At 48.4% G+C, this 56,648-nt stretch carries 55 protein-coding genes (2 of these 55 running past the window's edge); 20 read left to right on the forward strand and 35 right to left on the reverse strand.

Going from position 1 to position 56,648, the window contains the following annotated elements; all coding sequences use genetic code 11:
• The 3 genes in view from sdhA to sdhC are tightly spaced (at most 2 nt apart) and all read right to left on the reverse strand, a layout consistent with a single transcriptional unit that may run on beyond the window.
• Positions 1–452: the 5' portion of a succinate dehydrogenase flavoprotein subunit gene (gene sdhA, locus CWE09_RS04125; protein WP_420807987.1), read on the reverse strand. The gene continues 1,309 nt to the left of window position 1, outside the view; 452 of the gene's 1,761 nt are visible here — the first part of the coding sequence; it begins with the start codon at positions 450–452; its stop codon lies off the left edge, out of view.
• 2 nt (positions 453–454) lie between these two features.
• Positions 455–802, reverse strand: coding sequence for a succinate dehydrogenase, hydrophobic membrane anchor protein (gene sdhD / locus CWE09_RS04130; protein WP_126802741.1), 348 nt, complete (start codon positions 800–802; stop codon positions 455–457).
• Positions 796–1,170 carry a succinate dehydrogenase, cytochrome b556 subunit gene (gene sdhC, locus CWE09_RS04135; RefSeq protein ID WP_126802742.1) on the reverse strand — a complete coding sequence of 125 codons (375 nt, stop codon included), beginning with the start codon at positions 1,168–1,170 and terminating at the stop codon, positions 796–798. The genes sdhD and sdhC overlap by 7 nt, the downstream gene beginning before the upstream one ends.
• 363 nt (positions 1,171–1,533) lie before the next feature.
• Here sdhC and CWE09_RS04140 point away from each other — a divergent pair, with 363 nt between their 5' ends.
• A complete protein-coding gene (locus CWE09_RS04140; RefSeq protein WP_126802743.1) occupies positions 1,534–2,814 on the forward strand; it encodes a citrate synthase in 1,281 nt (426 codons plus the stop codon).
• 40 nt (positions 2,815–2,854) lie between these two features.
• On the opposite strand, the gene CWE09_RS04145 is transcribed toward CWE09_RS04140, so the two are convergent.
• The gene (locus CWE09_RS04145) at positions 2,855–3,982 is read right to left on the reverse strand and encodes a DNA alkylation repair protein (RefSeq protein ID WP_126802744.1); all 1,128 of its coding nucleotides are present in this window, start codon (positions 3,980–3,982) and stop codon (positions 2,855–2,857) included.
• An 85-nt stretch (positions 3,983–4,067) separates the two neighbouring features.
• Here CWE09_RS04145 and CWE09_RS04150 point away from each other — a divergent pair, with 85 nt between their 5' ends.
• Complete coding sequence (locus tag CWE09_RS04150) at positions 4,068–4,496, forward strand: organic hydroperoxide resistance protein (protein WP_126802745.1); 429 nt, start codon at positions 4,068–4,070, stop codon at positions 4,494–4,496.
• Between the two features lie 51 nt (positions 4,497–4,547).
• Here the strand turns inward: CWE09_RS04150 and CWE09_RS04155 are convergent, their stop codons facing one another.
• Positions 4,548–4,994, reverse strand: coding sequence for a hypothetical protein (locus CWE09_RS04155; protein ID WP_126802746.1), 447 nt, complete (start codon positions 4,992–4,994; stop codon positions 4,548–4,550).
• Between the two features lie 126 nt (positions 4,995–5,120).
• On the opposite strand from CWE09_RS04155, the gene gloA reads away from it, so the two are divergent.
• Positions 5,121–5,507, forward strand: a complete 387-nt coding sequence (gloA, locus tag CWE09_RS04160) for a lactoylglutathione lyase (RefSeq protein WP_126802747.1) — start codon at positions 5,121–5,123, stop codon at positions 5,505–5,507.
• Here gloA and CWE09_RS04165 read toward each other — a convergent pair.
• Positions 5,487–6,095, reverse strand: a complete 609-nt coding sequence (locus CWE09_RS04165; RefSeq protein ID WP_126802748.1) for a uracil-DNA glycosylase family protein — start codon at positions 6,093–6,095, stop codon at positions 5,487–5,489. The genes gloA and CWE09_RS04165 overlap by 21 nt on opposite strands.
• Before the next feature lie 74 nt (positions 6,096–6,169).
• Between CWE09_RS04165 and CWE09_RS04170 the strand changes: the two genes are divergently transcribed.
• The 4 genes from CWE09_RS04170 (at position 6,170) to CWE09_RS04185 (ending at position 9,618) form a co-directional block, all read left to right on the forward strand.
• A complete protein-coding gene (locus CWE09_RS04170) occupies positions 6,170–7,393 on the forward strand; it encodes an RNA polymerase sigma factor (RefSeq protein ID WP_126802749.1) in 1,224 nt (407 codons plus the stop codon).
• 78 nt (positions 7,394–7,471) lie between these two features.
• Positions 7,472–7,837, forward strand: coding sequence for a YciI family protein (locus CWE09_RS04175; protein ID WP_126802750.1), 366 nt, complete (start codon positions 7,472–7,474; stop codon positions 7,835–7,837).
• A gap of 12 nt (positions 7,838–7,849) precedes the next feature.
• On the forward strand, positions 7,850–8,203 hold the full coding sequence (locus tag CWE09_RS04180) for a DUF1428 domain-containing protein (RefSeq protein ID WP_126802751.1): 354 nt from the start codon (positions 7,850–7,852) through the stop codon (positions 8,201–8,203).
• 137 nt (positions 8,204–8,340) lie between these two features.
• Positions 8,341–9,618, forward strand: a complete 1,278-nt coding sequence (locus CWE09_RS04185) for a DEAD/DEAH box helicase (protein ID WP_126802752.1) — start codon at positions 8,341–8,343, stop codon at positions 9,616–9,618.
• Positions 9,619–9,675: 57 nt separating this feature from the next.
• Here the strand turns inward: CWE09_RS04185 and CWE09_RS04190 are convergent, their stop codons facing one another.
• Together CWE09_RS04190 and CWE09_RS04195 are read right to left on the reverse strand one after the other, a co-directional pair.
• Entirely contained in the window at positions 9,676–10,227 is a 552-nt protein-coding gene (locus tag CWE09_RS04190) for an outer membrane beta-barrel protein (protein ID WP_157982808.1), read from the reverse strand.
• Between the two features lie 106 nt (positions 10,228–10,333).
• Entirely contained in the window at positions 10,334–10,633 is a 300-nt protein-coding gene (locus tag CWE09_RS04195) for a Rho termination factor N-terminal domain-containing protein (RefSeq protein ID WP_126802754.1), read from the reverse strand.
• Positions 10,634–10,743: 110 nt separating this feature from the next.
• Between CWE09_RS04195 and CWE09_RS04200 the strand changes: the two genes are divergently transcribed.
• Positions 10,744–11,796 carry a Gfo/Idh/MocA family protein gene (locus CWE09_RS04200; RefSeq protein ID WP_126802755.1) on the forward strand — a complete coding sequence of 351 codons (1,053 nt, stop codon included), beginning with the start codon at positions 10,744–10,746 and terminating at the stop codon, positions 11,794–11,796.
• A gap of 3 nt (positions 11,797–11,799) precedes the next feature.
• Complete coding sequence (locus CWE09_RS04205) at positions 11,800–12,912, forward strand: DegT/DnrJ/EryC1/StrS family aminotransferase (RefSeq protein WP_126802756.1); 1,113 nt, start codon at positions 11,800–11,802, stop codon at positions 12,910–12,912.
• Here CWE09_RS04205 and murI read toward each other — a convergent pair.
• Complete coding sequence (gene murI / locus CWE09_RS04210) at positions 12,905–13,666, reverse strand: glutamate racemase (protein ID WP_198679594.1); 762 nt, start codon at positions 13,664–13,666, stop codon at positions 12,905–12,907. The genes CWE09_RS04205 and murI overlap by 8 nt on opposite strands.
• Before the next feature lie 105 nt (positions 13,667–13,771).
• Complete coding sequence (locus CWE09_RS04215; RefSeq protein ID WP_126802757.1) at positions 13,772–14,470, reverse strand: OmpW/AlkL family protein; 699 nt, start codon at positions 14,468–14,470, stop codon at positions 13,772–13,774.
• Between the two features lie 238 nt (positions 14,471–14,708).
• Between CWE09_RS04215 and CWE09_RS04220 the strand changes: the two genes are divergently transcribed.
• On the forward strand, positions 14,709–15,794 hold the full coding sequence (locus CWE09_RS04220) for a WD40/YVTN/BNR-like repeat-containing protein (protein ID WP_126802758.1): 1,086 nt from the start codon (positions 14,709–14,711) through the stop codon (positions 15,792–15,794).
• Here the strand turns inward: CWE09_RS04220 and CWE09_RS04225 are convergent.
• Genes CWE09_RS04225 through coxB form a run of 4 tightly spaced genes read right to left on the reverse strand, consistent with a single transcriptional unit; the run spans position 15,791 to position 20,133 of the window.
• The gene (locus tag CWE09_RS04225; RefSeq protein WP_126802759.1) at positions 15,791–16,600 is read right to left on the reverse strand and encodes a cytochrome c oxidase assembly protein; all 810 of its coding nucleotides are present in this window, start codon (positions 16,598–16,600) and stop codon (positions 15,791–15,793) included. The two genes, CWE09_RS04220 and CWE09_RS04225, sit on opposite strands and share 4 nt — an antisense overlap.
• Positions 16,591–16,932: a hypothetical protein gene (locus CWE09_RS04230; RefSeq protein WP_126802760.1), complete on the reverse strand. Its 342-nt coding sequence runs from the start codon at positions 16,930–16,932 to the stop codon at positions 16,591–16,593. The genes CWE09_RS04225 and CWE09_RS04230 overlap by 10 nt, the downstream gene beginning before the upstream one ends.
• Complete coding sequence (gene ctaD, locus CWE09_RS04235) at positions 16,929–19,430, reverse strand: cytochrome c oxidase subunit I (protein WP_126802761.1); 2,502 nt, start codon at positions 19,428–19,430, stop codon at positions 16,929–16,931. The genes CWE09_RS04230 and ctaD overlap by 4 nt, the downstream gene beginning before the upstream one ends.
• Positions 19,423–20,133 (reverse strand): cytochrome c oxidase subunit II, encoded by a 711-nt coding sequence (gene coxB / locus CWE09_RS04240; protein ID WP_198679602.1) that lies wholly within the window; start codon positions 20,131–20,133, stop codon positions 19,423–19,425. Before coxB ends, ctaD begins: the two co-directional genes overlap by 8 nt.
• Before the next feature lie 37 nt (positions 20,134–20,170).
• Here coxB and CWE09_RS04245 point away from each other — a divergent pair, with 37 nt between their 5' ends.
• Positions 20,171–20,650, forward strand: coding sequence for a DUF2231 domain-containing protein (locus CWE09_RS04245; RefSeq protein ID WP_126802762.1), 480 nt, complete (start codon positions 20,171–20,173; stop codon positions 20,648–20,650).
• Between the two features lie 2 nt (positions 20,651–20,652).
• Here CWE09_RS04245 and CWE09_RS04250 read toward each other — a convergent pair whose 3' ends face one another.
• Positions 20,653–21,099, reverse strand: coding sequence for a CopD family protein (locus tag CWE09_RS04250; protein WP_126802763.1), 447 nt, complete (start codon positions 21,097–21,099; stop codon positions 20,653–20,655).
• Positions 21,100–21,298: 199 nt separating this feature from the next.
• Here CWE09_RS04250 and CWE09_RS04255 point away from each other — a divergent pair, with 199 nt between their 5' ends.
• A complete protein-coding gene (locus tag CWE09_RS04255) occupies positions 21,299–21,769 on the forward strand; it encodes a hotdog fold domain-containing protein (RefSeq protein ID WP_126802764.1) in 471 nt (156 codons plus the stop codon).
• Here the strand turns inward: CWE09_RS04255 and CWE09_RS04260 are convergent.
• Positions 21,766–23,265, reverse strand: coding sequence for a GGDEF domain-containing protein (locus tag CWE09_RS04260; protein ID WP_126802765.1), 1,500 nt, complete (start codon positions 23,263–23,265; stop codon positions 21,766–21,768). The two genes, CWE09_RS04255 and CWE09_RS04260, sit on opposite strands and share 4 nt — an antisense overlap.
• 101 nt (positions 23,266–23,366) lie before the next feature.
• On the opposite strand from CWE09_RS04260, the gene CWE09_RS04265 reads away from it, so the two are divergent.
• The gene (locus CWE09_RS04265) at positions 23,367–24,239 is read left to right on the forward strand and encodes a homoserine O-succinyltransferase (RefSeq protein ID WP_126802766.1); all 873 of its coding nucleotides are present in this window, start codon (positions 23,367–23,369) and stop codon (positions 24,237–24,239) included.
• 4 nt (positions 24,240–24,243) lie between these two features.
• Here the strand turns inward: CWE09_RS04265 and CWE09_RS04270 are convergent, their stop codons facing one another.
• On the reverse strand, positions 24,244–25,515 hold the full coding sequence (locus tag CWE09_RS04270) for an O-acetylhomoserine aminocarboxypropyltransferase/cysteine synthase family protein (RefSeq protein WP_126802767.1): 1,272 nt from the start codon (positions 25,513–25,515) through the stop codon (positions 24,244–24,246).
• A 329-nt stretch (positions 25,516–25,844) separates the two neighbouring features.
• On the opposite strand from CWE09_RS04270, the gene CWE09_RS04275 reads away from it, so the two are divergent.
• The gene (locus tag CWE09_RS04275; protein ID WP_126802768.1) at positions 25,845–27,191 is read left to right on the forward strand and encodes a KamA family radical SAM protein; all 1,347 of its coding nucleotides are present in this window, start codon (positions 25,845–25,847) and stop codon (positions 27,189–27,191) included.
• Positions 27,192–27,239: 48 nt separating this feature from the next.
• Here the strand turns inward: CWE09_RS04275 and kdsB are convergent, their stop codons facing one another.
• The 5 genes from kdsB to CWE09_RS04300 all read right to left on the reverse strand — a co-directional run bounded on the left by kdsB (position 27,240) and on the right by CWE09_RS04300 (position 33,340).
• Complete coding sequence (gene kdsB / locus CWE09_RS04280) at positions 27,240–28,019, reverse strand: 3-deoxy-manno-octulosonate cytidylyltransferase (RefSeq protein WP_126802769.1); 780 nt, start codon at positions 28,017–28,019, stop codon at positions 27,240–27,242.
• On the reverse strand, positions 28,016–28,216 hold the full coding sequence (locus CWE09_RS04285; protein WP_126802770.1) for a Trm112 family protein: 201 nt from the start codon (positions 28,214–28,216) through the stop codon (positions 28,016–28,018). The genes kdsB and CWE09_RS04285 overlap by 4 nt, the downstream gene beginning before the upstream one ends.
• Positions 28,206–29,201 (reverse strand): tetraacyldisaccharide 4'-kinase, encoded by a 996-nt coding sequence (gene lpxK / locus CWE09_RS04290; RefSeq protein WP_126802771.1) that lies wholly within the window; start codon positions 29,199–29,201, stop codon positions 28,206–28,208. The genes CWE09_RS04285 and lpxK overlap by 11 nt, the downstream gene beginning before the upstream one ends.
• Positions 29,198–30,949, reverse strand: coding sequence for a lipid A export permease/ATP-binding protein MsbA (gene msbA / locus CWE09_RS04295; RefSeq protein WP_126802772.1), 1,752 nt, complete (start codon positions 30,947–30,949; stop codon positions 29,198–29,200). Before msbA ends, lpxK begins: the two co-directional genes overlap by 4 nt.
• A gap of 78 nt (positions 30,950–31,027) precedes the next feature.
• Positions 31,028–33,340 (reverse strand): DNA internalization-related competence protein ComEC/Rec2, encoded by a 2,313-nt coding sequence (locus CWE09_RS04300; protein WP_126802773.1) that lies wholly within the window; start codon positions 33,338–33,340, stop codon positions 31,028–31,030.
• A 31-nt stretch (positions 33,341–33,371) separates the two neighbouring features.
• Between CWE09_RS04300 and CWE09_RS04305 the strand changes: the two genes are divergently transcribed.
• On the forward strand, positions 33,372–33,914 hold the full coding sequence (locus CWE09_RS04305; RefSeq protein ID WP_126802774.1) for a DUF2062 domain-containing protein: 543 nt from the start codon (positions 33,372–33,374) through the stop codon (positions 33,912–33,914).
• Here the strand turns inward: CWE09_RS04305 and CWE09_RS04310 are convergent.
• From CWE09_RS04310 to CWE09_RS04320, 3 genes are read right to left on the reverse strand one after another with little or no spacing between them, the layout of a single operon-like run.
• Positions 33,900–35,153 (reverse strand): lipoprotein-releasing ABC transporter permease subunit, encoded by a 1,254-nt coding sequence (locus CWE09_RS04310; protein ID WP_126802775.1) that lies wholly within the window; start codon positions 35,151–35,153, stop codon positions 33,900–33,902. The two genes, CWE09_RS04305 and CWE09_RS04310, sit on opposite strands and share 15 nt — an antisense overlap.
• Positions 35,150–35,836 carry a lipoprotein-releasing ABC transporter ATP-binding protein LolD gene (lolD, locus tag CWE09_RS04315; protein WP_198679721.1) on the reverse strand — a complete coding sequence of 229 codons (687 nt, stop codon included), beginning with the start codon at positions 35,834–35,836 and terminating at the stop codon, positions 35,150–35,152. The genes CWE09_RS04310 and lolD overlap by 4 nt, the downstream gene beginning before the upstream one ends.
• A gap of 3 nt (positions 35,837–35,839) precedes the next feature.
• Entirely contained in the window at positions 35,840–37,078 is a 1,239-nt protein-coding gene (locus CWE09_RS04320) for a lipoprotein-releasing ABC transporter permease subunit (protein ID WP_126802777.1), read from the reverse strand.
• 111 nt (positions 37,079–37,189) lie between these two features.
• Between CWE09_RS04320 and CWE09_RS04325 the strand changes: the two genes are divergently transcribed.
• Genes CWE09_RS04325 through CWE09_RS04335 form a run of 3 tightly spaced genes read left to right on the forward strand, consistent with a single transcriptional unit; the run spans position 37,190 to position 42,521 of the window.
• Positions 37,190–37,807: a PilZ domain-containing protein gene (locus tag CWE09_RS04325; RefSeq protein WP_126802778.1), complete on the forward strand. Its 618-nt coding sequence runs from the start codon at positions 37,190–37,192 to the stop codon at positions 37,805–37,807.
• Positions 37,808–37,863: 56 nt separating this feature from the next.
• Positions 37,864–41,367 (forward strand): transcription-repair coupling factor, encoded by a 3,504-nt coding sequence (mfd, locus tag CWE09_RS04330; protein ID WP_126802779.1) that lies wholly within the window; start codon positions 37,864–37,866, stop codon positions 41,365–41,367.
• 2 nt (positions 41,368–41,369) lie between these two features.
• Positions 41,370–42,521, forward strand: coding sequence for a CsiV family protein (locus tag CWE09_RS04335; RefSeq protein WP_126802780.1), 1,152 nt, complete (start codon positions 41,370–41,372; stop codon positions 42,519–42,521).
• Between the two features lie 54 nt (positions 42,522–42,575).
• On the opposite strand, the gene CWE09_RS04340 is transcribed toward CWE09_RS04335, so the two are convergent.
• The 6 genes from CWE09_RS04340 to acnA form a co-directional block, all read right to left on the reverse strand.
• Positions 42,576–43,898, reverse strand: coding sequence for a hypothetical protein (locus CWE09_RS04340; protein ID WP_126802781.1), 1,323 nt, complete (start codon positions 43,896–43,898; stop codon positions 42,576–42,578).
• Positions 43,899–44,076: 178 nt separating this feature from the next.
• Entirely contained in the window at positions 44,077–46,092 is a 2,016-nt protein-coding gene (gene asnB / locus CWE09_RS04345) for an asparagine synthase (glutamine-hydrolyzing) (RefSeq protein WP_126802782.1), read from the reverse strand.
• 18 nt (positions 46,093–46,110) lie between these two features.
• Positions 46,111–47,181, reverse strand: coding sequence for an aspartate/ornithine carbamoyltransferase family protein (locus CWE09_RS04350; RefSeq protein ID WP_126802783.1), 1,071 nt, complete (start codon positions 47,179–47,181; stop codon positions 46,111–46,113).
• A 120-nt stretch (positions 47,182–47,301) separates the two neighbouring features.
• Positions 47,302–48,729 (reverse strand): sodium:solute symporter family protein, encoded by a 1,428-nt coding sequence (locus CWE09_RS04355; RefSeq protein ID WP_126802784.1) that lies wholly within the window; start codon positions 48,727–48,729, stop codon positions 47,302–47,304.
• Complete coding sequence (locus CWE09_RS04360) at positions 48,729–49,190, reverse strand: hypothetical protein (protein WP_126802785.1); 462 nt, start codon at positions 49,188–49,190, stop codon at positions 48,729–48,731. The genes CWE09_RS04355 and CWE09_RS04360 overlap by 1 nt, the downstream gene beginning before the upstream one ends.
• 150 nt (positions 49,191–49,340) lie before the next feature.
• Entirely contained in the window at positions 49,341–52,016 is a 2,676-nt protein-coding gene (gene acnA, locus CWE09_RS04365) for an aconitate hydratase AcnA (protein WP_126802786.1), read from the reverse strand.
• Between the two features lie 572 nt (positions 52,017–52,588).
• On the opposite strand from acnA, the gene tesB reads away from it, so the two are divergent.
• On the forward strand, positions 52,589–53,446 hold the full coding sequence (gene tesB / locus CWE09_RS04370) for an acyl-CoA thioesterase II (RefSeq protein ID WP_126802787.1): 858 nt from the start codon (positions 52,589–52,591) through the stop codon (positions 53,444–53,446).
• 17 nt (positions 53,447–53,463) lie between these two features.
• Here tesB and CWE09_RS04375 read toward each other — a convergent pair whose 3' ends face one another.
• Positions 53,464–54,186 (reverse strand): glycosyltransferase family 25 protein, encoded by a 723-nt coding sequence (locus tag CWE09_RS04375; RefSeq protein ID WP_126802788.1) that lies wholly within the window; start codon positions 54,184–54,186, stop codon positions 53,464–53,466.
• Between the two features lie 324 nt (positions 54,187–54,510).
• Here CWE09_RS04375 and CWE09_RS04380 point away from each other — a divergent pair, with 324 nt between their 5' ends.
• A complete protein-coding gene (locus tag CWE09_RS04380) occupies positions 54,511–55,404 on the forward strand; it encodes a GGDEF domain-containing protein (RefSeq protein ID WP_126802789.1) in 894 nt (297 codons plus the stop codon).
• Here CWE09_RS04380 and CWE09_RS04385 read toward each other — a convergent pair.
• The 3 genes from CWE09_RS04385 to CWE09_RS04395 form a co-directional block, all read right to left on the reverse strand.
• On the reverse strand, positions 55,401–55,823 hold the full coding sequence (locus CWE09_RS04385; RefSeq protein ID WP_126802790.1) for a thiol-disulfide oxidoreductase DCC family protein: 423 nt from the start codon (positions 55,821–55,823) through the stop codon (positions 55,401–55,403). The genes CWE09_RS04380 and CWE09_RS04385 overlap by 4 nt on opposite strands.
• A gap of 31 nt (positions 55,824–55,854) precedes the next feature.
• A complete protein-coding gene (locus tag CWE09_RS04390) occupies positions 55,855–56,433 on the reverse strand; it encodes a SixA phosphatase family protein (RefSeq protein ID WP_157982809.1) in 579 nt (192 codons plus the stop codon).
• Positions 56,434–56,518: 85 nt separating this feature from the next.
• Positions 56,519–56,648 carry the end of an NAD(P)/FAD-dependent oxidoreductase gene (locus CWE09_RS04395; protein ID WP_126802792.1) on the reverse strand. It continues 1,163 nt past the right edge of the window, so the window shows 130 of its 1,293 coding nt (coding positions 1,164–1,293); its start codon lies off the right edge, out of view — the gene reads right to left on this strand; its stop codon occupies positions 56,519–56,521.

The following is a 56,648-nucleotide window of genomic DNA, read 5'->3' on the forward strand; positions in this document are numbered from 1 at the left end:
TTTTGCTGATACAGCAAGTGCAATAACGCGTGACCGGTGCGGTCAGCCGCTGCTGCAGTACGCGCTGCCTGTTCGCCACCAAATTCTTTAGACTGGCCGCCGAAAGGACGCTGATAGACTTTGCCGTTTTCAAAACGCGAGAAAGGCAGACCCATATTTTCCATTTCAAGAATGGCTTCAGGACCTGACTTACACATGTATTCGATAGCATCCTGGTCACCGATATAATCCGAACCTTTTACAGTATCGAACATATGCCATTCCCAGTTATCTTCATGGGCATTGCCCAAGGCCACGGTAATACCGCCCTGAGCAGATACGGTGTGCGAACGGGTTGGAAATACTTTCGACATCAACGCACAGGTCATGCCATTTTTCGAAATCTGTAGCGCAGCTCGCATACCAGCGCCGCCGGCGCCGATAACTACTGCATCAAATTCAAGTTCTTTCATGTTTATACACCCCACAACACGAACAGGCCGATGAACCAGTAGACGATTAACGTCAGGCTGACAATGAATTGCAATACACCGCGGCCAAAGGAATTTTTAATGTAGTCTGTCAATACCTGCCAAATACCAATCCAGCCATGAATTAACAGGCCACTCAGAGCCAGCATGGTGAAAACTTTCATCCAGGTAGCACTAAATAAAGCAGTCCAGACTTCATACGTCAGTTGAGGCGTAGAAACTAAGAAACTGACCATAAAAATGGCGTAGAAAACCAGTATCAGAGCACTGGCACGTAACAGAATAAAGTCGTGCGTACCGCTACGACCAAAAGTAGATGCAACTTTTACCATAACCAGACTCCTGACAGCACAGATAAGATGATGGCCAGACCAATAACGATCTGCGCACTCAGGTTACCGGACTTAAGTTCTTCCCAGTGTCCCAGTTCCATCATGATGTGGCGTAAACCAGCTAGCAGGTGATAGCCAAGCGCAGTCAGTATGCCCCAGACTACAAACTTCACCAGTGGGTTAGCAAACACGTCCTGCGCTTGCATGAATCCTTCCGCAGACGACAGCGATAAAGCCAGCAACCAAACCAGTAAACCAATAGTCACCAACATGATGACACCGGACACACGGTGCAGTATTGAAGCAATCGCTGAAGCAGGAAAACTTATGGTACTAAGTTCTAAATTAACAGGTCTTTGTTTTTTCACGATTGTTGCCTTATTTCAAAGCAATGAATGAAGAGTTGGCAAAGTATATCCAGCAGCGCTTACAATTACAATTACTCTGCGCCATCGGATTTCTTATTCGTATGTTAGGTACGCTAAGGGTAACAGATTGGTTTTCATTTCGGTCTACGACTAAAGTAGATTAAATGAATCGTTTTTTTTACGGTTATCCTGTAGAGGCTGATATACTGTAACCAATAGGTATTACAACGAGTAAAATCGACTGTAAAAATCTAAACGCGCGTTTACGAAAAATTGACAGACCCCCCTGTGATCGAGTAAAACTAGCGCACTTTTCCGATTCGATTCCGATTCGAACTTTAACGAAAGCGAGGAGATTTCCTTATGGCTGACCGTAAAGCCACCCTGCAAATCGATGGTAAGAGCATTGAGCTTCCAGTGCTGTCACCAGCTGCAGGTTACGATGTTGTTGACGTACGTACACTTGGCAAGCACGGCTATTTCACGTTCGACCCGGGCTTCCTGGCCACTGGGTCATGTGAATCTAAAATCACCTACATTGATGGTGACAAGGGTGTTCTGTTACACCGCGGCTATCCAATAGATGAACTTGCTACCCAGGCTGACTACCTTGAAGTCTGCTACATGCTATTAAATGGTGAAGCGCCAACCGCTGAGCAGTTTAAAGAGTTTGAAGAAACTATTACCCATCACACTATGGTGCATCAGGGTATTCATAACTTCTTTAACGGTTTCCGTCGTGACTCGCATCCTATGGCAATGCTATGCGCTACCGTAGCCGCCTTGTCTTCGTTCTACCATGATGACCTGGATATCGCGGATCCGAAACAGCGTATGCGCAGCGCGCACCGCCTGATTGCAAAAATGCCCACCATCGCTGCTATGTGTTACAAGCACAGCATTGGCCAGCCTTTTGTGTATCCGAAGAATGACCTGAGCTATTCAGAGAATTTCCTGAACATGATGTTCTCGGTCCCCGCTGAAGATTACAAAGTAAACCCTGTCATTGCTAAAGCAATGGACCGGATTTTCACTTTACACGCTGACCATGAACAGAACGCATCAACTTCAACCGTGCGTCTGGCCGGTTCTTCAGGTGCTAATCCGTATGCCTGTATCGCCGCTGGTGTAGCCTCATTGTGGGGGCCTGCACACGGTGGAGCTAACGAAGCCTGCCTGAACATGCTGGCAGAAATTGGTTCGGTTGATCGCATTCCTGAGTTCATTAAGCGCGCTAAAGATAAAGAAGACCCTTTCCGTCTGATGGGCTTTGGTCACCGCGTTTATAAAAACTTTGATCCACGTGCGACTGTCATGCGTGATAGCTGTCATGAAGTACTGAAAGAGTTAAAGGTTCAGGATCCCCTGCTTGACGTAGCTATGGAACTGGAACGCATTGCTTTGGAAGACGAATATTTTGTTGAGAAAAAACTCTACCCGAACGTAGATTTCTACTCAGGCATTATTCTGAAAGCCATTGGCATTCCAACCAGTATGTTCACCGTTATCTTTGCGCTGTCGCGCACAGTAGGCTGGATTTCTCACTGGGACGAAATGCTGGGCGAAAAAGGCCAGAAAATTGGTCGTCCTCGTCAGCTTTATACCGGTGAAACGCAACGCAAGTTCAAGCCAATCAAACGATAAGATTGAATGCTTTAGAAAAAACCGCCGCCAGGCGGTTTTTTTATACCTGTTTCTGGTTCAGCTGCAAATCAAAATACCCCAGCTTATGAGCCGTTCCGTTAATCAACGCTTCCACCCGATGGCACCCTGCATACAAAGTTCGCGTAGTCATCGCTTTCAGAGATACTTTTTTAGCCAGATGAATTTTTTCACCGGGCCCTAGTTGCAGGCTTTTCAGCTTAAATACTTCACCATTTTGTGTACCATTCGACTTCATAAAATAAACACAAAAATCAATCATTAACGGCTGTGTCTGAGAACTTCTAGACACCAGGTCAAAACTAACCTTCACCTCTTCGCCTAAGTTTGCCTGTCGCGGAGTAATCTGAGGGTTTTCAATGGCTATCTGTATATCCTGAACATATCCAAGCACCGCCAAAGCACCCTGATGCCCCTGTTTTATAAGACTTCGTAAAGCATGCCGAATAAGCCACTGTCGCTGCACAGAGGCGTCCTTTTGCCAGTTTTCCATTAGATCCACCACCAATTGCGGATGGTCTTTGCTGATGTCATTAAGGTTGTTGGCGACTGAGCGCCGCACATAAAGCACAGGGTCGTCTTTCAATATGTCGAGCAACTGAATAACGGGCTGAGGGTCTTTTTGAAATGCTGGTAAACGCGACGCCCAGGGTAATCGGGGACGAGTGCCCTCGGACACTAAGCGACGTACATGTTCATTTTTATCTTTTACCCACTCGTCTAACTTACTCATTGTTTGCTCAGGATAATGCCGCAAAAAAGGACGAATACAAAACTCCGCCGTAAACCGCTGAGTTAATTCATATTGCGTCTGCATGGCTGCATCGAAGTAAGGAAGCCCATATTCACTGATAAAAAAACTATGCGGCAGGTAGAAAAAAGGCGCCTTTCCATAACCATGATTTTGCCCCAGAGTGACGCCCATGGAGGTCCGTAATATACTGAGCGCCTGTTCCGTATTATCAGGTAAATACTGACGCAGAACTCTCGCAATCTGAGCGCCCCGCTGCATAAGTTCCAGGTTCTCAAAGTTCTCAGCTACTAAAGCTAAAAAAGCTTCTGAATTAAAGTCTGTCCATTCTTTTTGTATCTGCTGCGCCAGTTCCTCCGCACTTTGCAAATTCAACTGATGTTTCAGTAACTCGGCCATGCCGCCCCCATCATTGGCTTATTTGGTATCTGTGCTAGCTTTAAGTTAGTACTTAGTTAAGCATACTTTAAACAGGAGAAGCACCATGGCATTTGATAAAGTTTTATACACAGCTTACACCGAAGCTACAGGTGGCCGGGATGGCCGTGCCGTATCCAATGACGGGGCTCTTGATGTAAGTCTGAGCGTTCCCAAAGAAATGGGTGGCCAGGGTGGTGAAGGAACTAACCCGGAACAGCTGTTTGCTGCGGGTTATTCCGCTTGTTTTTTAGGTGCCTTAGGCGCCGTAGCCGGTAAAGAGGAAATGAAGCTGCCAAAAGATGCTTCTATCAAAGCTGCGGTAAGCATTGGCGAAACAGAAAAGAACCTGGACATTGAAGTAGAATTACATATTTCATTGCCTGGTCTGGATGCTGATGAAGGCAAAGAACTGATAGAAAAAGCGCATCAGGTTTGCCCTTATTCACGCGCCACACGCGGTAATATCAAAGTGACACTCACCCTGGTTGAATAACTAAAACCCCGTGCAGCAATGCTGGGCGGGGTTTCTCCTGAATAAATCCGGCTAATCAGTTAACTGAAAAGAATGCACTGAATTTACCAGCGCGTCCTGTTCTTCGTTCCAACGTTCAGCTAATGCGGTTGCTGTGAGTACATAATAAAGATTATCCTGCTTAACGACCCGGGCATACCAATGCAGATCCGTCTCCTGCATAGCGCCGCGGTATTCAATTAACAGTTCATTTCCTGTTCGCTCAAGCTGTAAAACTTCAATGTCCATCTGTTCAAACTGACTGACAGAAATTTCTTCATATTCTTCCAGACTCCCATCAAACGGCTGAATCTGGAGATTCACATTAGCAGCGAAACCATTATCAGCTGGCAGATAGTATTGAAAAATCTGTCCTCCAGTCTGTTCTGGAAACTCAGGTGGTTCGAAGTTATAATCCGCCGCCAGTAATGGCTGGCTAAGAATAAATAACGTACTTAGTAGTATCGATTTTAATTTCATTTGCTCCCTCTTTTTTATTTGTAAAACTTAGTTAAAACACGTCGTTGGCTGCTGGTTTAAAATTACCAAGCAGACTATATATGCACAATACTGATTTCATTAAACTTACCCAAATAAGGGGAATAAATGAGAATTTTGCACACCATGTTGCGGGTAGGTGACTTACAGCGCTCTATTGATTTCTATACTCAGGTGCTGGGTATGCGCCTGCTGCGCCGCTCAGATAACGAAGAATATAAGTATACCCTCGCCTTTGTCGGTTACGGCGACGAAAAAGATAATGCCGTACTTGAATTAACTTACAACTGGGACGTTGAAAGTTATGACATAGGTAACGCATTCGGCCATATTGCGCTGGAAGTCGACGATGTATATAGCGCCTGTGATGATATTCGCAAAATGCAGGGGACCATCAGCCGAGAGCCCGGTCCGGTAAAAGGTGGTACTACTAAAATTGCTTTTGTACGAGACCCGGATGGTTATGCTATTGAACTAATCCAAAGAAAAGAGTGAGAGTTCGTTGTTCTCGTTCAATAAGCTCGCCACTCTAGCCTGTATTTTTGGCACCAACTGACGCTCAAACCAGTCATTTTTTGCCAGCCATCGGTTATTACGAGGGCTAGGGTGTGGCAACGCTATCAGATTAGGCCAGTGGGTCTGCCAGCTCTGCACCGCGTCGGTTACCCGCGCATGATGCTCAGGCAAATGCCAGTCAATGGCGTAGCGGCCAATGGCCAGCGTTAGCTTAATATTAGGTAACTGAGCCAGTAATGGTTCCCGCCAACGGGGAGCACATTCAGGTCGTGGCGGTAAATCGCCTCCTTTACCAGAACCCGGGTAGCAAAATCCCATCGGTAAAATGGCAAATTTAGTGGCATCATAAAATGTCTCAGGCTTCACACCCAACCAAGTCCGAAGGCGCTCACCACTGGCATCGTCAAAAGGTTTGCCGGATGCATGCACTTTGCGGCCCGGCGCTTGCCCCGCAATCAAAACGGACGCTTGTGCCGACGCCTGCACTACTGGCCTCGGCCCCAGCGGCAGATGCTGCTGGCACAGACTACAACTGCGCACCTGTGTTAAAAGTAAATCCAGACCCATCGAGGTGCCTCCAATTGACTCTGTTAATAAGAAGATACAAAGTTAGCAGTGTTTAAGAATTAAGGTAGCAGCCTATGAAAGACTCCAGTACTGATCTCAGCAAGCTTTACCAGCACCAGTCAAGTGCTGTGCTAGCCACTCTTATCCGCTTGCTGGGCGATTTTGACCTGGCTGAAGAAGCCATGCATGAGGCATTTGCTGCGGCTATTAAGCAGTGGCCTCAGCAGGGAATCCCGGAAAACCCAACCGCCTGGTTAATCAGCACAGGTCGTTTTAAAGCCATTGATCAAATACGCAAACGACAGCATGCCAACAGCTATTTACAGCGTTATCAGGACGCTGACATGCAGACAACCACACTAAATGAACATAGCATTCAGGACGATCAGCTAAGGCTTATCTTTACTTGTTGTCACCCAAGCCTGAATAGTGAAGCCCAACTGGCTCTTACCCTGCGTGAAATGTGTGGTTTTACTACCGAACAGGTCGCCAGCGCGCTACTGCAGAAAACCACTACCGTCGCTCAGCGTATCGTAAGAGCGAAACGTAAAATAAAAGAAGCTGAAATTCCTTATGAGGTGCCTGAGGAAAAAGAACTTCCTACCCGACTACAAAGTGTTTTGCAGGTGATTTACCTGATGTTTAATGAAGGGTACCTGCAAAGCCACGGGGATCAACTACTCAATAACAGTCTTTCTGCAGAAGCGATACGCCTGTGCAAACTACTCAATGAGTTACTCCCCAAAGCAGATGTTCAGGGGCTACTTGCGCTAATGTTACTGCATGATTCGCGGCGCAACGCGCGACAGGATGCTAACGGCGATATTATTACTCTGGATGAGCAGGACCGTAACCTGTGGGATCGACAACAAATTCATCAGGGCCTTTATTATTTAACTCAGGGATTGCAACAGCGGCCTGTCGGCCCTTATTGCCTGCAAGCCGCCATAGCGGCTATGCATGCTCAGGCGCTTAGTTACCCAAATACAGACTGGGCACAAATAACTAGTCTGTACGACGCCTTGTATCAACAGGTGCCGACGCCCGTGGTAGCACTTAACCGGGCGGTAGCTATAGCTATGCGCGACGGTCCTGAAGCTGGATTGCAACTACTCGATGAGCTGGGTAACCATAAGGCCATCCAGAATTACCACCTGTACCACGCTGCCAAAGCAGATCTTTATCGCCGCAAACAGCAAACTGACAAAGCTATTGAAGCCTATCAACGGGCTCTTGACCTTACCCAGCAAGAAGCTGAAAAACGCTTTCTGCAACGCCGCCTGGACGCTTTGCAATAATTTTTTTATTTTTTGTCGATTTTCTGCTTCGGCTTTCGACTATCAGGTACCCACTATTCACCTGGAAGCGAGGTAAAAATGAAATATGTTGCTCTGGTTTATTATCAGGAAAGCGAAATTGACCGTATGTCAGAACGTGAATGGCATGATTTGAATCAGGAGTGCGTCGCCTCTGTTGAGAAGTTGACGGAGTCCGGACATTTTGTCACGGGGCAACCCTTAGCCTCTGTAGAAAATGCCACTACAGTAAGAGTGCGCAATTCGGAAACGCTGATTTCAGACGGCCCTTTCGCTGAAACTAAAGAACAACTGGCGGGGTTTTACCTGCTTGAGGCCCGTGATTTAAACGAAGCGCTGCAACTGGCCAGCGGCATCCCACCAGCCCGTCTGGGCAGCATTGAAGTTCGCCCGGTGCGCGAGCTACCGCCTAAAGACCCGCTTTAACAGGAGAATACTATGAATTACGTAGATGGTTTTTTAACTGCCGTACCTACTGCCAACAAAACAAAATACATACAGCATGCCAAAGAGGCTGCTGTTGTTTTTAAAGATCATGGCGCACTAAAAATGGTGGACTGCTGGGGTGACGATGTCCCTCAGGGAAAAGTCACCTCGATGCCTCAGGCTGTGCAATGCAAGGAAGATGAAACGGTAGTCTTTTCCTGGATAGTCTGGCCTTCCCGTGAAGTTCGCGATGAAGCTATGGCTAAAGTCATGAACGACCAGCGACTGCATCCAGATGTAAACCCCATGCCCTTCGATGGGAAACGCCTGATCTATGGCGGTTTTGCAATGATTCTTGACGAATAACCCCTGCCCCTGCATTGCTGGCACGCGTTGCCCTGATGCCAGCAATGTAGATTAAAGCGGCGAAGTACGCTATGCTGACGCCCGCAATTCACAGAGACAACCCCCGCGTTTCTAATTACCGAGATTACATATAATACATGAGTTTTAAGTCACTGGGCCTGTGTGCCCCTGTTCTGGCTGTGCTTGAAGAGCAAGGCTATACCGAACCCACGCCTATCCAGGCGAAAGCAATTCCTGCAGTGCTTGATGGACGCGATGTCATGGCCGCTGCACAGACGGGAACCGGCAAGACTGCTGGATTCACGCTCCCTATACTCGAACTGTTAAAAGACGGTGAACGGGCAAAACCCAACGAAGCGCGGGTATTAATACTTACCCCAACCCGTGAACTGGCCGCTCAGGTTGCCGAAAGCGTAGCCACTTATAGTCGCGGGCTGAACCTGAGATCCGCCGTAGTATTTGGTGGCGTTAAAATAAACCCACAAATGATGCAGTTGCGTAAAGGCGTCGATATTCTGGTAGCCACCCCAGGCCGCTTGCTGGATCTGTATCAGCAAAATGCGGTGAAGTTTCCAAAGCTGGAAATGCTGGTACTGGATGAAGCCGACCGCATGCTGGATATGGGCTTTATTCACGACATTAAACGCATACTTAAAGTCTTGCCTGCTAAGCGTCAGAACTTACTGTTCTCAGCCACTTTTTCCACCGAAATCCGTGCGCTGGCTAAAGGTATGGTCAATGACCCGATCGAGATTTCAGTAAGTCCTGAAAACACCACCGCTGAACGTGTCGAGCAAATGGTGTATCCGGTGACCAAAGCGCAGAAAGCGGCTTTACTGGTGACCTTGATAAAAGAACTAAACCAACCGCAAATACTGGTATTCACGCGCACCAAACACGGTGCTAATAAGCTGACCAAGCAACTTTGCAGTGCCGGTTTCCAGGCCGCGGCCATTCACGGCAATAAAAGTCAGGGAGCCCGTACCAAGGCTCTTAGCGCTTTTAAATCCGGCGAAATGCAGGTATTGGTCGCAACCGATATTGCAGCCCGCGGACTGGATATTGATTTATTGCCGTATGTGGTCAACTACGACCTGCCGCAGGTTGCCGAAGATTACGTTCATCGGATTGGTCGTACAGGCCGTGCCGGCTCCAGTGGAACCGCACTATCACTGGTGTGCGATGAAGAAATCAAACAACTGCGTGCCATTGAACGCTTTACCGGTCAAAAAGTCATCCAGAATGACATGCAGGAGTACAAAAGTCAGTTTGATACTGTATCCCTTGCCGGACCGGGCAAGAGCATTCCCAAGCCAGCGCGCAGCCAGCCTCGCCGCGGCTCCCCCGGTGGTCACCAAAGCACACAGGGTGAACGAGCCAGAAATCACAGTTCTGGCAGACGTCGCCAGGGTTAATTCTGCATACCGAAAATTGCGCTCTTCAGTATAATGAGGAGCGCAGTCGCCTATTCTCTAAAAGCGAACCCCTAACGATAAACGTGCTACTGAATAATCAAAATCTGACATCTCGTATTCCAGACTGACGTGAGTCCGGGGCAGAAAATTAGCGCGCAATCCACCGCCATATATCACTGCTGTTTCACTTTGCCCGGTAAAAAACTCGCCTGATGCATGCCGCATATCAGCAATACCCAGAGTCCCGTAGACAGACCACATAGGCGCTACCCGCAAGCGTGGTACCAAAGCAAGCGACCAGGACTCGAAACGGGTATTATCTTCCCGATTAATTGGAGTACAGATCACATCATCACCCGGGGAACAATAAGTGCGACTGTGATAGTCTCCGCGCTCATACATAGCCCGGACACCCAGATTATTCATCAGCCGATAATGAGCACTGACACCAAACATTGAAGATGAATCGTTAATATCCGAATATAAGAATTCTCCCGAGTCGGTCGTGTAATCCAGATCACCGTGTCCCCAGTGCCCGGAAAAAGTCCAGTTCCCGGAAAATGCCTGGGCTACTCCGCTGAATAACACGGCACTTAACAATGAACTCATAAGCAAACCTGACCAATACATCCGTCTCATTGTTATATCTCCTTTAAAACTATACCTAGTAATCACTAACTAATAGCACAAAGCTTTCAGCCTTGCCCATCGGAGCTTATTGCCTGTCGCGGATAGCCTTAATCAACTGATCTTTATTCATATCACTACGCCCTTTAATATCAAGTTGTTGCGCGCGATTGTAAAGTTCATCGTAACTTCGTTCCTGCAGCGATGTATTCGGGTTACCACTGCCCTGAGTGCTTTCATTAGGAGTACGCCCTTCTTCCCGCCGCTGCTTGTTCACAGTACGTGACGCTATCTCTTTTGCTTCCTTCTCGCTTTTACCATTCGCTAGCTGATCTTCCTTGATATGTTGATACTGTCGCTCGTCTTTATCACTCCACACGTCTGGCATACGGCCTCCTCATTTATTTAGTCTTCACCTTGATTATAGCCAGTCTATAAATATTGAGCTAAGGTTCTCCTTAAAGCTTATGATTAAATTAAAGTCTAAAAGAGGCGAAAATGCAGCGGAACGCAAAATTACGCACCGGTGTTGTCGGGCTTGGCTATTTCGGTGCTTTCCACGCCGAAAAACATGCCACCTTACCTTCTTGTGAATTAGTAGCTGTCGCCGATACCGACCTCAAAAAAGTGCATAAAGTCAGTATGGAGCATGATGTTCAGGGGTTTAACAGCCATCACGATTTAATTGGGCAGGTAGACGCCGTGAGCATAGCAACGCCCGCGGAATCACATTATCAGGTAGCCCGCGATTTTCTGCAGGAGGGGGTTCATGTGCTGCTGGAAAAACCTATTGCCAGTAACGCCAAACAAGCACGAGAACTGATTCAGCTTGCCAATCAGCATCACTGTATCTTGCAAATTGGTCATTTAGAACGTTTTAATCCTGTGTTTATTGCCCTGCCTCAATCCTTGCAAAAACCTGAGTATATAGAAAGCCATCGTCTCACCCAGTTTCAAAGCCGCGGACAGGATGTCAACGTGGTGCTGGATCTCATGATCCACGATATCGATCTGGTTCATGCGCTTATACCATCTGAAGTAATTCAAGTGCAGGCAAAAGGTGTTTGCGTATATTCAAAGACGGTAGATTTAGTCAATGCTATCCTATACTTTGCGAATGGCTCTGTCGCCAATCTTACCGCCAGCCGTGCAAGTATAGAACCCAGGCGAGCTATCCACTTGTTTCAGGAACAGGCCTATACCTGCCTGGATATGCAGCATAAGACCATTACCACGCAACAACAAAAGGGCAAAGCACAACCAGTTGTGGACACTATAAGACTGCAAAATGAAGACACGCTGCGCGCAGAAATAGCCTCTTTCGCAGAAGCAGTACAAAATCAAAAACCGCCCTTAGTAAGCGGAGACGATGGCCTTAAAGCAATCAGCACAGCCCGTAGAATATGCCTCGCCATGCAACGGAGTAATCCCGACAACCCACTTCCTTTACGTGAAGAAACACAGTATCAGAAACGGCATATCGCTTACGATCGACACCCGGAAACGCGCGAAATATTTTTCTCACGACCATCTTTGGTAAAGGGTCTTTAACCTATGATTCCTGTTTTCAGTCCTACACCTCAGCACCAACATGCAGAACCAGAAGTAACCCTGGCCATCCAGCAGGTGCTGACTAGCGGTCAATTTATATTAGGCTCTCAGGTAACTGCTTTCGAGCAAGAAGTAGCTACTTACCTGGGAGTCGAACATGCCATTGGTCTCGCTTCGGGAACTGACGCACTGCATTTGGCCCTGCTTGGAGCTGGTATAGGTCCCGGAGACGAAGTCATCACCTCGCCTTTTACCTTTATAGCCACCGTAGAAGCCATTTATTATTGTGGGGCCAAACCGGTCTTTGCAGATATTGATCCAGTTAGCCTGAACATTGATCCAGAGCGAGTGGCAAAAGCCGTCACTAAGCGTACTAAAGCGATTTTACCTGTTCATTTATTTGGTCTCGCTGCCGACATGGAGCCACTGCTTGAACTGGCCAGAGCACATCAGCTAAAGGTGATTGAAGACTGCGCTCAAGCATTCGGCGCGCGTTATAGAAACCAGCTGGCAGGCAGTTTTGGTGACGCTGGTTGCTTTAGCTTCTTTCCCACCAAAAATTTAGCAGGTTATGGTGATGGCGGTATGCTGACCACCAATGATAAAGAGCTCGCGGAAAACGTTCTGGCTTTACGTAATCACGGAAGTAAACACCGCTACCACCATGACAAATTAGGCTTCAATAGCCGACTCGATGAAATTCAGGCAGCCGCGTTGCGCATTAAGCTTCAATATATAGATACCTTTAACCAGTCCAGACGTGATATCGCTGATGCTTATAATAAGGCTTTTGAGAGCCTTCCCATCCAGCGTCCTCAAGCCCCGGAGCATTGTCACCATGTGTACGGACAATATACCATTCAAACTGACAACAGAGACCAGCTAAAATCAGCGCTACAACACGAAGACATAGGCTCTGCGGTGTATTACCCCATCCCCTTACATCAGCAGCCGGTTTGTAAGCCAGACTCAGCCGGAGCCGTTTTCAATACCAGTGAGCAAGCGGCAGCACGTTGTTTGTCACTGCCTGTGTTTCCGGGCATGACCGAACAACAAGTTGAGAAGGTCACCGATGTCGTTGGTGACTTTTATCGTACAAAAAGCTGTCTTACCTAAAACTGAGCAATGGAGTGAGCTGAGCCACCCGCTCTGCATCATCTTCTTTGCCAGAAGAGTAGAAACTGATAAGGCCAGTTGGACCCGATATTGCTGGCGGCACCGAGTTAAACAGGTGACGCACAGTGCCTTCGTTGCCATCAATAATATTAACAGGCCGCGCAAAAAGCTTCGCGATGCAGCTTTTAAAATAGATAAAGTGGGTACACCCCAGCACCAGACTTTCATACTCTGCCAGATGCAGACCGCTTAAACGCTCCTGAATATAATGTTTAACTGCCGCTGAATCAAAATCAAAAGACTCAGCGAAAGACACCAGTTCGTCCATAGCTAAGCGCTCAACCTGCTGTTCGCTGTCAAGACTGCTCAGTAATTCGCTTAATTTACTTTCCTGCAATGTCAAAGAAGTCGCCATGACCAGAACTTTGCCACCGTTATTGCGAGCAATAGCAGGCTTAATCGCTGGCTCCATACCGATCACCGGAAAACTATAACGTTGTCGCAAGTCCTCAATAGCCACCGCCGTTGCCGTGTTACAGGCCACGACCAGGGCCTCAATATTCTTTTCCACCAGAAAATCCGCGGCCTGAATCACCCGCTGGCGAACCAGCTGCCGGGGTTTGCTACCATAAGGAACAAAGTCGGTATCCGCGTAATACAGATAGTTGCGTTGTGGGCAAAGCCTGGCAGCACTGCCCAGTACAGTTAATCCGCCGATACCTGAATCAAAAAATGCGATGCTCAAAGGGTTCATTATCTCCTGACTATGCTGATAAGTTAAACTTTGAGCTGGTACTATATCACTAATAAAAAGCGCCCGTTATCATCAATAACGGGCGCTGAAAAACTGACCGAAAAGTTAGAAATTCCAGCGTAAGCCTGCCATAGCAACGACTGGGTCTATCTGCACATCTACACTTTGTATCGTATTACCATTGACCCGCACTCGACCTGTGGTCTCAATATCCATTTTGCTAACCATTAAATGCGCGCCCAGGTTATCAGTAAACTTAATATTAATGCCCACCTGTAAAGCAAAACCAAAGGAATCCTTCAGCGATAAACTTACCGTATCGGAGTCCGTAGTAACCCCCAAGTCCTGCAAAGCACCGGTTAAGTCGCTATGCACACTTTCACTAAAGAACGTAGTGTAATTCAGGCCCAATCCGACAAAAGGTTGCACCCGATCACTGCCAGTATCAAAATAATACTGAGCCAGCAAAGTCGGCGGTAGGTGCTTCGTATCGCCAATATTAAGTCCATCAATAGCCGAACCTTTGACTTTAATATCATGACTAAAAGGTGTGGCCGCAATTAACTGAACGCCCCAGTTAGGTGTGAACCTGTAATCAATAGTCAAACCCAGCTGAGTATTATTATTTACTGAAGCCTCTGTAGAACCTTCAGGCAAACCCGCTACCTGTTCAATAACATCCAGATTGGAACTACTGCTATCAGGAGCAACCCATATAGGCCCTACATTCACTCCCCATTCTGCCATCGCTGGTACAGTAGCCAAACTCAGTAAGACACCGGTTAGTACAACGTGCTTTTTCATGCTCTTCTCCACGTATTGAATATGCGGCTATTGTGCTCCTTCCTACCTGGCAAACCTTGTGCCTGATCAAAGGCTAACGGCGGTAGTATGCGACTCAAGACTAACTATTGTTGTATATCAAGTTATAGGTAGCTGTACGCTCCGGTTTGTATGTAAATGAGAAGTTAATCCTATACAACAAAGAGGCAGTTATAACCTAAACTGTTCGTTTAATCGTTGCCTGACAAAGAGAGCTGCTATGTTTGACACACGCCCCCTGCTATCCATTCTTATGCTAATCAGTCTCAGCGGATGTCTTGGTTCCAGCACGCCTCTTCAGGGCAGTAGTCAGCCTCCCAATGACTCAGACATTGTCAGCTTCACCCAGCAAGGGTTAGATGGCATTGCGGTGCTGCATCTTGTACGACAGGGCTCTGCTATTCTCGCAGGCACTGATAACGGCCTGTACATTAGCTCTGACCTGGGCGCCAGTTGGCAGCACCTGGGGCTCGAAGGGGGAACTTTGCTTTCTTTAGTTGTGCTTTCTGACTCCCACCTGTTAACAACCGTTGCTTACCCCAACAATAATAACGGTATTCGCCTCTATGAAAGCCGCGATAGCGGTAACAACTGGAAAACGCTGGAGCATAATTTTGCGGAACTGGAAATGCTCCTCTACGATGCTGACAACGGTGTGCTCTATGGTGGCGGTCAGGCTGCCATAGCGCGCTCGTATAATGAAGGTGTGAGCTGGGAACTAATCAATGGAGAAACAGGTCTAGCCGCTACGACTTCAGCCATGGCACTGAGCCCTGTTTATCAGGAATTCTGGCATGGCGGTCAGGGGTCAATTGAGAACCATTATTTACGCCGTTTTAGTTTAACTGGCGACGGACAGGATAGCTGGAATGATATTTTTCCCAACCCCTCAGTAATCAAGTCTATTCAGTTTCATCCGAACGAACCCGATCATGTGATAATCAGTGGCGAGGGCGGTATAGGAATCAGCCGTGATCATGGCACCAACTGGCAAACGCCCTTTGGTGATGTGGATTATGCTTTTTACTGGGATCTCATTATTAACCCCGATAATCCAGATCAATGGTTCACCGCCAGTTGGCGTAAAAACCAGGACACGCAACAACTAACCCTTGAATACACAAAAGATAATGGCCACAGCTGGACTCAGGTTAATCACCCAGCCACTGACCAGCCTTATGGTGTGCGCAGTATGCTCTTACTTCCAGAACGGGAAAATGGCCGTAAAGTTTTATTACTCGGACTCATGGGTGGCTCTCACCAGGGCGCGGGTGTGATGAAAGTCACCCTGGACCTGCTCCCCTAGCTCTCCAACATGCGCCGGCGTAACTGCCGATACCAACGGTTGCCAGCCCAGATAGAAGCGGCGATATAGGGTATGCCCCCCAGCACCCACATAATGAGTCCAGCTAACTGCTGATCCTGCAGGTGGCGGGCTTCTCCATATAGGGGTTCACTGGCAAAAGTCAGCAAGGCGCCCAGAAATCCGGTATGCATCAAGGTAAACAATAAGGCCAATAATGCAAAAGGCGCTTTGCGCGTGTTGGCGTATAATACCGACCACCAGAACCAGACCGCCGTTATCAAGAAGCAGGCATGCTCAAAGGCATGTATCCAGGGGTCTTCTACCGCCAGCATATAAAAGACCGGAATGTGCCAGAACCAAATCATAAAGCCGTGCAGATAAGCACAAAACATGGGGTAACGAGTGATTTTAAAAGCGAAGTTCCAGAATTTTCGCCCATAACGTCCTGACGCCACGTAAAGCTGCGGCAAAGGTTTAGTCAGTGCAAACAAAGGTGCTATCACCACCATCATAAACATATGTTGGGTCATATGAGCAGCTGCACTGGTTTCCGCCCATTCATCCAGCGGTCCCAGAATGGTGATGATGGTTATCACCGCCGTACTGTGAAACAGCCAGCGACGCCAGACACGGGTCGGACTGCGCCGGGTACCCACTACATAAAGTAGCCAGAACACGAGTACCAATAGCGCTGTGAGCCCTGAGGCAATGCGTTCCTGCCCGTCACTAGTGACCGGATTATGGGCCAGCGCCTGAGGCGCCCATAAGGTAAATAACATAACACTTAAAAATAAAACTATACGCATGGAGGCAATATCACCACAGGTAGACCAATAAATAATGCTGATAAGGCTGACAGCAGGTAAATAGCCGCCGCAATACGCAGTATAAAACGGCGATTAGATTTCAATGCCGGGGCTGCCCGCAAACTAGCCCAGGCCAGAAGCAGCAGCACGCCGGTAGTAGCCAAGGTCAGCACTAGCAAAGAAGCATTTATCCAGGTCAGAGCACCCGCCTCTGCTGCTGGCGGCGCCACTTCACAAGCCACCGACAGGCCTCCGTAGAGCGCCACAAACCAGACACTCCAGACAACCAGTCCCAGCACCAAATGCAGCGGATGCGCAGTTATCTGCTTCATGACATCCCCCAGGCCATTGGCAACAAGAAAAAAGAAGCCAGACTGCACCAGAAGATACCCAGGCTATAGACCCATAAAGGTTTAATGACTATAGGCTCATACGGCAGTCCTTTATGGACGTAACCAAAACGAACCCGCAATGCCTGCAAGGCGGTGACAATAACACTCAGGCCACTGTGAAAGATGAGGAACATCAGCATGACCAGCAATACAGCATCATGTGCCAGTTCCGTAAATTGCAGTGGGGCGCTGACAGTCACCCATAACAATATAGCTAAATGTGCCACACTAACGGCACTGACCAGCCATAGACCTGAACCCAGGCCACTATCATCCCCCCGGCGCAAACGAGCAACCAGGCGGTTATACAACACCACAGCAATGGTCAGAAAAATGCCGCTAGCCGTTAACCAGGGCAACGAAACTGCCGACTCTTCGGGTACCGCCCACTCCGGTGATACGGTCCACAAATAAAACCAACCAAATAACAATGACAGATAAAGTGCACCGTCCGCCAGCAATGTGATGACCATGCCCCATAAACCCGGTCCATCAAAGGTCCGCGAATGCAAAGGCGGATTTCGCGGTTCATTTTCAGTAACAGGTGCCGCCGCCGGATGCGCTCCATTTTCCCAGCTCCAGCGCAATAAACAGGCAGCCGCTGCTATAGTGCCTATTATAGCGACCGGATAGAACCGAACCAGTAAACTGACACAGACAATTGCCAGACAGAACGCTGCACTCAGAGGCCACCATGAATTAGTCGGTAAATGCATAACTTCTTTTAATTTTCCGCTAATAGCATCGCTACCATAGGTCTCCCGACGACCATGTTCTATCTCAGTTAAGCCATGCTGTCCCTGCGGAATACTACGGGTCAGCTCCGGTTGCTCCCATAACGGATGCCGCGTTTCGATATTCGGAATACTGGCAAAGTTATAAGGCGTCGGTGGCATGCCAGTTGCCCACTCCAGGGTATCCGCTTTCCAGGGATTGACCTTAGCTTTGCGCCCGAAATGAAAGTGCAGCACGACATCCAGAATGATCATAGCCACCCCGGCTGCCATCACGAAGCCTCCCACGGAAGACAACAGGTTAAGCCAGTCCCAGCCCAGACCTCCTTCGTAGGTATATACCCGCCGTGGCATACCCAGCAAACCCGTCAGATGCATCATTAAGAAAGTTGCGTTAAAACCAATGAACGTCAACCAGAACCCCCAACGCCCCAGGCGCTCAGAAGGCATGCGCCCGGAAAACTGAGGTAACCAGTAATACAAGCCAGCAATTAACGGAAAGAACATGCCCCCAACCAGCACATAATGCAGATGTGCCACCACAAAATGAGTATCATGAACCTGCCAGTTAAAAGGCACCATTGCCAGCATTACCCCAGTGAGGCCACCGCAGACAAAAACGATCAGAAAACCAAAGACCCACAGCATCGGCAGGTTATACACCACTTTTCCGGTCCACAAAGTAGCCAGCCAGGCAAATACCTGTATGGCGGTGGGAATCGCTACCATCATGCTGGCAATAGCAAAAAACGCTTGTGCGAGTTGCGGGATGCCGATGGTAAACATATGATGCACCCAAAGGCCAAAGCTAATAAAACCGGTCAGAATAATAGACAGTACTATCCAGCGGTAACCCACAATAGGCCGTCCTGAAAACACCGGAATAATGGTTGAGATAATGCCCGCAGCTGGCAGAAAGATAATGTAGACTTCCGGGTGACCAAACAGCCAGAACAGATGCTGCCATAGAATAGGATCGCCACCTGCGGCCACTTCAAAAAACGGCATGCCTGCAGCCCGTTCCAGTTCAAGCAGAACACTAGCCAGGATCAGCGGCGGGAAACCAAAAACAATCATCAATGCCATGGCCAGAATATACCAGCAGAAAATAGGCATTTTGCTCAGCGTCATGCCCGGCGCGCGGGAGCGCAGAATAGAAACGGTCAGCTCAACCCCGGCTGCCACAGCTGAAATCTCAACAAAGGTAATACCCAGTAACCAGAAATCAGAACCTGGACCGGGGGAGAACTCGGCGCTGCTAAGCGGGGTATACATAAACCAGCCAGAATCAGGCGCAACCCCCAGAAACAGACTCGACATAATAATAATGCCGCCAAACAGATAGCAGTAATAACCCAGCGAACTAATGCGCGGGAAAACTAAGTCGCGCGCACCTATCAGCTTGGGTATCATATAAATGGCGGTACCTTCGAGGATGGGGATAGCAAACAGGAACATCATCACAGTGCCGTGCATAGTGAAGACCTGACTGTAAACATCCGCACTGAGGATGTTTTGTTGAGGCAACGCCAGTTGTGTGCGCGCTAACATGGCAAGTAAGCCACCAATCAGGAAAAAAACCGCCCCTGTCATCATAAAGCGGCGGCCTATGGAGGTATGGTTTACCGCAGATAAGGTGCCCAGCCCCGGTAAATTACCCCAGACCTTTTCAAAGCGCTGATGCAAGGTCTCCGTATTATTCATTATTTTCAGCCTCCATCTGCAACAGCCAGTTCTCATAATCTTCAGCGGCTAATGCAGTGACTTCAAACTGCATAAATGCATGGCCCCGACCGCAAAACTCTGCACATTGCCCGCCATAGGTGCCTGCTTCATCCGCACTTAAACGCAGTACATTGGTGCGCCCGGGAATGGCATCTATTTTGCCGCCTAGTCGGGGTACCCAAAAGGAATGAATTACGTCTTCACTGCTGATATAAAAGTCCACTGGCGTATCAACCGGAATATAAATCTGATCAATGAGCTCAAAGCCCTCTTCCGGGTAGCTCACCCGCCAGAACCACTGATGCGCTTCTATTTCAATACGCGTCACTTCGCCATCCTCAAGTGGCAATGGCAGCATGTTGTGACCTATTGGAATGCCAAAGGCCAGCAACACAGTAATAGCTACCGTAGGCAAAGCTATACCGCCTCCTATCACCCACTGGTTCTGCAGTTTTTGAGCTTCTTCGTCACTTATGTTTAGCGCTTTTCTGCGCATGGCATACCACCACAAAGCACAGACGACTATAAGCACCAGAGAGGCAACAATAAACATGCCCCACCAAAGTGCAGCGACTGAAGATGCTGCCGGTCCAGCCGGATCCAAGGTTGAATAAGGGCCACTGCAGCCTGTCATGAACAACAGGGTGGCAGCCAGTATCAGTTCTGCTACTCTATTTCTCATAAATCTCGCCAAACTACGCATGAGGATCACCTGACAGATGCCTACCGCCAAAATTGAAAGTCGGGCCGCGTTGCGCGGACATCCACTGCATCCAGTGCTTATCCACTTTCCCATCGCGGCCTTGCTGATGCTGCTGGCCAGCGATATCGCTTTTGTTTTTACCCACGATACCTTCTGGGCCCGGGCTGGTTTCTGGCTGGCGGCCGTAGGCACGGTAGGCGGGGCAGTTTCCGGACTCGCCGGTGCTATTGACCTTTTTACTGTGGCCCGCATACGGCGCCTGGTAACAGCCTGGGCCCACGGTATTCTGGCGGTCATGTTGTTGTCGCTGGCAGCTTTTAATTTCATGCTCAGGCTGGACGACATGAGCGCGTACATAATGCCCTGGGGTCTGTACATGTCGTTGCTCACATTCGCCCTGGTCAATATCACTGGTTTTCTCGGTGGCCAGCTGGTTTACGAGTATGGTGTTGGCGTAGATATCAGGGAAGCCACAAGCCGGGATGTTAAACCCTGAATTCAAAGTGACCATGGCAACACCTCCGGTACTCCGGGTTTTGCCAGCACCAGCCATATAATAAGAGTCAGTATAATCAACAGGAAAACAATAAAAATCCAGCTTAGTGCGCTTACAAACTTAAACTGCTGACGCTCTACGCGAATGATTAAAAGCCCCATGCAGGCATGGGCTGCAGCCAACATAGCCACCAGTGTGAGTTTAGCAATCAGCCAGAACTCGATACTGTTATTGACCAGAAATACCAGGCTGCCCGCTATGATGGCAATAAGCGCAGCCGGCGTAGCAATATGGGTATACACAAAACGAGGAATAGAATCCTGCCCAATGGGCGTGCGGCTAAACTCGTTGACCTCTTTGCCCGCACCAGCTAGCACAGCAGGTACATACAGCGCGCCAGCAGACCAGATCGACAAGGCCATGATGTGCAAGGATAACAGCCAAATCACTATTCAGTACTCCCTGCGTCTTGAGTACGCCTCTGAAAGTTCATAAAACCTCTTATATTTCAACCGACTGTTAACAGCAAAATAATACTTAGAAAGCAGTATTCAGCTTTGCAGGCAAATCCATATTTTGCAAGTTGGACTCATATTTATGCTATATTGCAGGCAATATTAACTTACAGGTCAGACCTCGAGGTGCCCGGTGTCCACGTCAAATTATTTGCTTCGTTTGTACCAGAAGTGTCAGCGTTTTCCCGCTGGAAAGCGCATTTTTTCTGCTTTATTTGCCCGCAAAGCGCCCTACTTTGCCAGCATTCGTCCGCTCATCACCGAGCTGGAACCGAATTTTTGTGAGTTAACATTCAAGAAGCGTAAAGCCGTGCATAATCATATTGGCACTGTGCATGCGATAGCATTATGCAACGGGCTGGAAATGGCGATGGGGGCTGTGGCAGAAGCCAGCATACCTAAGCACTTACGCTGGATACCTAAAGGCATGCAGGTTAATTATACGGCGAAAGCGGACTCGGATATCCGCATCACCGCGAACACCTCGCCGGATGACTGGAAACCTGGTGATCTGGATGTAAAGGTAGAGGGTTTCAGAGCTGATGGAACCTCTGTTATCAGTGGTTTTATCACTATTTACATTTCCGAAAAACCCACCAGTTAATTGGTGGGCTTGCGGCGGGCCTGCTTATCCGCATACATAGCCGTATCCGCCCGGGCCAAAACAATGTCAGCGTCCATCACATCTCCGGCCTGCCAGTGAATAATGCCTATACTGGGGCCTGCATAGTCAAGTTCTGTACTGGGTAATTCATAGCGGCCGGTACAGGCTTTGCGAATTCGTTCAACAATCTGTTTACCAGTTTTGTCAGGATCCCCATCCGCACTGCCTTCACCCACAAAAACAAACTCGTCTCCACCATAACGGGCTATCAGATCATGCCCACGCATAACCCGACTGATGCGTGCGGCAAAAGCGCGCAAAAACTCATCGCCTACATCATGGCCGTGCTCATCATTTAATTTTTTGAAGCCGTCCAAATCAATAAAGGCTGTATAAATCAAAGTGCCTAAGGACTCTGCCTGCACCAGCTTATCTTCCAGTGCCTCGATCAGATAACGACGGTTAGGTAATCCGGTCAGTACATCATGCATAGATCGATGCTCCAATACCTGATTAGCCGCTTCAAGCTGCTCATGATCAGCAAGCCGGGCCGCCAGCAAAGACAAGGCATTGGCGGTACCATTCAGAAGCTTCATACTATCTGTACAAGGAAGCTTCTGCGTGTCTAGCTGCACCACCAGCGCCGCTTCAACACCTTCATCCGAAGTGATAACCACAATCATCTTTTGTGCTTCAGTATCGGCATCTCCCCATATCAGGGGCTCCAGCTGGTTTTCTATAATTAACTGTATTTGTTTCTCATCGCTGCTCAGCATCTGCTTCACCAAACGCAGGGCTTCTTCATGGTCGCCGTTAGCTCGCAACAATTCGAGTTCAGTGCCGGCCACTAAAACAGGTGTGATATGGCTCCAGGCTAAATCCTTGCTGAGTATATCGGTAATTTGAATGATCGCATCGGGTAGCCGTTTAGCGGCCAGACAAATTCGACTGACTTCAGTAATCATCTGCAGTTGGCTCAGCCGGGCTTCAGCGTAAGAAGCGCGGCTTTCAGCAAGGTCGGCCTGCCGTTCCCGTTCCAGCTGATGGGAAATCAGCTCGGCACATAAATGCAGCAGCTCGACGACCTCCTCGCTCACCTCAGTTTTTATCGTGCTGGCACCACACAAAGTACCAAATAAGGAATGATCCTCATTCAATACAGGCACCACAACATAGGATTGCAGATTCAGTTGACGGGCTGCCATAGAGTCACCCCAGCATCCAGGTACATCATCAGTGGCGAAACGACCTTCCTGCAATGCGCGGCGGCACAAGGTGTCTTTCCAGGGTACCGATAGCCCTTCAGCGATGGTTAAGTCAGCAGCATTCTCAGCATAGAGCACGCGCTGAATCTGGGCTTCTTTATCAACTACCGTCAGGTAAATGGACTCTAAGCCACTGATCCGCTGAACAAGCCGCAGCAATGAGCGAGTTAAGTCTTCCAGATTGCTCGCGTTTGATACTGAGCGTGCAAGTGTATTTAACTGGCTATCCATACTCCTCCGAACTACCACAAATAAGGAAATAGTCTTTTAAGTCAGGTCCTATAAGCTTTAGTATAGGGAGCTAGCGCAAACATATCTAAGGATGCCTACAAATGCAAAGAGTTGAGGGTATTAGCCTTAGCGCCCTGCCTCCTTCCTGTACCCTTTTGCAGGATGAAGGTCTGCCCATACAATTAGCCCGTAGTAGCCAGGCTAGCGGTCCGCGCGTAGGTATTCTTAACCTGATGCCAGATAAGCCGACAACCGAACGTCACTGGTTACGCCTGCTGGCTAAAACCGGGCTGCCGCTGCACGTTGACCTGTTAAAACTCAGCAACTGGCAATCTAAAAATACACCCTTGGTCTATTTAGAGCAATTTTATCGCGACTGGCAGCAGGCCAACAATCTGGATGCTTTGATCATTACCGGAGCCCCGTTGGGGAAATTTGCTTTTAACGATGTCGGTTACTGGCAGGAATTGATTCAAATTTTCAGCCGTAGCTCTGCGCAACAGATCCCTAGTCTCTATTTATGCTGGGCAGCTAACGCTGCCTTTCACCACTTTTATCAGTTGCCCAGAGTACTCAAGAAGCAAAAGCTCAGTGGTGTTTTCCAACATCAGAGTGTGGTGCCACACCAACTGACTCAGGGCTTAAATGACAGTCTGTATATTCCGCATTCCAGGTATGCGGAAGTGTGCCAACAACAATTACATCAGGAAGCTCAACTTAAGGTGCTTATTAACTCTGGCGAAGCTGGCGCCTGCCTGGTCAGCGATGATAAGCACAAGCGAGTATTTCTGCTCGGACACCCTGAATACGAAGCTCATACCTTAGCGCAGGAATTTACTCGCGATCAAAAAAAGGGCATTGCCGCTGCAATGCCCCTTCATTATTTTCCAGACAACAATCCTGAGCGGCTTCCGCAGGCCAGTTGGCAACACAGTGGTGTTATTCTGCTACGCAACTGGCTGAATGCTCTTTAACGGATTATACCGCGGCCAGTGCCTGTTCAATATCGCTGATAATGTCGTCTATATGTTCAATGCCCACTGAAATGCGCACCAGATCTTCAGATACTCCGGCTTTGGCCAGCTCGTCCGGCGCCAGTTGTCGATGCGTTGTGCTGGCTGGATGGCAAGCCAATGATTTTGCATCCCCTATATTAACCAAACGCAATATAAGCTGCAGAGCATCGATGAAACGAGCCCCTGCGGCCTGGCCCCCTACAATGCCAAAACTTAAAATACCCGAGCCCTTACCACTACTTATCTTCTGCGCGTTGGCATAATAGGGACTATCCGGCAATCCGGCGTAGTTCACCCAGCTTACTTTTGGGTGTTGCTGCAGGTATTGCGCAACCTGCAATGCATTATCGCAATGGCGCTCCACCCGCAGTGCCAGCGTTTCCAGCCCCTGCAACAGATTAAATGCACTCTGCGCGGCCAGCGCCGCTCCAGTATTACGCAAAGGTACCACCCGGGCACGACCAATAAAGGCAGCTTCGCCCAGAGCTTCGGTATAAACCACACCATGGTAAGAGGGGTCCGGCTCGTTCAATTGTGGGAAGCGCTCCGGCTGAGCTGTCCAGTCGAATTTACCACCATCAATAATAATACCCCCAACCGTAGTTCCATGACCGCCTATATATTTAGTCAGTGAATGCACAATAATATCAGCGCCATGCTCAAAAGGACGACAGAGAACCGGTGTCGCTACTGTGTTGTCGACAACCAAAGGCACGCCAGCAGCATGCGCAATTTCAGCCAGACGTTGAATATCCACTACGTTACCCGCCGGGTTACCTATAGATTCACAAAAAACCAGCTTGGTTTTTTCATCAATAAGCGAAGCCAGTCCTGCAAAATCGTCATGGCTGGCAAAGCGCACATCAATGCCCTGCTGCGGTAAGGTATGAGCAAATAAATTATAAGTACCACCATACAACTGGTTGATACTGACAATATTATCGCCGGCCTTAGTCAAGGTCTGAATGGTATAAGCGGTAGCGGCCTGGCCCGAGGCAACGGCTAAAGCCCCAATGCCGCCTTCGATAGCCGTCAAACGTTCTTCCAGCACCGCATTCGTCGGATTCATAATGCGCGAATAAATATTACCCTCTACTTTAAGGTCAAAAAGATCCGCACCATGCTGGGTATCGTCGAAGGTAAAAGAAGTGCTCTGATAAATAGGAACCGCTGCGGCCCGCACCGGAGCTTCTGAACTGTATCCATGATGTAACGCTAAAGATTCTAATTTCATAACCTGCCCTAATCAATAATAAAACCAACGATGAGGCAGTCTAAACATTTAGATGGCTAGGTGTCTATAGGGTTGTTTGTAATTTTATCGTTTTATTTATAATTTTATTCTGAGGCTAGCACCAACACTTAGCCGATAACCTGTAGTGGGCAATCCAGCTAACCTTTTTGCGGCTGTCACATCGGTGGATAGGCAAAATGTACTATCATTCCGTTCCAGCCCCCGTCAGCTGGAGGCTGGCGCTAATGCTGAAATGAACGGGGTTTTCCGGTATAATATGCCGCTATTGAAAATACGCCCAAGCAAACGAACGGGGAAGATAAGCATTTATGCAGCAAGTAGTCACCATCCAACCGCCAGAGTTTTTGCCACGTAAATTTAAAGTTTACCAGCATCGCCAGCTGGATAAGATCGAGGCCCTGAAACGGGTGCCGGAAGAAATGCTGTTCGAAATGAAGGTTGTCGCTAATGTATTGCCTTTCCGGGTCAACGAATACGTCTTTAACGAACTTATCGATTGGGAAAAAGTACCTAATGATCCAATTTTCCAACTAGTTTTCCCACAACGCGAGATGATAGAACCATCCGCTTATGATCGCATGGCGACACTGATGAAAAACGGTGGCACTACCAACGAAATTTTTAACTTAGCCGAACAATTACGCGAGGAAATGAATCCTCACCCTGCCGGCCAGGTGGAAATGAATGTGCCTACAGTAGACGGCGAACCACTGCGCGGTATGCAGCATAAATACAGGGAAACCGTGCTCTTCTTCCCATCGCAGGGGCAATACTGTCATTCTTACTGTACATTTTGTTTCCGCTGGGCGCAGTTTGTCGGTAAATCTTTGCGCATGAACTCAAATGATGCTGACTCGCTACACCGTTACCTTGAGCAGCACAAAGAAGTGACCGACCTGCTGGTAACTGGCGGCGACCCTATGGTCATGCGCACGAAAAAACTTCGTGAATACCTGCTGCCACTAACCGACGCTAAATATGATCATGTACAGACCATACGCATCGGTAGTAAGTCACTGACCTTCTGGCCTTACCGCTATATCACAGATCCGGATTCCGAAGAACTTCTGGAGCTACTGGAAACACTGGTAAAAGCAGGCAAGCACGTCTCTTTCATGGCGCACTTTAACCATCCGCAGGAAATGCGTACCGAAGTCTGTCGCGAAGCGATTCGCCGTATCCGTGCCACTGGCGTTCAAATCCGTTGTCAGGCGCCACTATTACGTAATCTGAATGATGATGCGGATGCCTGGGCAGAAATGTGGCAGGAACAGGTACGTTTGGGTATGGTCCCTTATTATATGTTCGTAGAGCGTGATACGGGTGCCAAACGTTATTTTGAAGTACCGCTGTACCGCACCTGGGAGATATTCCGTGATGCCTACCAGCAGGTTTCTGGCCTGGCCCGTACCGTACGTGGCCCTTCAATGAGTGCTGGTCCGGGCAAAGTGGAAATTCAGGGTGTAACTGAGATTCATGGTGAGAAGGTTTTTGTGCTGCGTTTTATTCAGGGACGCAACCCAGCCTGGGTGCAGCACCCTTTCTTTGCCCAATACGATGAGAAAGCAACCTGGTTGCACGATCTTAAACCCGCTTTCGGGGAAGAGAAGTTCTTCTGGGAAGATGAATACGCACAAATGTCCAGTATGGGCTAGACAGAAAAGGGGCAGCTTTTAGCTGCCCCTTTTCTTTTGCTGGTTACTTTACTGGTGACTGGTGACTGGTGACTGGCTCATCGACTGCCGTACCCGCTCCAGATCTTCAACAGTATCAATGCCTGCCGGCGGATCTGCAATCGCTTGAGCTACGTGAATGCGCTCTCCATGCCATAACACCCGCAATTGCTCCAGCGACTCCAGCTGCTCCAGAGGGCTGGCATTCCAGTCTGCATAACGATGAATAAATTCTGCACGATACGCATAAATACCAATATGGCGCAGATAACCTGCGGACAATTCCTGCAAACTATCCTTATCAGTAAAATGCTCACGATCCCAGGGCACAGGTGCACGACTAAAATACAGCGCATAACCGCTGCCATCCAGTACAACTTTCACTGCATGGGGGTTAAAAGCTTCTTCCACGGACTGCAATGGAACAGCCAGGGTAGCCATAGGTGCCTGTCGCTGAGAAGCCAGATTCTCCGCCACCTGGCGAATAATTTGCGGTGGAATCTGAGGCTCATCGCCCTGCACATTGACCACCACCTCATCATCTGCAAGCGCCATTAATTGAATAACTTCCGCGAGTCTTTCAGTACCCGAACGATGCTCTTTTGAGGTCATCATGACCTGCCCACCAAAGCCGCTGACAATATCAAACACACGCTGATCATCCGTAGCAACTACAACTTCAGCCGCTCCGCTCGCCTGCGCTCGCTCATACACATGCTGCACCATGGGTTTACCAGCAATATCTGCCAACGGTTTCCCCGGTAAGCGAGTTGATTCATAACGTGCCGGAATGACAACTGTAAAACTCATGACTTAGGTACCTTCTCCAATTCTTGAGGGGTTAGTGGTTTTGCGGCATCAGCCAATAAAGCTGGAATGCCATCGTTTACCGGGTAAGCCAGACTTTCACCACGACACACAAGGTGCGTTTTATCCTGATCCCATACCAGCTTACCTTTGCACGACGGACAAGCAATGACCGCCAGTAAATTTGCGTTAAGCGTCATGACGTAACTCCTTAACCTGCTTAATAAAGTCCTCAATAAAACTGCTGGGAAGTTGGGCGCCCACTTTTAAATAATACCAGTGAGGACGAGCAAACGAGTGACATTTGACAGCATCTTTCTCGGTCATAATTACCGGGAACCTATTACTCACATCATAGAAGTCAGTCGCAGAGAACTGGTGGTGATCAGCAAAAATACGGGTTTCTTCCACATGCAAACCTTCCTGGCTCAGCAGATTAAAGAAACGCAGTGGGTTACCTATACCAGCAATGGCAATAACTGACTCACCATCTGGTTTTTCAATCTCAGCATTAGTACGCACACTGCGCCAGCCAACAGATACCAGACGCATGGCTACCTGCTTGCCGGTTACTGTTTCTGCTCCATTAATAAGAGCCCAGTTGACCTTTTTCAGACGACGTCTGGATTCGCGTAACGGGCCACAGGGCAAACGAAAACCATTGCCCGTGCCACGGACTGCATCGACTACCGCTATTTCCAGATCACGACGTAAGGCATAGTGCTGTAGACCATCGTCACTAATAATAACGTCACACTGATGTTCAGCCAGTAAATATTTTGCGGCATCTACGCGCTTAGGACTGACCACCACCGGAACACCACTAATGGTCGCCAGCATCACAGGTTCGTCACCAACCTCAAGTGGATTGGAATCAGCCTTTACCGATTGTGGGAAAGGTCCTCTACCGCCATAACCGCGACTAACCACCCCGGGGCGCAGCCCGGCTTTTTGCAACTCTTCTACCAGGCGCAGTACCAACGGTGTTTTCCCGGTACCGCCTACCGTAATATTACCTACCACAATAACTGGCACCGGCGCTTTCCAGCTCGGAATAACCCTTATGGCATAGGCGATACGCCGCAGAATGCTAAAGAAAATGAATAAAAAGGTTAATGGCAAAAATGGCCATAACCAGATAGGTAAGCGCTTAGCATACCACCAGGATTGAATCTTCTGACTCACTCAAGACCACCAAATTGCATGTTATGTAATTGCGCATAGGGACCATTCTTCTCCAGCAGTTCTTCATGGCTTCCCCGTTCAATAACGCGACCATGTTCCAGCACCAGAATTTCATCCGCGCTTTCAATAGTTGATAAACGATGAGCAATCACCAGTGAGGTTCGGTTCTCCTGCAGATTATCCAAGGCTTCCTGAATATGTCGCTCTGACTCAGTATCCAATGCTGAGGTAGCCTCATCCAGAATTAATATCGGTGCATCTCGCAATAGTGCTCGTGCGATAGCAATGCGCTGCCGCTGACCACCGGATAACATTACGCCGTTTTCACCGACCATAGTATCCAGCCCCTGAGGCAGGTTATCCGCAAATTCATGCACATAAGCTAAGCGCACGGCTTCCTCAATACGTTCCTGAGAGACGTCCCCCGCCGCGCCATACGCAATATTATTGGCGATACTGTCATTAAATAAAGTAACGCTCTGAGATACCACAGCGAACTGACGACGCAATGATTTCAGGCTATATTCACGAATATCATGTCCATCCAGCTCAATAGACCCGGTTTCATAGTCGTAAAAGCGCGTCAGTAACGCGGATATGGTAGATTTGCCGCTTCCCGAGCGGCCAACCAATGCCACACTATGGCCGGCGGCAACTGAGAAACTAATATCATGTAACGCAGGCTCTTCGGTATCCGGATAACGGAAAGTAACACTTTTAAACTCAATATCGCCCCGAGCTCTGTCCAGTATGCGCTTACCTTTATCCACTTCTTTATCCTGATCCAGTACCGAAAAAATACTGGTTGCAGCGGCCAGGCCTCGTTGAAAATCAGCATTCACATTAGTTAACTGCTTTAACGGCCGTAACAACATAATCATGGCGGTAAGCAAGGTCGTAAAAGCCCCTGGAGTCAACTGATCCAGCATACTTGGGAAACTGGCTATAACCAGCACCATAGACAAACTCAAGGAGGCAATAAACTGAATTACTGAAGTGCTGATAGTACGGGTATTCACCAGCTTCATATTCTGCTGACGAGTGACTTTGTTGATATCGTCAAAACGTTCAGCTTCCCGTTTCTGGCCTTCAAACATAACCACAACCTGATGACCATTGATCATCTGCTCAGCTGTCGTAGTTACATTACCCATTGCAGTTTGAATGCGGCTGCTGACCTGGCGAAAGCGCTTAGATACAATAACAACTACTTTGCCGATTAAAGGCCCGACTAACAGAAATACTAACGACAACTGCCAACTGTGATAGATCATCAGGCCCAATAACCCAATTACAAAAGCGCCCTCACGAATAAGAGTCAAGAGAGCCCGGCTAGTAGCTTCAGCTAATTGCTGGGTGTCGTAAGTGATTTTAGAAATCAAATCACCTGTCGACATTTTGTCATGGTAGGACACAGGCACCCGCATCAGGTGCTCGAAAAGCTCCTGGCGCATGACGCTGACAATACGAAAACCGACATAGCTTAAAAAATAAGTGGATATAAAATTAAAGAAACCACGCAATAAAAACACCAAGGGCACAAAAAGCGCACCATACAGTAATATGGTCGGGTTACTTTCACCCAGGCCATCGTCTATCAGCGTTTCAATTTGAGAAAAGAAAAAGGTGTCAATACCCGCATAACCCAGCATACCAATTACCGCTGCAATAAAGGCCAGACGATAAGGCTTTACATAACCTAACAGGCGCCGGAACGTTTTTTGTCGGACTTCTTTATTTGAATCCATGCATTCGCCATTTCTGAATTATAACCCGGGCATTTTACCTGAAAGGGTAGCCCCATGACCAGCTTCCACCCCCTTGAGTTAAATTTGATTAAACCAGTAAGGCGCCAATCGGGTTCGATACGGATAGCTATGCCAGCTTCCCTTGTGCCAACGAAGCGTTACCTGGCCTGACTCTCCGCTATCGTAGATGCGCGCACCACTAGCCCGCAGTCGCTGCAAAGTTTCTTCATGCGGCATACTAAAACGGTTCAGGTAACCACGGCTGATTAGTGCAATTTTTGGTCGAATTGCGGCTAAAACAGCCTCACCACTGGATGTGCGCGAACCATGATGCGGTACTAATAGCACATCGCTGGCTAAGGTTTTTGCATAACGTCGCAGCAGTCGGAATTCAGTAATGCGTTCCATATCCCCCGGTAACAGTATTCGCTGCCCCTGGTAGCTAAGCTGAATAACACAGCTATCATTATTGGGCCCAAATGACGGCCCAGGCAAAGGGGCCAGCGCATTGATATGAACCTCTTCCCACAACCACACCTGCCCCCACTCACAGGGCCAGTGTTTGCCGTCAGTCGTGATATTAATAATCTGCGGGTAAGCCTGACGCACCGCAGCCGCTCCCCCGGTATGATCCTGATGTGAATGGCTTAAAATCAGGTAATCAGGAGTTAACCCACGACGCTGCAAAAAAGGAACCACTACAGCTTGCCCTAAGTCGAAACCACCAACATAAGCAGGCCCGGCATCCACCACCACCGCCCTGTCACCACGCTGCACAACCAATGCACTCCCCTGTCCTACATCCAGCATATGCAGATAGAGACTAGTATCCTGCTGCCGCTGCCAGTGCCAGCTCAGGGCACTGCATAAGAATGCGCCCATGAGTAGCGCACGCCTTTGCAGTGAGAGCGGCAGGTAGCTTAACAGCAAGGCAGCAAAGAGTAGTAAGGTCGTCGTAAGCGGCCAGCCATCAAACCAGATCCAGGACCATTGTCCGGCGACCTCCAGAGCCCACCAGACAAACTGCAAAACCTGGTCGGCTAACTTTAATAAAAAGTAACTTCCTGGTAGTTGCAACAGTAAAAGCAGCACAGCCAATAATGCTGCAGGCAAAATAACAAAACTAAACAGCGGAATAATAAGCAGATTGCTCAGCGGCGCTAATAAAGATAGCCCCTGGAAAAAAAAGACAGACAAAGGCCAGAGCAACAAGGTTAACATGACCTCCAGTCGCCAAAGCTGCAGAAGTGAGTGCTTCCATCCTCGACTTTGAGCATGATGAGGCAGACGCCACAACCAACTGAAAATCGCTAATACAGCAACAAAGGACAACCAGAATCCGGTATCCAGCCAGGCCAGGGGGTCTAACACGAGTACGGCAGCCAGAACCCTGAGCAAAAGACGATGTGTAGTTATTCTGCGCGCAAGTAAACGATAAAAAACAGCCACTGTAATTAACAGTAGCGCCCGTAATGTTGCCACGGCAAAACCCGCCAGAGCGGCATACGTCAAGGCTAGCAGCCAGGCGACAACGAGAGCCTGATAACTGAGATTGTACTGCTGTGTCGGGTCCTTGCGGGGCAGCAATGCCAGTAGCCAGCGGAAAATAAGCCAGCTACTTGCGAAAACCATGCTCAGGTGCAACCCGGAAATCGCCATCAGATGCGCGACTCCAGTCTGCTGCAGCAGTCGCCAGTCTTCATTACTCAGCCATTGACGCTCTCCCAGCGTTAAAGCCAGTAACACGCCAGCATGTATTAGTTCTGCTTGATATTGCTCAAAGTAGTCGAAGATGTACTGCCGTGGTTGTGGCAGGCGTGGCGAATCCAGATATTCAGCCTGCTGTATGCTGCCGGTAGCCCGAATTCCTTTACGTACCAGATAAGCCTGATAATTAAAGCTGCCCTGATTCATAAGCCCTGCAGCGGGCCGCAAACGAACCTGCAACAACCAGGTTTCGCCCAGTTTAGGAAGCTCGCCCTCTGCCGCATACCAGTTGAGCCGTACCTTTGGTTTCTTCCACTGACTATTAAGTTGCCAGTGTTCCGGACCTTGTAGCAAGATTCCATCAATGCGCCAACGCCAGTCGTTCTGAGCTACAATCTCAGTCACCGTAACGGTAACTTGCAGGCTTTGGCGATAGTCAGACTCAGGTAAAGACCACGAAACTGCAAAGCGGGCATTGATTAAAGCCCACAAGATCCCGCACAATGCCCCCATAAATAAAGTTTCAGTGCGGCTAAATGGTGTGCAAAAGCGGAAAGCTGGTAAAATATACCCTAGTATTAGCCAGATAAAGGTTAATACTATAAGCGGCCAGATGGGCCAACTGGGGTCAATCCATACACCGCTGAAGGCGCCCAGAACGGCTCCTGTTAACCACCAATCCATAGTAGTTACCTGTAGTAGGTTTTAAGCATAGATGCCGAAAAAGACGATTCAGCGTTTTCTGCCCGATCCGGCCAAGATTGCAAATAGCAAAGCTATTCGCATCTTCGGTCGTGTCGCTCAGCAAGCTAATTTATGGCATCTGAACCGCCGCTCTGCATCGCGGGCCTTTGCTATTGGTTTGTTTGTCGCTTTCATGCCAATACCTTTTCAGATGGTAGTGGCGGCTGCCGTTGCTATTCCGGCAAGGGCCAACCTACCCCTTTCTGTCGCCCTGGTCTGGGTCAGCAACCCTATTACCATGCCAGCTATATTTTTTGCTTCCTATCAGTTCGGTGTATTTGTGCTGCGACAAAGTCCTGAACCTTTCCTCTTTGAATTATCCTGGTCCTGGTTTGCCGCCAGTATAGGTTCAGTAGTTCCACCTTTCCTCTTCGGCTGTTTGCTGTTAGGTACTATTGCCAGCCTGACAGGCTTTTTTACCATTCGTATCATGTGGCGTCAGGCCGCCATCAAAGCCTGGCGAGAACGGCAAAAGCTACGTTCAGCGCGCCGCAAGGCATCACGCACTCACTAAAGCCTTAGCCGGATCTACCTGAGTTGCTTTCCAGGCCGGATAAATAGTCGCTAACATACTCAACAGCAAGGCAACTCCTATTACCAACAAGACGTCATACCAGGCTATTTGAGTGGGAATAGAACTAATAAAATAAATATCATCCGCCAGCAGAACCAGGGCAAAAGTGTTTTCCAGCCATTGAAAAATAGCAGGCAGTTGCCAGGCTAATAACACGCCCGCAATGCCCCCTAACAGGATGCCTAATACACCATTTAAACTGCCCTGCAATATAAAAGTGCGCATAATCAATGCGTCACTTGCACCCATGGTCTTGAGAATAGCAATACTGGCTTTTTTCTCCTGTACGACCATGACTAAAGTCGACACAATATTAAAACTGGCAACCGCTAACACCAGCACCAGTACCAGATACATCACAGTGCGCACTAACTGGATATCACGGTACAGATGGCCTTCACTACGTGTCCAGTCGCGAATATACGCATGTTCGGACAAAGTCGCCGCTACCTGCGCCGCAATCACCGGAGCCTGATACAAATCATCGACTCGCAGGCGTACGCTATTGGCTTCGGTACTTAACCCCATAGCCTCCTGGCCCAGAGCTAAATGCAGATAAGCCTGTTGATAATCCAGCTCGCCGCCCAACCGGAAAGTGCCAGCTAAAGTGACCGTTAATCGCCGCGGTGCTTGCATGCGCGAACGATCCTGTCCAACTCGAGGCACCAGCAAAGTAAGACCATCGCCTACTTCCAGTCCCAGCTCAGTCGCGAGTCCTTGCCCCAGAATCATGCCTTGAGGATTATCTTTAAAACGTTGCCAGTCCGCCGCACTGATATAATCCGGTAACGACGAAACCCGGGGTTCCAGTTCAGGATCAATAGCTCTGGCACTGACTCCTTTAAAACCGCGCCCTTGTTGGATCATGGTATTCACCACAGTCACCGGCGCTGCGGCCAGAACCCGAGGGTGTGCCTCGGCATCTTCAACTACCTGACGCCAGTCGCGCAGTCCATCGTGCACCGCCTGATATTCGACATGAGGAACCAGCGACAATAGTTCGTCTTCTAAAGCTTTTTGAAAGCCATTCATCACTGATAACAGAACAATTAATACACAGCAGCCAAGAGCGATACCCAGCGTAGAAGATGCCGAAATAAAATTAACAAAACGGTTTTTATGTTTACTGCGCCGAAAGCGCCGTGCCAGATTCCAGGGCAACCACCAGCTTGATGTCATAACAAGCCATCCAGTAATTCACCATTGTGCAAGTGTGTCTGTTTTGGCAAACGAGCCGCCAGATGCTGATCGTGAGTAACCACAATAAAGGCCGTATCCAGCTTCTTATTTAATTCCAGCATTAAACTGTAAATCGTTTCCGCAGTTTCTTCATCCAGATTACCAGTCGGCTCATCAGCCAGAACTAAATCCGGGTCATTAACCAAAGCCCGGGCTATTGCCACCCGTTGTCGCTCTCCCCCGGACATCTTTGCTGGTGGATGCGTAGCCCGATGTGACAGACCGACCTGCTCCAGCATTGCCGTCGCTTTCTTCTTCGCCTGAGACTGCGAAAGTCCGGCAATCAGCAGTGGCATGGCAACATTTTCCAGCGCGTTAAACTCACCCAGTAAATGATGAAACTGATAAATAAACCCTAGTTTCTGATTACGCCAGCGCGCACGCTGAGAATTGTTCAGGCTACTGAGAGCCTGCCCCTGCATAAAAACTTCACCACTGCTTGGTTTATCCAGGCTACCGAGAATATGCAGCAGTGTGCTCTTGCCTGATCCGGAAGACCCCACAATAGCCATCATGTCGGCGGTATGCAGTTGAAAATTTACATTCTGCAGTACCGGAACCTGTTGCTCTCCATCCTGAAAAATTTTACTGATATTTTCGCAATTTAGTAATAGGCTCATAATAAGTTACTCATAACGCAGTGCTTCAGCGGGTTGCACCCGGGCGGCACGCCAGGCCGGGTAAAGAGTGGCCAGTACAGTCATGCCAATAGCCAGTGCTGCGATACTGGCAATCTGGCTTCCCTGCAATACAATAGGTAAACCTTCTCCTGCCGTCTGCTGCATAAGTTCGACATTCAGTATCGTTAATAAATCATTCAGCACAAAGGTAAGGCCCAGCCCCAGTATCAGGCCAATAAGAGTTCCGACTACCCCATTATATAAACCCTGTACCGTCAGCATGTAATAAACCTGACGCCTGCTTAGTCCAAGTGTTTGCAAAATAGCGATATCATGTCGCTTGTCATGGATCACCATCACCAGTGCGGAAACGACATTAAAAGCGGCAACAGCAACTACCACGGCCAGCATAAACAGCATCATGCCCTTTTCCATGCGTACCGCAGCAAATAAGCGGCCATAACGTTCGCTCCAGTCATCGATCCGAAGATCCGCAGCGCCATCCTGAGTACGCAGCTGACTCGCGACCTCGGTGGCCTGAAAGGCGTCCTCCAAATACAAACGAACGCCAGTGACCGCGTCTTCCGGGTAGCGCAGCAAACGCGCAAGATCCTGGCCATGCACCAGCACCAGTTGCTGATCAATATCAGCACCCACTTCAAAAATACCCTGTACTCTGAACAAACGCTGCGCCGGCATAACACCAACCGGAGTAAACTGACCGCCTGCCGCCGCCAATACACGTAACTGCTCGCCTGGCTGAACATCCAGCCGGTTAGCCAGTGGCCGGCCCAGAATAATGCCGTATTCACCAGGTTGAAGCGCATCCATGCTGCCACGCAGAAAATGCTCAGCAATAACATTATGGCGCGACTCAAACTGCGGAAAAACACCCTGGATCATGACCGCATTCAGCTGACTTTGGCCTTGCACTATGCCCTCTATTTGCACATAAGGGCTATGGTGTACAACCTGGCGAGGCAAAACCAGTTCTTCTTCCACCTGTCGCCAGTCACTCATTGAAGAACCATCAGACTGGCTTACAGTGACCTGAGGCACGACCCCCAGAATCCGGTTTTTTAACTGCTGTTCAAAACCATTCATTACTGAAGTCACAACAATTAACGCCGCTACACCCAGCACGATTCCTACCAGCGAGAAACGATTAATAAAGGCCGTAAAAGCTGAGCCCTGTCGTGCCCGGCTATAACGTAAACCGATAAACAGAGAAACGGGCTGGAACATAAAAAAGACGCCTGATGAATTGATATTTGCTAAAGTGAGTTTTGCAAGGATAATGAGAATCTGCCGCAGGCACAACTGGCAATCATATTTGCTTACACATACGGGTGGTTCATGACTACAGACGACACGACTCAGACAGCAGCGCAACAAATGGCTGAATACCGTGAATACTATGCCATTAAAGAGCCTATTCAAATTAATGTATTGCCCTTGGATGCTGATAGCCAGCTACCAGACGAAGAAAGTTTTCTGCAAGAGGTCCCCGAAGTTTTCCGCCTGGCCAGTGAGATGCATGGTGCTGATGCACAGTCTATTGCAGCTATCCGGAACATTGGCGACAACGGCCGTTTGATCGCTGATATTTTAAGTCAGCAAAACCGTAAACTGAACGCCTTGCTGGGTTACCTGCTCAGTCGTGAAGACGCCAGCGAATATCGCTACCAAACACTGGAGTATGGCGGCGGAGGGGTTTCCTATCTGGCAGATGCAGCACTGCCCTTGCAGCAACTAGTTGAACTTAAACTCTTCATGCCTGACGAGTCAGCCGCCATTTTCAGCTATGCACGGGTTATTGACTGTCTGCCTGAGGGCGAGCAACAGCGCATTTGTCTGTTGTTTGAGCGTATCAGTGATGATGACAGGGAAGTCATAGTAAGAGCCAGTTTGCACGCGCAAAGCCGCTTGCTTAAAAAGCGCGCTGCGGAGCGTAATACAAACCCCAGCGCATAAATAATTTGCTACACTAGGCGCACTTTTACATCCTGATGAATAAGTCGTAACTACTCATGGCTGCTATTTCTGTATTTCAAGCTGATGCTGTCCCCAGCGGTGACCAGGACAAAACCTGGCGCCAGTTAGAAGGCAGCAGCAGCGCGCTGGCACTGGCCACTCTGGCCGAGCGCGAAAAACGTCGTATTTTATTGATTACCGCAGATGCTCCAGCAGCCTATCGGCTGGAACATGAAATTCGTTTTTTCAGTCCCACGCTTGCGGAACATATCAGTGTTTTCCCCGATTGGGAGACATTGCCTTACGACACCTTTTCGCCGCATCAGGATATTATTTCCGAGCGTCTGCGTGTACTGGCAAAACTTCCTGACAGCGAACAGGGTATTCTGATTGTTTCCCTGAACACCCTGCTACACCGCATAGCACCACCCAGCTATATACATGGCCAGGCATTTTTACTGACTCCAGGGCAACAAAAACCAATTGAAAGCTTTCGCATGCAACTGGAACAAGCCGGTTATCGCTCAGTGACTCAGGTCATGGAACATGGCGAATACAGTGTGCGGGGGTCGATCATTGATATTTACCCCATGGGCAGTCATGACCCGTTCAGACTGGATTACTTCGACGACGAAATTGACAGTATCCGGCCCTTTGATGTTGAAACTCAGCGCTCAGGTGAGCCAATTGAGAGCATTCAGCTACTACCCGCCCATGAATTTCCAACTAATAAAGAAGGCATTGAGCTTTTTCGCCGTCAGTTCCGCGAACAGTTTGACGCCAGTAACGCCCGTGAATCGGTTTATCAGCAAGTCAGCCACAACAGTTGGCCGGCTGGCATCGAATATTATTTGCCGCTGTTTTTCGAAAACACCGCAACCCTCTTTGACTACCTGCCGGAAGATATTCTGCTGGTCACTCAGGGTGACCTGCAGAGTCAGCTTGAACGTCTGTGGAAAGACATTGAATACCGCTATCAGGACCGTCGCTGGGACCCTGCACGGCCTTTGTTACCGCCGCAACAGCTCTTTTTTCAGGCGGATGAGTTAAATGGCTTATTAAAAAAACGCCCCCGTATCCGCATGGATGTTCCCGAAGGTGTACGTCAACCCGGACCGGTTAAATTTGCGACAAAAGCGGTCAGCGACATTCAGGTAGAGCATAAACAGCAGGATCCACTGGCGCGTATCCGTCAGTTACACCAAAAAGCGCTGCAAAAAGGTCAACGTGTGCTTTTTGCCGCAGAGTCTGCAGGTCGGCGCGAGAGTCTGCTGGAACTTCTGGGCCGTGCTCGTATTCACCCTCAGATAGTGCATAGCTTTAACGACTTCATGAAGATTGAAGCCCCCTGCGCTATTGTCGTCAGCAGTGTCAGTCATTCATTTTACGCAGAAAACCATGATGACCTGCCTGGTGTCTGGTTCATTACCGAAGCGGAACTACTGGGTAATAAAATCACCCAGCGCCGGCGTCATGACAAACGTCAGGCACAAAGTGCCGATGCGCTGATTAAGAACCTCGCTGAACTCTCGGTGGGACAGCCGGTGGTGCACCTGGAACATGGTGTTGGCCGTTATCAGGGCTTAACCACCATCAATACTGCAGGCACCGACACCGAATTCCTGAGCATAGAATACGCCCAAAAATCGAAGCTGTTTGTGCCCGTGTCCGCGCTGCATTTAATCAGTCGTTACAGTGGCGGCGAAGAATCCAGTGCGCCACTGAATAAGCTTGGTAACGATACCTGGGAAAAGGCGCGCCGTAAGGCGGCTGAAAAAGTACGCGATGTCGCAGCAGAGTTACTGGCAGTGTACGCTAACCGTGAGTCTAAGCCTGGCCACGCGTTTACCGTCAATGAACAGGATCATCGTCGTTTTGCGGACGGCTTCCCTTTCACTGAAACCGACGATCAGCTCACCGCTATCAGCGCTGTATTAGAAGATATGCAAGGTCCTACGGCTATGGACCGTCTGGTCTGTGGTGACGTCGGTTTTGGTAAAACAGAAGTGGCTATGCGCGCCGCCTTCACTGCGGTTAATGACGGTAAGCAGGTTGCCGTGCTAGTACCAACCACACTGCTCGCCCAGCAACACCATGATAATTTCCGCGACCGCTTTGCCGACTGGCCAGTACGGGTTGAAGTGTTATCCCGCTTTAATACCAGCAAAGAAACCACTCAGGTTCTGCAGGACTTAAAAGAGGGAAAAGTCGATATTGTGATAGGCACCCACAAGCTGCTGCAAAAGGATATTGAATTTAAAGACCTGGGCCTTCTAGTCGTCGATGAAGAACATCGCTTTGGTGTGCGTCAAAAGGAACAAATTAAACGTCTGCGTGCCGAAGTGGACATTCTCACTCTTACCGCAACGCCTATTCCAAGGACGTTGAACATGGCGATGAACGGGGTGCGTGATTTATCCATTATTTCTACCCCACCCGCTAAGCGTCTGGCCGTTAAAACCTTTGTCCGTGAGTTTGATAAAGCCACCATTCGCGAAGCCATATTGCGTGAAGTTTTACGCGGTGGGCAGGTTTATTTCCTGCACAATAATGTCGAGAGCATCGCTAAAACAGCTGAGCTGTTAGAAGAGCTGGTACCAGAAGCACGAGTCATTACCGCTCATGGTCAAATGAATGAACGCGAACTCGAGCGCGTCATGTCGGACTTTTACCATCAGCGATTTAACGTTCTGGTATGCACCACCATTATTGAAACCGGAATTGATATCCCCAGTGCCAATACCATTATTATGGATCGTGCCGATAAGTTAGGTCTGGCCCAATTGCATCAGCTTCGCGGCCGGGTTGGGCGTTCTCATCATCAGGCTTATGCTTACTTATTAACACCGCATCCTAAGCGTATGACCAAAGACGCGGGCAAACGCCTGGAAGCTATTGCTCAGTTAGAAGATTTAGGAGCCGGCTTTGTACTGGCCACGCACGATCTTGAGATTCGTGGTGCCGGCGAGTTGCTTGGCGATGACCAAAGTGGACAGATTGAAAGTATAGGTTTCACTCTGTACATGGAAATGCTGGAAGAAGCGGTCACCGCCCTGAAATCCGGTAAAGAACCCAGTCTCGACTTATTGCTGCGTCAGCAAACCGAAATTGAGTTACGCATCCCGGCACTTTTGCCCAGCGACTACATTCCGGATGTAAATATTCGCTTAAGTCTTTACAAAAGGATTGCCGGTGCTAAGTCCGAAAGTGAACTGGAAGACCTCCAAATAGAAATGATAGACCGCTTTGGTCTGCTGCCCGATTCAGCCAAAAATCTAATCCGTATCAGTGAGCTTCGATTGCTCGCCGAGCCTTTAGGCATACGCAAAATCGAACTGGGTCCAGCAGGTGGTCACATTGAATTTGGTAGCCAGACTCAGGTGGATCCCGGTACCATTATCGGCCTGCTACAAAAACAACCTGACTACTATGGCATGGATGGGCCGAACCGCTTAAAAGTAAAGCAGAGTGCAGAAGATACTCATGGTCGTATAAAACTGGTACAGTCCCTGTTACAAGAGCTTACAGCTGATGAACAAGGCAAAGGGAGCAACGCGTAACGATGAAAAAAACAGCTTATTTGTTAGGTAGCCTGGTTGCCTTTGCCACCTCCGGTGTTGCCCTTGCTGGTAGTGATTTACGCTGGTTTGAAGTAGAGGTCATTGTATTTAAGCAGGACTCTCAGAATCAGGCCGATGTAGAACATTTTAGCCTGCCCGTAAATGCAATCCCATTGAATCGCATGTACGACCCGCTAAGTGAAACTTTTTCTGAAACTTACAGCGGTCTGGCAAATACCCTGCCCCCCTGTGAGGACAGTAAGTACGGTTGGTTACCGGTATTACCCAGTATTCGCGCTGAAATAAATCCTACCCGCATCCCCGCTCCCGCCGCGCCTCAGGCCCGTTGGTGCCGCGAAGATTTTGAGCACGCTTTGGTCAGCAACTGGTATTTTCCTGACCATGAAAACATGCGCAGTATCCCGCGCAAACGTAGCGAAAAAATAGTCGATGGTCCAGGCGGCGATATGCATGAAACCCGCGAGCCATTTCTGCTGCCCGCGGATAGCCATGAGATGAATAGTATCCGGCAACGACTGGAAAGCCAGCGTGGTAAAGAAGCATTACTTCACTTGAGCTGGAGACAGCCGGTAGTTAATCGCACACAAGGGCGTAAAGTGCGTCTATTTGGTGGCCATGACTTCAGCCCCGAATTTGATTACCTGGGTTTTAGCCGCAGTCAGCTAGTCAGTTCAACCGATACCTTTATGCCCACATTTGAAGGTAATATTGAGCAGCAGATGGGTAAACTGGACAACTTATTAACACGGGTTGATCGCGGGGATTTCGCCTTTAGCAAACCTGATCCTAATGTGCTTAGCCTGCCGGCGAAACCAACAAACTGGCCAGCTAATCTGCCCGAGCAGAGTTGGGAGTTTGACGGTCTGATGCATATTTATCTGGTGGGTAACTACCTGCATATAGACGGCGAATTTAATCTGCGCGAAGAGATTAAACTGCCTCTGCAAGCCAGTACTTTTGATGAGCAAGTGGCATATGAACTACCCCAGGGTATGCCTGAAGTCCCTTTCCTGCGGGCTTATTATTTTAAACAGTTACGCCGGGTTATCAGCCACGAGACTCACTATTTTGACCATCCGGAATTTGGCGTTATCGTGCAAATCAGACGGACCTCTTTGTCACACCGACGATAAAAAAAGCCGCACTTTCTATATGTGCGGCTTTATACCAGGGAAGATTAAGCTGAATTAATGGTCGTGGTCGTGATCATCTTCTGCTGCAACAGGCCCTAACCAAACAGCGCCGGCAGGCGTAAAGTCCAGATCACGCTCATCAATCACTTCACCATCATGCAGGTCAACAATAACCACTCGGTTATGTTCTACATCCATAATGTAAGCGTCGTGATTAATGGCACTGGCAGTCATCGCAGCCTGGCCATCATGCACATGCTCAAGTACAGAGAAGTGGCTTTGTATCTGGAATGGATAGTCGTCATGACCTTCGTCACGGAAACGTACTATGGTCATGTAACCATGGTCGTCCAGAATAGCAAAACGGTTGCCTGAGTAATTAAAAGTCATGCTAACAACTTCAGCATCTGCATGATCCGCATCGCGCCAGTCAATGTGCTGCATTTCACCATGGTCCGGATCTACCCGATACAGTTCATCTCCAGCAACACCCACAAAAATATGCGAGTCAGGATGTCCATAAAGAGTGCCGATACGACCATCCAAATTGGCTATTTTACTCGTTTCAAAATGATGCTCATGATCATGCTCATGGTCACTGATTACCAGCACACCGTCGCTACAACCGAAGGCTACGTGTTCCTGATTAATGGCGCTGCCATGAAGTCCTTCACAAGGCTCATCAAAGCGATCCACAAAATCATAGTGGTCGTCATGTAATTCATAAACTTCAACATAATCAGGTAAAGTAGATTCAGCACCTGGGTCACTACGATAAGAAGTAAACAACCAGTCGTTACGCACTTCGGCCGCACCATGCATGCGCGCATCCAAAGTTACATCTCCCACCAGGCGCTCATGGGCAATGCTGTGGTCGCTAACAACTTCAACTTTGGCTGGCGTACCATCCGTACCGTCATAAAAAACAGCACCACGGTTCAGAAAATAATCGTAGTGGGTTGGCATTTCGCCAGTCAGCATATAGCTAAGCAATTCAGGATCATGCTCATGATCATGAGAATGGCCATCATGATCTTCAGACTCATAACCGCTATCGATAAAACGCACCTGATTCTGCGAACGCTGAACCGCTAAGGCATAACGATAACCAGGGCTGGTGTACAGACGGCTTTCAAAACCTAAATCCATAGGCCCGAATAATTCATTTTCGCCCAGGTCATAGACAAAAGCATTGGTAGTTCCATCTTCTGTAATTACCAGACGACCGGTGCTGTGGCCGTTTTCATGTTCATGATCATGGTCATGATCGTTGTCGTCTGCAACCACATCAACACTGGTATCGCAGGCGCTGAGGAAAAATACAGATGCAATAGCCAGAGCCAATGAGCTGCGCTGAAATACATGCTTCGCCATCATGGTGATTCTCTCTTTTAATTAAAGTTTGGGAGTTATTTATATTTTTTCATCCAGGTGTTATGAAACAATATAACATAACACCACTTTCATGATGTTATATCATAACAACTAAGATTTAAAGAGAGTGCCCAGAGTTCGATAAAAAAAGGGGCTGAAAGCCCCTTTTTAAAGTCGTATGTTAAGCGTGCCAATTCAGCTCTTTAGCACGTTCCGCCGCCTGCGCCGGAACATCGGTAGCAATAAAGTGCTTATGCAGAATTTGCACACCCAGCATATGATTGATCACCGCGTCTAGCTGTACTTGAAGTTCTGCTGGTGCATCGTCTGCATCATGCAATGCAAACAACGCATTCACCTCTTCATGATCCAACAAGCCTGCACTTTCAACCGCTTCTTTGTTCAGATATTTACGCGATAAAGCCCGCATAGCTTCCCATTTAACTGGATCGGTATGTGCAGGCGGTGCCATAAAAGCAAATTTTTCCCGTTTATATAAAGTCTCTGGAAGCAGGCCTTTCATGGCTTCACGTAACACCCACTTCTCTTTATTCTCACGAATTCGCAGGTGCGGTGGAATCTTAAATGCGTATTCAGCCAAATGATGATCCAGAAACGCTGGCCGTGCTTCCATCGAATTGGCCATATCTACACGATCACCACCCCAGGTCAGAATCTGCCCTTCAAGCATAGTCTTAGTCCATACGTACTGAGCTTTATCCAGCGGATGGCGCTCTGCCAGCATATCTGCATCCAGAGTATCAGCGATAGCTTTCCCTGCATCGTACCCCTGCATGCGCTCGCGGCGCTCCCGAGCCAGTAATTTGTCGGCAAAACCAGAACAGGATAACCAGGGCTGCAGGCAACTGGGTGTAAAGCCAACTTTAGCGACAAAAGCGTCACTGACAAACTCTTCACGCGCCAGCATAGCGCCTTTGAACATCTGATTGTTCTTCTCCAGCATCGCCTGCCATTGAGCACGCTCTTCCGGTGGCAAATGGTCCAGGCCGTACATAAATAAATCTTTGCGGAACGAAGGATATCCAGCAAAGAGTTCATCAGCGCCTTCACCTGTCATAACCACTTTATAACCAACATCACGCACCTGTTGGCTCATCAGGTATTTAGCCACGCCTAAAGTATTGTAGATAGTGCGTTCGGTATGCCAAAGCGTCTGTTCAAAGTGGTCATAGAGGTCGTTAGAATTCAGACTCATCACATGATGATCGGCATCCGTAGCTTCTGCCATTTCACGGGCGATGGGGGTTTCATCGTAGGCGGCGGAATCAAAACCAATGGTAAAAGCTTTAACCGGCTCTTGATTAGCCGCCGCTGAAAGACCCAGAATAGAACAGGAATCAATACCACCGGACAAGTAACAACCGACGGGCACATCTGCCGTCAATCGGTGCTGCACCGCTTCCAGCAACTCGCGACGTACACCAGCTACATATTCGTCAGCCCGCTTATCGTCTTTGTCATGTTCATGCTCTAATGGAAATTCCATATCCCAGTATTTATTTTCTTCAACGTGCAGCTTGCCGTGAACCCGTTTAATGCTCACCACATGACCCGGCATTACCTGATGAATGCCTTTAAAAGCAGTCGAACCAGGCACCATAGTTTGGATCAACTGGTGATATAGCCCTTCATCAGAAAACTCACGCTCTACCTCGGGATGCGCAAAAAGAACTTTCAGCTCGGAACCAAAGACCACGCCCCGTTCAGTGATGCTGTAATAAAGAGGTTTAACACCAAAACGGTCACGCACCAGAAACAGAGTATCCTCAGCCTGGTCGTACAGTGAAAAAGCAAATTCACCACGCAAGTGCGGCAACATACCTAACATGCCGTAACGCGGATATAGCTGCATCACAATTTCAGAATCACTTTTAGTGGCAAAATGTGCGCCATCAGCGGTCAGCTCAGCCCGCAATCGCTTAAAATCATAAAACTCACCGTTATGCGCCAGCATCAGGCGTTGATCAGCGGAGATAAATGGCTGCCGGGCACGATCACCTTTGAGGTCAATAATAGACAAGCGAGCATGACTAAAACCCACGCCCCGCTCGTTAATGGTTTCGTAACCATAACCGTCCGGCCCCCGGTGGTGCATGATAGCCGCCATGTTCACCAGTATTTGCGGGTCCATAAGGTGCTTGGGCTGATTATAAAAAACGCCTGCAATTCCACACATTATTGTTCTTCCTCGCTGTTAAACTACATCAATTACACGCTCTGCCCGCTGCACCATGCAGGTAAGCAGTGCCATACGCAGGAATACCGCGCCACGAGCCTGGCTGAAATACCAGTTGTGCGGTGTGTTATCTAAGTCTTTCCCCAGTTCTTCACCACGAGCCAGCGGATGCAGAATGATGCCATCCTTTTTCAGCGGTGACTGGGCGTTTAATATAAATTTTTTACCATAGGTTTCAAAGGAGTCTCCTTCCCAGGCAATCGCATTAATATAGGTGATATCCAGCTCAGGTAACACCGCATCCAGATCACTTTCAAGACGGATCTTAAGCCCTGCGCTTTCCAGTTCTTCGCGCTGCCCCTTGGCAAACAAATCAGCATCTGCACTAGCCTCATGAATAATCACTACTTCATGAGTTATATGAGAAAACACCGCCAGATTTTTTAACAGACTACGTACCGTTCGCATACGCCCTGGAATACCTACGATGCCAATACGAACCCGGCGTGCCGGATCAAAATTTGCCGTCAGTAGTTCCGGACGCCACTTAAAAATAGCATACATATCTGCCATCGCCTGAGTCGGATGCTCATCTGAACCATTGCCCGCATTCACTATAGGTATACGCAGGGTATCCATCATTCTTGCTAAGGATTCCGTATTGTTGTCGCGCAGTACCACACAATCGCCGTAATTATTAAACATCTCCGCCACATCCTCGATACATTCGCCTTTGGCAATGCCCGTGGTGGATCGATCCGTGATCGACATAATATCGCCACCCAGCCGATGCCAGGCGCTTTCAAAAGAGAGGCGGGTTCGGGTACTCGGCTCATAAAAAGCGCTAATCAGAATTTTACCTTTTAGTGGCGAACTAAACCGGGTCGGATTGCTTTCGTACTTCGCCGCTAACCGGAACAATTGTCGCATGGTATCAGCACAAAACTGATCAGAGGACACTATGTGCTGATCTGAAAGCTTCAACAGATAATCGCCATCTTCCTCGACTGCCCGCAATAACGCCTTCGGATGGGCATCGCCATAAACATCAGGCCGTTCACGATCAAAAGACGCGTCGCTTACATTCATACAGTTACCAAATCTCTTTTGTTTTATAATCAATAAAGAATAGCGTGAGCAAAATTAATGGCGTTGCCGCAGCCAGAATGAGTGCTAGCCACACCAGTAAACTCAGTGCGCTTAAGGGGATCATAAGGCAGGCTCCTTTTCATTCAGTTGTTCCCAGTCAAAAGTCTGTCGGCTGCGCAACAAGCCGGTTAAAGTAATCAGGCCTGATACCAGGCAGGCTGTCAGCGCCGCCACATAAAAACCTATTGCAAAATAGCTGATGAGTCCGCTTAAAGTGCCTATAGCCATCGCTGCAGCCGCATAACGCCCCGTCAGTTTAGGGTTATACAGCCCAACCACCACCGGCCAGATAGTACTGGCAACAAAAGCACCGGTGAAATTCAGTAAGGCCCCCAGGGTGGCAATCTGCGGCAGGCAAAGTAACCAGGTTACAATACCAAGCAAGGCAATGACGTAGCGATTGACCCTAAATAACTGCTTGTCATTGGCATTCGGGCGCAGGCGCTTGTGATAAATATCCCGAGTGACCAAATCCGAGGTTGCCGCAAGCACGGAATCCAGGCTGGACGCTAAAGCAGAGAAGACCACTATGAACACTATCACAGCGCCTCCAGTACCCAGCACAGCAGCCGCTACCGTGGGCCCTACCATATCAGGACTAGCCGGGAATATGCCCAGCTGCGGCGCGGCCAGGGCCACAAAACCGGTAACGATTGGTATCGGCAACCATAAAAGACCACCAGTGATGAACGCCCGGTAAGCGACTTTTTGTTTAAAGGCAAGTGCCCGCGACCACCAGACATTGGAATGAAATATTTCGCCTAAACCGAAGAAGATATTATTAAATAAAAACATGATAGCAGCCGGGAAAAGCACATCCAGGAGCCGGGGGTGATTGTCGCTGAGGTTGGCATGAATCTCGTCCATACCTATGTTGGTCAACAGCAGAAAAGCAACCAACACCACGCCCGTAATAATAATCAATGCCTGAATAAAATCCGTCGCAATGACGGCACGCAGACCACCAAAGAGTGTATACACCACGCAGATCAGAAGGATAGCACTCATCCCAATATGGTAATTCAGACCACTCAGCGCCTGTAATAAAATACCACCCGCCATCCCTAAACTCACCAGCCAGCCCATGGCATACACCGCTGAAATCAGAATGAACACATACCAGGCCGGGCGACCATAACGCAGGCGAATAAAATCACCACTGGTATAGCCGTTTGGTAGTAATTTTTTTATGCGTGCAGATAAAGGAGCAAAAAGAATAAGTCCAAGGGCTGCAAAGGAATAACCTATCATTCCCCAGATACCGAACTGATAAGTCAGCTCAGGCGCTACCAGGGTTGTATTGCTGGTCACCCAGGTTGCCATTGCCGTTGCTGAAGCAAAAGCAAAACCGACATTACGGCCAGCCAGGGCAAAGTCTTCATGGGTCACATTTTTACGCCCCAGATACCAGCCAAAGGCTATCCAGGCCAGCCCAAATACGGCCACAATGGCAAAGCCAACTTTGGCATCTATCGCAAATTCCTGCATTAAACGGCATCTCCAGGGTTAGCCTGGCGTCTTTTTTCCAATCGATGATATTTAATGATAGTCATTATGAGCAGGAAAAAGAGTATGGCTCCAACAACAAACAGGCTTAACGCCTGCCAAAGTGGATAATGACGAACCTCAACACTGACGGTATTACTGGTTTGATCTCCGGATTGAGCGCGGAAATAATAGATGCCGTTATCAAAACCGCTCAGGGACAATTCACGAAACATGCCCATGGGCTGATATTCGGCAATGATGGCTGAAAACTGATCATCTTCCGCCATTTCAATAGTGAAACGCTCGCTATCAGGCAAACCTTGCAGAGTTAGCCGGAAGTAACCTTCAGCCACAGCACCAGAGGGCCCTGAAAGCTGTATATCACTCTCCTGCGCGCTTCCCTGCCAGCTGACTGCTATTATTAACAACGCGGCTGAGACCTGTTTCACAACTCTTAACATAGCGGTGTTCCCCGGCGTTCCGAAGCGATCAGGCTAGCAATCCGTATAGAAATTTTCAACCAATGTTGTATTTTTGTAGAAACAACATGTAGAAAGAAAAAAGGCAGGGAAAAATCCCTGCCTTTGTTGCCGCCAACACGTACTCAGTAGTTAAGCTGCAATGAGCTCACGCAGCACATGGTGCAGTATACCGCCGCTCTTGAAGTAGCGAATTTCATTAGCGGTATCAATACGACACAGCAGTTCAAATTCTACGATTTCACCATTGTCTTTCTCGGCTTTCGCACGAATAATCTGCCCTGGCTTAATATCATCATCAATGCCACTCAGCGTGATTTTCTCCGCCCCGGTCAAACCAAAACCTTCGGCACTTTCATCATCTTTAAACTGCAGTGGAAGAACCCCCATGCCCACCAGATTAGAACGATGAATACGTTCGAAGCTCTGAGCAATAACGGCTTTAACACCCAATAACCGAGTGCCTTTAGCCGCCCAGTCACGACTGGAACCCGTGCCGTATTCCTTACCAGCTAATACCACCAAAGGCGTACCCTCTTCCTGGTAACGCATAGCCGCATCATAGATCGACATTTCATCGCCGCTTGGTACGTGGCGGGTAACACCACCGGTGCTGCCTTCGACCATGAGGTTTTTAATGCGAATATTGGCAAAAGTCCCGCGCATCATGACTTCATGATTACCCCGACGCGAACCGTAGGAGTTAAAGTCTTTCACCGCAACGCCCTGCTCCTGCAGGTATTTACCGGCCGGTGCATCGGGTTTGATAGCCCCCGCTGGCGAAATATGGTCAGTGGTAATGGAATCACCAAACAACGCTAGTACATAGGCGTCTTCCACATCTTTCAAGCCTGCCGCAGGTTTATCAATACCTTCAAAGAACGGCGGGTTAGCTACATAAGTAGAGTCTTCCTGCCACTTATAAGTCAGGCTGTCAGGAATATTCAGGCTTTGCCAGTGCTCGTCCCCTTCAAACAGGTTGGCACCGTACTCTTTAGTGAACATCTCGCTGGCCACCAGTTGCACTTGCTCGGCAATTTCTGCTTCGCTGGGCCAGATATCCTTGAGGTAGACCGGATTACCATCCTGATCATCGCCCAGTGACGCTGTACTCAGATCAATACGCGTTGTTCCAGCCAGGGCAAAAGCAACTACCAGCGGTGGTGACGCCAGCCAGTTTGCCTGCACTTGCGGGTGAATACGGCCTTCAAAATTACGGTTACCCGAGAGCACAGATGACACCACAAGCTCACCTTCATCCACTGCTTTAGCCACTTCATCTGGCAATGGACCGGAATTACCAATACAGGTTGTGCAACCATAACCTACCAGGTCAAAACCCAGTTTATCCAGATACACATTAAGACCGGCTTTTTCCAGATAGTCAGTAACCACTTTAGAACCCGGCGCCAGTGAGGACTTAACCCAGGGCTTGCGTTGCAACCCTTTTTCCAGTGCTTTTTTCGCGACCAGACCAGCCGCCATCATGACGCTGGGATTCGAAGTATTGGTACAGGAAGTAATAGCCGCTATTACCACATCACCGTGTGTCAGTTTATGTTCAGTGCCTTCAATAGGGACAGTCGTATCATCGTCTGTCGATATCCCGGAAGATTTCATCAACAAATCAAAGCTGTCGCTTAATTGTGGCAGCGAAACCCGATCCTGCGGACGTTTAGGGCCGGCAAGCGAAGGTTCTACTTCCTTCATGTTGAGTTCCATAGAGTCACTGAATACCGGCTCCACGCTATTATCACGCCAGGTACCCTGTGCCTTCGAATAAGCTTCCACCAGATCCATGGTTTCCTGATCGCGCCCGGTCAGTTTCATGTATTCGAGAGTTTCTTTGTCGACTGGGAAGAAACCACAGGTCGCGCCATATTCAGGCGCCATATTGGCGATAGTAGCGCGATCTGCCAATGGCAGATTGTCCAGGCCGGGACCGTAGAATTCAACAAACTTGCCAACTACTCCTTTTGAACGCAGCATCTGCGTCACAGTTAACACTAAGTCAGTCGCAGTCACTCCTTCTTTGAGCTTGCCATCCAGACGAAAACCCACTACTTCCGGAATCAGCATAGATACAGGCTGTCCCAGCATAGCGGCTTCGGCTTCGATACCACCCACACCCCAGCCCAGCACACCCAGGCCGTTGATCATAGTCGTATGCGAATCCGTACCTACCAGCGTGTCTGGATAAGCGAAGGTTTTACCGTCTTCTTCTTTTGTCCACACCACCTTGGCTAGATACTCCAGATTCACCTGGTGACAGATACCGGTACCCGGCGGAACCACACGGAAATTATCAAAGGCCTTCTGACCCCAGCGCAGAAACTGATAACGTTCTTTATTGCGCTCCATTTCAATTTTTACGTTTTCCTCAAAGGCCCCAGGGCTGGCAAATTTATCTACCATTACCGAATGGTCAATAACCAGGTCAACTGCAGACAAAGGATTGATTTTATCCGGTTGCAAGCCAGCTTTTTCAACTGCGTCACGCATAGCCGCCAAATCAACAACGGCAGGTACCCCTGTAAAGTCCTGCATCAGTACACGAGCTGGTCGATAAGCAATTTCAGTAGAAGACTTGCGCTCTTTCAGCCAGCTCACCATGGCTTGCAAGTCGTCTTTAGTAACCGTGCTGCCGTCTTCAAAACGCAGCAGGTTTTCCAATAATACTTTCAGTGAAACTGGTAAGCGCTTAATGTCGCCTAACTTGTCAGCGGCTTTTTCCAGGCTGTAGTAGTGGTAAGTCTTACCCTTAACGTCCAGTTGACTCAGGGTGCCGAGACTATCTTGACCTGCCATAACCTTCTCCTCAGTGGCCTTAATGCTGCCCAAGCGACAGCAAGTGTGTTCTTACTACATCTTATTACTATAGAAAAAATCAAGGGATTCTCAATATTTAGCGGCCAAATAGCGAATATAAATGACCATGAAACTTTCACGACCATTAGGTATACTTGGCATCATCGCTAACTAACTGAAATACGAAATTTTGTTTCCCGATAGTACGTTACGATACCTTAAAACTTTAGTCAGCTCGACATTCATTATGATTAGCATGGTACTCAGCTCAGCTTTGTACGCCGATCAACAAGCGCTGAAGTCTATGCAGGCGGAGGATAATTACTTCCACCCCAGAGGCAGTCACGGTTATGATAATCAAGCTGAAGAAATGAAAGCTATAATTTTATTGTGCACGGGCCAGGTTTTAAGAACGAAATAAAAACTAAAGCTATCACTGTTGATTTGCATAACGTGATAACTATTATTTTACAGCTCGGACCCGCAACAAACGATGGCAATCCGGATGTTATCCTAAGCGGCTAAAGATTACTGACTAACAACTACTGACTAACAACAAGGAATTTTAAATTATGAGTCAGGTACTGGATGGTTTACTTAACCTCTTAGAACTGGAAACTATTGAACAGGGTTTATATCGGGGGCAAAGTCAGGATCTTGGCTTTGCTGCGGTATTTGGGGGCCAGGTCATGGGGCAAGCCTTATCCGCGGCGAAAGAGACTATTCCCGAAGACCGGGCTGTGCATTCTTTCCATAGTTATTTTTTACGTCCTGGAGATGCTAACAAACCTATCGTCTACGATGTGGAGAATATCCGTGACGGTAAAAGCTTTTCTACTCGTCGTATTCAGGCAATCCAGTACGGTAAACCTATCTTCTATATGACGGCTTCCTTTCAAGGGCAAGAGCCAGGACTCACCCATCAGGATAAAATGCCTGATGTTCCAGGCCCCGAAGGCCTGGTCTCTGATCTGGATGTACATCGCGAACATGCCGACCTTATTCCGGAACCGCTGCGCAGTAAATTTACCAGTGACAAGCCTATTCTGATGCGCTTTGTCACCGAATATAACCCCTTTAACCCTAAACCCGACGAAGCCAAACGTTATGTCTGGATTAAAGCCAACGGCAACATGCCGGATGATCACCGTATTCATAAGTATTTATTGGCTTATGCGTCTGATTTCAATTTCCTGCCCACAGCACTGCAGCCCCATGGACTTAGTTTCGCTCATCCAAAGATGCAAATGGCCACCATAGATCACGCTATGTGGTTTCATCGCGAATTCCGTATGGATGACTGGCTGCTTTATGCAATCGACAGCCCCAGTGCCACAAACGCTCGCGGCCTGGTGCGCGGACAGGTTTTCAATCGTCAGGGAGAGCTGGTTGCATCAACTATTCAGGAAGGTTTAATTAGGCAACGATAAATCCTGGGCAAAGACGCTTAATTACCCTGTAAGCGTTTTTGCCAGCGATATTTAATTTTCTCTTTAAAACCTACAAAGCGGCGCACCTGATGTTTTTTCATTAAAGCAACGGGCATTGGCAAGCGCCCCAACCGATGGCTCATTTGCACCGGATAAGGACGCAATCCCCGGACTTTAATACCCGGCTGCCAGCACCACTGCATGTCTACATCCAGCGGCCGGAAAAAGCTATCACTCCAATCCAGCATTGTTTGCGCCGCTGAAGCACTGATAACATAAGCGCAAAGTCCCAGCGGAATATTCGGGTAGCGCACAAAAGTCGCCGCCCCAATACGTTCCAGACCAACGCTCTTCACCCGCTGATAGGGTTCCGCCAGTTTAATAATATCCCATTCACTCTCAAGCTGAGTAACAGTCCGGGGCACATAAGTAAAACTGTTTGCCAACAATACGTCATCTTCAAGTACTATGGCAAAATCAACTTCATCATCAATAACCCGCTGCCACACCTGGCGGTGATTTACGTACGTTGTAATTTCTGACGGAGTGAGGCTACGATAATACTTAACTTCGTTTAAATTTGAGTCGTAACGTTGTGCGAGCTCAGTTTCCATAACGGCTTCGGTTTCATAAGCTTCAATCCGAACATAGGATTGACGCAGGCGTTGTGCCTGAATGCGAAAATGCTCCAGTCTGCTGGTATCTGCTTTTTTATTGAGTACATAAATCTGATAACGCATGAGCGCTCCGGGTGACTGGATTATAATGAAGTGAATTTTCGGCCTTTGTAACCGCCCTGTCAGCCCGGTTTACACAAGTTTTACGAACCTTCTCTAATTACCACTTTCATAATTGACACGCAGTCATTTATACAAATTGCATCAGGTGTATAAAAGTTGTGCGTAGATGATATAAAACTGATATATAATTTGCATAAGCAAATATAGAAGTTATAGGCATATGATATAAAACGGATATGAAAGTGGTATCAAAGTGAACTTTTATATCAGTTATAACGAGTTATTCACTATACTAAAGTCCATAATTTACAAGCGAATAAGTTCATGAATAAATTTCCTCAAAACGAGCAACTGCAACATTACGTGGAACGTAGTCAGGATATCTTTGGTTGGTTTTCTCCTGACGATATTCTGTTATATGCAAATGTTGTCTTGCGAAATATTTATGGCTTATCGCAACGTGATAATCGGCGCTTAACTTTCTCTGACTTAATACGCAACTGTTATGAAAAACAGCGTGGTTTTTTAATTGAGACTGACGACCTGGACGCCTGGCTGGCATATGCCAACGAGAAGCGTCGCAGCGTACCCCATAGGCGTTTCCAACTGGATACCACTGAGGGTCGTTGGTACATGGTCAGTGAAACCTGCGACACGGCTGGGTACATCTTCCTTCATGGCGTTGAAATTACAGATCTGGTAGATAAAACCAATGACTTATCTAATGAGCAACGTCGGCTTCGGCGACTCGCCAATACCGATGAATTAACTCAGGTAAGTAACCGACGAGCCTTTGTCGAGCATGTCAGTGCCCATTTTGACATGCCGCACACCGATCCAGCCTGCATGATACTTTTGGACATAGATAACTTTAAACTAGTCAATGACGAACAAGGTCATCTGTCAGGCGATCAGGCACTTATCAACCTGGCGGAACAGGTATCTCATCAGATACGCCCAGGAGATATGGTTGCTCGCATCGGCGGCGATGAATTTGCAGTATTTTTACATAACGCTCGCTCTAAGGCAGCAACCGAGGTAGCCAGCAGGCTTCGCAAACGGTTACAAAAAGCACCTGGAATAACCTGTTCTTTTGGCATTGCCTGTAGCAAAGACAAGGTGGCGTGTTTTGAATCTTTATACAAAAGCGCAGATGATGCTTTGCTCACAGCCAAACGGAAAGGAAAAGACAGCATTGTAATCAGCGACAATGATTAATCATCCAGGGAGCATTGTTCACAACGTGAACGCCCTGTTAATAAGCGCGATATCTTATAGCGGTGGCGGGCAAAAAAGAGATAACATTTGTCAGCAAAAAAGCGTATAAGAGGCCAGCGCAAAGGAGCTGTTAACCAGCCCCGCCCTGCCAGTTTCCAGGCCTGGTGAGTCACATCCAGACCATACAGAAAAGTTCCATCAGCTGTCTGCGCATGCAGTATGTTATTAGCCGCGTCTTTATCTACCTGGGGGTATCGCTTACTAAAGTCAGCCTGATGGATATCTTCAAACTCCATGTGTTTAGCATGAGTACGCCGTTTTAACTGCCGCATTTCATGTACACACAAAGGGCAGCCACCATCGTAAAAGATGGTTAACTGCGCTGCTTCCTGGTCTTCACTGTGCTTTATTTTGCTCATACCTGTTAAACGTAATTCAGGCGCGCAGAGATCAATCTTTCTTCAGTAAAGGCGCTACCAGGCGTGTCGTTATTACTTCATCACCTTTAATACTCAGCTGAAAAACATCGCCATAATCATCTTCGCTCAGTTCCACCGGTTGTCCACCCGCACTGGTGACCATTTCAGGAACCGTATTGCTATGTCCGACAATAAGCACGTTACGATTTTGCTGACGAACCTTTTCCAGCAGTGCTTCACGATCATCCGCGTCATAAAACTCGATAGGTAAATTAAATGCCCGCGCCACTGGCAGAGCCGTGCCCATACTACGGCGATAATAAGTGCTATAAATAGCTTCAATATCAGCATGACGCAGCATCTGACTTAAACCTACAGCCCGGCTATAACCGTCCTTTGTCAGCGCTGGATCCAGATCGCCTTCCTGCTTCTCTGCATGACGTGCAATGTACAGCGTGAATCGTTGATCCTGCATCGCTTCCTGTTCAGTTTCTTCATCAACTTCAGAACTGCTGGTTTGTACCATCCCCTCAGTTTCCGGCATTTGAGCCCAGGCTGAAAAACTTAACGAACAAGCCAGTGCACCTGACATCAGCAAACGCTGTAGCATAACTTCTATCTCCCGCATGATTAATAAAACACATTTATTATGCCTGTTTTTGCCAGCGCAGCATAGCGTACTGCCGAACGGGTAACTAATGCAGCTTCATTCGCGGTTTCAGATAATAGGTAAAGCTATCTGCAATCATCGTCAGCGCTGTTTTAGTAACCCCATGAATGGTGACCTGATGCATACGATACAACGACGCATAAAAAAAGCGGGCT

It is taken from the genome of Aliidiomarina minuta, assembly GCF_003987145.1.
GTDB classification, from domain to species: Bacteria; Pseudomonadota; Gammaproteobacteria; order Enterobacterales; family Alteromonadaceae; genus Aliidiomarina; species Aliidiomarina minuta.

What these genes read in the sequence shown, in the direction of transcription:
- CWE09_RS04275 (WP_126802768.1), top strand. Translation starts at nt 25,845, where the DNA reads ATGCAGCAAGTAGTCACCATCCAACCGCCAGAGTTTTTGCCACGTAAA.
- CWE09_RS04360 (WP_126802785.1), bottom strand. Translation starts at nt 49,190, where the DNA reads ATGTTAAGAGTTGTGAAACAGGTCTCAGCCGCGTTGTTAATAATAGCA.
- CWE09_RS04310 (WP_126802775.1), bottom strand. Translation starts at nt 35,153, where the DNA reads ATGACATCAAGCTGGTGGTTGCCCTGGAATCTGGCACGGCGCTTTCGG.
- CWE09_RS04200 (WP_126802755.1), top strand. Translation starts at nt 10,744, where the DNA reads ATGCAGCGGAACGCAAAATTACGCACCGGTGTTGTCGGGCTTGGCTAT.
- CWE09_RS04390 (WP_157982809.1), bottom strand. Translation starts at nt 56,433, where the DNA reads ATGCTACAGCGTTTGCTGATGTCAGGTGCACTGGCTTGTTCGTTAAGT.
- acnA (WP_126802786.1), bottom strand. Translation starts at nt 52,016, where the DNA reads ATGGCAGGTCAAGATAGTCTCGGCACCCTGAGTCAACTGGACGTTAAG.
- coxB (WP_198679602.1), bottom strand. Translation starts at nt 20,133, where the DNA reads ATGAGAAATAGAGTAGCAGAACTGATACTGGCTGCCACCCTGTTGTTC.
- CWE09_RS04375 (WP_126802788.1), bottom strand. Translation starts at nt 54,186, where the DNA reads ATGCGTTATCAGATTTATGTACTCAATAAAAAAGCAGATACCAGCAGA.
- CWE09_RS04350 (WP_126802783.1), bottom strand. Translation starts at nt 47,181, where the DNA reads ATGAATGTAAGCGACGCGTCTTTTGATCGTGAACGGCCTGATGTTTAT.
- CWE09_RS04220 (WP_126802758.1), top strand. Translation starts at nt 14,709, where the DNA reads ATGTTTGACACACGCCCCCTGCTATCCATTCTTATGCTAATCAGTCTC.
- murI (WP_198679594.1), bottom strand. Translation starts at nt 13,666, where the DNA reads ATGAACCCTTTGAGCATCGCATTTTTTGATTCAGGTATCGGCGGATTA.
- CWE09_RS04355 (WP_126802784.1), bottom strand. Translation starts at nt 48,729, where the DNA reads ATGCAGGAATTTGCGATAGATGCCAAAGTTGGCTTTGCCATTGTGGCC.
- CWE09_RS04150 (WP_126802745.1), top strand. Translation starts at nt 4,068, where the DNA reads ATGGCATTTGATAAAGTTTTATACACAGCTTACACCGAAGCTACAGGT.
- CWE09_RS04155 (WP_126802746.1), bottom strand. Translation starts at nt 4,994, where the DNA reads ATGAAATTAAAATCGATACTACTAAGTACGTTATTTATTCTTAGCCAG.
- asnB (WP_126802782.1), bottom strand. Translation starts at nt 46,092, where the DNA reads ATGTGTGGAATTGCAGGCGTTTTTTATAATCAGCCCAAGCACCTTATG.
- CWE09_RS04265 (WP_126802766.1), top strand. Translation starts at nt 23,367, where the DNA reads ATGCAAAGAGTTGAGGGTATTAGCCTTAGCGCCCTGCCTCCTTCCTGT.
- CWE09_RS04305 (WP_126802774.1), top strand. Translation starts at nt 33,372, where the DNA reads ATGCCGAAAAAGACGATTCAGCGTTTTCTGCCCGATCCGGCCAAGATT.
- CWE09_RS04245 (WP_126802762.1), top strand. Translation starts at nt 20,171, where the DNA reads ATGCCTACCGCCAAAATTGAAAGTCGGGCCGCGTTGCGCGGACATCCA.
- CWE09_RS04225 (WP_126802759.1), bottom strand. Translation starts at nt 16,600, where the DNA reads ATGCGTATAGTTTTATTTTTAAGTGTTATGTTATTTACCTTATGGGCG.
- msbA (WP_126802772.1), bottom strand. Translation starts at nt 30,949, where the DNA reads ATGGATTCAAATAAAGAAGTCCGACAAAAAACGTTCCGGCGCCTGTTA.
- CWE09_RS04270 (WP_126802767.1), bottom strand. Translation starts at nt 25,515, where the DNA reads ATGAAATTAGAATCTTTAGCGTTACATCATGGATACAGTTCAGAAGCT.
- CWE09_RS04300 (WP_126802773.1), bottom strand. Translation starts at nt 33,340, where the DNA reads ATGGATTGGTGGTTAACAGGAGCCGTTCTGGGCGCCTTCAGCGGTGTA.
- CWE09_RS04145 (WP_126802744.1), bottom strand. Translation starts at nt 3,982, where the DNA reads ATGGCCGAGTTACTGAAACATCAGTTGAATTTGCAAAGTGCGGAGGAA.
- CWE09_RS04140 (WP_126802743.1), top strand. Translation starts at nt 1,534, where the DNA reads ATGGCTGACCGTAAAGCCACCCTGCAAATCGATGGTAAGAGCATTGAG.
- CWE09_RS04165 (WP_126802748.1), bottom strand. Translation starts at nt 6,095, where the DNA reads ATGGGTCTGGATTTACTTTTAACACAGGTGCGCAGTTGTAGTCTGTGC.
- CWE09_RS04260 (WP_126802765.1), bottom strand. Translation starts at nt 23,265, where the DNA reads ATGGATAGCCAGTTAAATACACTTGCACGCTCAGTATCAAACGCGAGC.
- CWE09_RS04385 (WP_126802790.1), bottom strand. Translation starts at nt 55,823, where the DNA reads ATGAGCAAAATAAAGCACAGTGAAGACCAGGAAGCAGCGCAGTTAACC.
- kdsB (WP_126802769.1), bottom strand. Translation starts at nt 28,019, where the DNA reads ATGAGTTTTACAGTTGTCATTCCGGCACGTTATGAATCAACTCGCTTA.
- CWE09_RS04170 (WP_126802749.1), top strand. Translation starts at nt 6,170, where the DNA reads ATGAAAGACTCCAGTACTGATCTCAGCAAGCTTTACCAGCACCAGTCA.
- sdhD (WP_126802741.1), bottom strand. Translation starts at nt 802, where the DNA reads ATGGTAAAAGTTGCATCTACTTTTGGTCGTAGCGGTACGCACGACTTT.
- CWE09_RS04185 (WP_126802752.1), top strand. Translation starts at nt 8,341, where the DNA reads ATGAGTTTTAAGTCACTGGGCCTGTGTGCCCCTGTTCTGGCTGTGCTT.
- CWE09_RS04180 (WP_126802751.1), top strand. Translation starts at nt 7,850, where the DNA reads ATGAATTACGTAGATGGTTTTTTAACTGCCGTACCTACTGCCAACAAA.
- CWE09_RS04190 (WP_157982808.1), bottom strand. Translation starts at nt 10,227, where the DNA reads ATGAGTTCATTGTTAAGTGCCGTGTTATTCAGCGGAGTAGCCCAGGCA.
- CWE09_RS04215 (WP_126802757.1), bottom strand. Translation starts at nt 14,470, where the DNA reads ATGAAAAAGCACGTTGTACTAACCGGTGTCTTACTGAGTTTGGCTACT.
- ctaD (WP_126802761.1), bottom strand. Translation starts at nt 19,430, where the DNA reads ATGAATAATACGGAGACCTTGCATCAGCGCTTTGAAAAGGTCTGGGGT.
- CWE09_RS04325 (WP_126802778.1), top strand. Translation starts at nt 37,190, where the DNA reads ATGACTACAGACGACACGACTCAGACAGCAGCGCAACAAATGGCTGAA.
- CWE09_RS04205 (WP_126802756.1), top strand. Translation starts at nt 11,800, where the DNA reads ATGATTCCTGTTTTCAGTCCTACACCTCAGCACCAACATGCAGAACCA.
- CWE09_RS04195 (WP_126802754.1), bottom strand. Translation starts at nt 10,633, where the DNA reads ATGCCAGACGTGTGGAGTGATAAAGACGAGCGACAGTATCAACATATC.
- tesB (WP_126802787.1), top strand. Translation starts at nt 52,589, where the DNA reads ATGAGTCAGGTACTGGATGGTTTACTTAACCTCTTAGAACTGGAAACT.
- CWE09_RS04285 (WP_126802770.1), bottom strand. Translation starts at nt 28,216, where the DNA reads ATGACGCTTAACGCAAATTTACTGGCGGTCATTGCTTGTCCGTCGTGC.
- CWE09_RS04340 (WP_126802781.1), bottom strand. Translation starts at nt 43,898, where the DNA reads ATGATGGCGAAGCATGTATTTCAGCGCAGCTCATTGGCTCTGGCTATT.
- CWE09_RS04380 (WP_126802789.1), top strand. Translation starts at nt 54,511, where the DNA reads ATGAATAAATTTCCTCAAAACGAGCAACTGCAACATTACGTGGAACGT.
- mfd (WP_126802779.1), top strand. Translation starts at nt 37,864, where the DNA reads ATGGCTGCTATTTCTGTATTTCAAGCTGATGCTGTCCCCAGCGGTGAC.
- CWE09_RS04320 (WP_126802777.1), bottom strand. Translation starts at nt 37,078, where the DNA reads ATGTTCCAGCCCGTTTCTCTGTTTATCGGTTTACGTTATAGCCGGGCA.
- CWE09_RS04335 (WP_126802780.1), top strand. Translation starts at nt 41,370, where the DNA reads ATGAAAAAAACAGCTTATTTGTTAGGTAGCCTGGTTGCCTTTGCCACC.
- CWE09_RS04230 (WP_126802760.1), bottom strand. Translation starts at nt 16,932, where the DNA reads ATGAAGCAGATAACTGCGCATCCGCTGCATTTGGTGCTGGGACTGGTT.
- CWE09_RS04175 (WP_126802750.1), top strand. Translation starts at nt 7,472, where the DNA reads ATGAAATATGTTGCTCTGGTTTATTATCAGGAAAGCGAAATTGACCGT.
- gloA (WP_126802747.1), top strand. Translation starts at nt 5,121, where the DNA reads ATGAGAATTTTGCACACCATGTTGCGGGTAGGTGACTTACAGCGCTCT.